The 57,671-nt window shown below is 45.7% G+C and carries 52 protein-coding genes and 1 pseudogene (2 of these 53 running past the window's edge); 24 read left to right on the top strand and 29 right to left on the bottom strand.

The annotated features are described in order from the left end of the window. The 9 genes from ACZ45G_RS29305 to ACZ45G_RS29265 all read left to right on the top strand — a co-directional run. Positions 1-171, top strand: the 3' end of a protein-coding gene (locus tag ACZ45G_RS29305) for a hypothetical protein (RefSeq protein ID WP_464174151.1). The gene continues 375 nt to the left of window position 1, outside the view; only the last 171 of its 546 coding nucleotides appear in the window; its start codon lies beyond the left edge, outside the window; it ends in the stop codon at positions 169-171. A gap of 11 nt (positions 172-182) precedes the next feature. Continuing rightward, positions 183-665, top strand: a complete 483-nt coding sequence (locus tag ACZ45G_RS29300; RefSeq protein ID WP_464174150.1) for a hypothetical protein — start codon at positions 183-185, stop codon at positions 663-665. A gap of 106 nt (positions 666-771) precedes the next feature. Next, complete coding sequence (locus tag ACZ45G_RS29295; protein ID WP_464174148.1) at positions 772-1,734, top strand: metal ABC transporter solute-binding protein, Zn/Mn family; 963 nt, start codon at positions 772-774, stop codon at positions 1,732-1,734. A gap of 31 nt (positions 1,735-1,765) precedes the next feature. Next, complete coding sequence (locus ACZ45G_RS29290) at positions 1,766-2,521, top strand: metal ABC transporter ATP-binding protein (RefSeq protein ID WP_464174147.1); 756 nt, start codon at positions 1,766-1,768, stop codon at positions 2,519-2,521. Continuing rightward, the gene (locus ACZ45G_RS29285; RefSeq protein WP_464174146.1) at positions 2,514-3,353 is read left to right on the top strand and encodes a metal ABC transporter permease; all 840 of its coding nucleotides are present in this window, start codon (positions 2,514-2,516) and stop codon (positions 3,351-3,353) included. The genes ACZ45G_RS29290 and ACZ45G_RS29285 overlap by 8 nt, the downstream gene beginning before the upstream one ends. A gap of 29 nt (positions 3,354-3,382) precedes the next feature. Next, positions 3,383-4,573: an HlyD family secretion protein gene (locus tag ACZ45G_RS29280; RefSeq protein ID WP_464174144.1), complete on the top strand. Its 1,191-nt coding sequence runs from the start codon at positions 3,383-3,385 to the stop codon at positions 4,571-4,573. A gap of 1 nt (position 4,574) precedes the next feature. Further along, positions 4,575-6,590 carry an ATP-binding cassette domain-containing protein gene (locus tag ACZ45G_RS29275; RefSeq protein WP_464174143.1) on the top strand — a complete coding sequence of 672 codons (2,016 nt, stop codon included), beginning with the start codon at positions 4,575-4,577 and terminating at the stop codon, positions 6,588-6,590. Continuing rightward, positions 6,590-7,723, top strand: coding sequence for an ABC transporter permease (locus ACZ45G_RS29270; protein WP_464174142.1), 1,134 nt, complete (start codon positions 6,590-6,592; stop codon positions 7,721-7,723). Before ACZ45G_RS29275 ends, ACZ45G_RS29270 begins: the two co-directional genes overlap by 1 nt. A 2-nt stretch (positions 7,724-7,725) precedes the next feature. Further along, a complete protein-coding gene (locus ACZ45G_RS29265; RefSeq protein ID WP_464174140.1) occupies positions 7,726-8,850 on the top strand; it encodes an ABC transporter permease in 1,125 nt (374 codons plus the stop codon). Positions 8,851-8,861: 11 nt separating this feature from the next. Here ACZ45G_RS29265 and ACZ45G_RS29260 read toward each other — a convergent pair whose 3' ends face one another. The 6 genes and pseudogenes from ACZ45G_RS29260 to ACZ45G_RS29235 form a co-directional block, all read right to left on the bottom strand. Further along, positions 8,862-9,170 (bottom strand): phospholipase A, encoded by a 309-nt coding sequence (locus ACZ45G_RS29260; RefSeq protein ID WP_464180053.1) that lies wholly within the window; start codon positions 9,168-9,170, stop codon positions 8,862-8,864. A gap of 91 nt (positions 9,171-9,261) precedes the next feature. Further along, a pseudogene (locus ACZ45G_RS29255) lies at positions 9,262-9,515 on the bottom strand (ISAzo13-like element transposase-related protein). Between the two features lie 305 nt (positions 9,516-9,820). After that, a complete protein-coding gene (locus ACZ45G_RS29250; RefSeq protein ID WP_464174139.1) occupies positions 9,821-10,750 on the bottom strand; it encodes a 4Fe-4S dicluster domain-containing protein in 930 nt (309 codons plus the stop codon). Between the two features lie 125 nt (positions 10,751-10,875). Next, a complete protein-coding gene (locus ACZ45G_RS29245) occupies positions 10,876-11,730 on the bottom strand; it encodes a CoB--CoM heterodisulfide reductase iron-sulfur subunit B family protein (RefSeq protein WP_464174138.1) in 855 nt (284 codons plus the stop codon). After that, positions 11,727-13,397: a 4Fe-4S dicluster domain-containing protein gene (locus ACZ45G_RS29240; RefSeq protein WP_464174136.1), complete on the bottom strand. Its 1,671-nt coding sequence runs from the start codon at positions 13,395-13,397 to the stop codon at positions 11,727-11,729. The genes ACZ45G_RS29245 and ACZ45G_RS29240 overlap by 4 nt, the downstream gene beginning before the upstream one ends. 423 nt (positions 13,398-13,820) lie before the next feature. Then, positions 13,821-13,994: a hypothetical protein gene (locus ACZ45G_RS29235; RefSeq protein WP_464174135.1), complete on the bottom strand. Its 174-nt coding sequence runs from the start codon at positions 13,992-13,994 to the stop codon at positions 13,821-13,823. 942 nt (positions 13,995-14,936) lie between these two features. Here ACZ45G_RS29235 and ACZ45G_RS29230 point away from each other — a divergent pair. Then, positions 14,937-15,314, top strand: a complete 378-nt coding sequence (locus ACZ45G_RS29230; RefSeq protein WP_464174133.1) for a hypothetical protein — start codon at positions 14,937-14,939, stop codon at positions 15,312-15,314. Here ACZ45G_RS29230 and ACZ45G_RS29225 read toward each other — a convergent pair. The 6 genes from ACZ45G_RS29225 to ACZ45G_RS29200 are packed head-to-tail and all read right to left on the bottom strand — an operon-like array spanning position 15,307 to position 21,416. Continuing rightward, positions 15,307-16,524, bottom strand: coding sequence for a phospholipase A (locus ACZ45G_RS29225; RefSeq protein ID WP_464174132.1), 1,218 nt, complete (start codon positions 16,522-16,524; stop codon positions 15,307-15,309). The two genes, ACZ45G_RS29230 and ACZ45G_RS29225, sit on opposite strands and share 8 nt — an antisense overlap. Positions 16,525-16,551: 27 nt before the next feature. Next, entirely contained in the window at positions 16,552-17,031 is a 480-nt protein-coding gene (tsaA, locus tag ACZ45G_RS29220) for a tRNA (N6-threonylcarbamoyladenosine(37)-N6)-methyltransferase TrmO (RefSeq protein ID WP_464174131.1), read from the bottom strand. Between the two features lie 26 nt (positions 17,032-17,057). Next, a complete protein-coding gene (locus tag ACZ45G_RS29215; protein WP_464174130.1) occupies positions 17,058-18,134 on the bottom strand; it encodes a GGDEF domain-containing protein in 1,077 nt (358 codons plus the stop codon). Next, a complete protein-coding gene (cbiD, locus tag ACZ45G_RS29210) occupies positions 18,131-19,237 on the bottom strand; it encodes a cobalt-precorrin-5B (C(1))-methyltransferase CbiD (protein ID WP_464174129.1) in 1,107 nt (368 codons plus the stop codon). Before cbiD ends, ACZ45G_RS29215 begins: the two co-directional genes overlap by 4 nt. Continuing rightward, positions 19,218-20,750, bottom strand: a complete 1,533-nt coding sequence (locus tag ACZ45G_RS29205) for a cobyrinate a,c-diamide synthase (protein ID WP_464180051.1) — start codon at positions 20,748-20,750, stop codon at positions 19,218-19,220. Before ACZ45G_RS29205 ends, cbiD begins: the two co-directional genes overlap by 20 nt. Positions 20,751-20,789: 39 nt before the next feature. Next, the gene (locus ACZ45G_RS29200) at positions 20,790-21,416 is read right to left on the bottom strand and encodes a precorrin-8X methylmutase (RefSeq protein ID WP_464174128.1); all 627 of its coding nucleotides are present in this window, start codon (positions 21,414-21,416) and stop codon (positions 20,790-20,792) included. Positions 21,417-21,666: 250 nt separating this feature from the next. Here ACZ45G_RS29200 and ACZ45G_RS29195 point away from each other — a divergent pair, with 250 nt between their 5' ends. Continuing rightward, a complete protein-coding gene (locus ACZ45G_RS29195) occupies positions 21,667-22,866 on the top strand; it encodes an aminotransferase class I/II-fold pyridoxal phosphate-dependent enzyme (RefSeq protein WP_464174127.1) in 1,200 nt (399 codons plus the stop codon). A 24-nt stretch (positions 22,867-22,890) separates the two neighbouring features. On the opposite strand, the gene hflX is transcribed toward ACZ45G_RS29195, so the two are convergent. From hflX to ACZ45G_RS29175, 4 genes are all read right to left on the bottom strand, one after another. Further along, entirely contained in the window at positions 22,891-24,285 is a 1,395-nt protein-coding gene (gene hflX, locus ACZ45G_RS29190; RefSeq protein WP_464174126.1) for a GTPase HflX, read from the bottom strand. Between the two features lie 70 nt (positions 24,286-24,355). Next, positions 24,356-24,661: a putative quinol monooxygenase gene (locus ACZ45G_RS29185; protein ID WP_464174125.1), complete on the bottom strand. Its 306-nt coding sequence runs from the start codon at positions 24,659-24,661 to the stop codon at positions 24,356-24,358. 13 nt (positions 24,662-24,674) lie between these two features. Then, positions 24,675-24,896, bottom strand: a complete 222-nt coding sequence (locus ACZ45G_RS29180; protein ID WP_464174124.1) for a hypothetical protein — start codon at positions 24,894-24,896, stop codon at positions 24,675-24,677. A gap of 168 nt (positions 24,897-25,064) precedes the next feature. Continuing rightward, entirely contained in the window at positions 25,065-26,054 is a 990-nt protein-coding gene (locus ACZ45G_RS29175; RefSeq protein WP_464174123.1) for a universal stress protein, read from the bottom strand. A gap of 444 nt (positions 26,055-26,498) precedes the next feature. On the opposite strand from ACZ45G_RS29175, the gene dbpA reads away from it, so the two are divergent. After that, the gene (gene dbpA / locus ACZ45G_RS29170) at positions 26,499-27,875 is read left to right on the top strand and encodes an ATP-dependent RNA helicase DbpA (RefSeq protein ID WP_464174122.1); all 1,377 of its coding nucleotides are present in this window, start codon (positions 26,499-26,501) and stop codon (positions 27,873-27,875) included. A 35-nt stretch (positions 27,876-27,910) separates the two neighbouring features. On the opposite strand, the gene ACZ45G_RS29165 is transcribed toward dbpA, so the two are convergent. Continuing rightward, the gene (locus tag ACZ45G_RS29165) at positions 27,911-28,303 is read right to left on the bottom strand and encodes an ACT domain-containing protein (protein WP_464174121.1); all 393 of its coding nucleotides are present in this window, start codon (positions 28,301-28,303) and stop codon (positions 27,911-27,913) included. Continuing rightward, positions 28,300-29,430, bottom strand: a complete 1,131-nt coding sequence (locus tag ACZ45G_RS29160; RefSeq protein WP_464174120.1) for a histidine decarboxylase — start codon at positions 29,428-29,430, stop codon at positions 28,300-28,302. Before ACZ45G_RS29160 ends, ACZ45G_RS29165 begins: the two co-directional genes overlap by 4 nt. A 368-nt stretch (positions 29,431-29,798) precedes the next feature. Between ACZ45G_RS29160 and ACZ45G_RS29155 the strand changes: the two genes are divergently transcribed. Continuing rightward, positions 29,799-30,581 (top strand): enoyl-CoA hydratase/isomerase family protein, encoded by a 783-nt coding sequence (locus ACZ45G_RS29155; RefSeq protein ID WP_464174119.1) that lies wholly within the window; start codon positions 29,799-29,801, stop codon positions 30,579-30,581. Between the two features lie 219 nt (positions 30,582-30,800). Continuing rightward, positions 30,801-31,799, top strand: a complete 999-nt coding sequence (locus tag ACZ45G_RS29150; protein ID WP_464174118.1) for an alpha/beta fold hydrolase — start codon at positions 30,801-30,803, stop codon at positions 31,797-31,799. Positions 31,800-31,942: 143 nt separating this feature from the next. Here the strand turns inward: ACZ45G_RS29150 and ACZ45G_RS29145 are convergent, their stop codons facing one another. Together ACZ45G_RS29145 and ACZ45G_RS29140 are read right to left on the bottom strand one after the other, a co-directional pair. After that, the gene (locus ACZ45G_RS29145; protein WP_464174117.1) at positions 31,943-32,761 is read right to left on the bottom strand and encodes a 4Fe-4S binding protein; all 819 of its coding nucleotides are present in this window, start codon (positions 32,759-32,761) and stop codon (positions 31,943-31,945) included. Between the two features lie 98 nt (positions 32,762-32,859). Continuing rightward, complete coding sequence (locus ACZ45G_RS29140; RefSeq protein ID WP_464174116.1) at positions 32,860-34,041, bottom strand: M24 family metallopeptidase; 1,182 nt, start codon at positions 34,039-34,041, stop codon at positions 32,860-32,862. A gap of 149 nt (positions 34,042-34,190) precedes the next feature. Here ACZ45G_RS29140 and ACZ45G_RS29135 point away from each other — a divergent pair, with 149 nt between their 5' ends. From ACZ45G_RS29135 to ACZ45G_RS29125, 3 genes are all read left to right on the top strand, one after another. After that, the gene (locus tag ACZ45G_RS29135) at positions 34,191-34,889 is read left to right on the top strand and encodes a TetR/AcrR family transcriptional regulator (RefSeq protein WP_464174115.1); all 699 of its coding nucleotides are present in this window, start codon (positions 34,191-34,193) and stop codon (positions 34,887-34,889) included. Positions 34,890-35,118: 229 nt separating this feature from the next. Beyond that, a complete protein-coding gene (locus ACZ45G_RS29130; protein WP_464174114.1) occupies positions 35,119-35,424 on the top strand; it encodes a hypothetical protein in 306 nt (101 codons plus the stop codon). A gap of 16 nt (positions 35,425-35,440) precedes the next feature. Then, positions 35,441-36,844, top strand: a complete 1,404-nt coding sequence (locus ACZ45G_RS29125; protein WP_464174113.1) for a M20/M25/M40 family metallo-hydrolase — start codon at positions 35,441-35,443, stop codon at positions 36,842-36,844. 104 nt (positions 36,845-36,948) lie between these two features. Here ACZ45G_RS29125 and gyrB read toward each other — a convergent pair whose 3' ends face one another. From gyrB to rdgC, 4 genes are all read right to left on the bottom strand, one after another. After that, on the bottom strand, positions 36,949-39,366 hold the full coding sequence (gyrB, locus tag ACZ45G_RS29120; RefSeq protein WP_464174111.1) for a DNA topoisomerase (ATP-hydrolyzing) subunit B: 2,418 nt from the start codon (positions 39,364-39,366) through the stop codon (positions 36,949-36,951). After that, a complete protein-coding gene (dnaN, locus tag ACZ45G_RS29115) occupies positions 39,363-40,484 on the bottom strand; it encodes a DNA polymerase III subunit beta (protein WP_464174110.1) in 1,122 nt (373 codons plus the stop codon). The genes gyrB and dnaN overlap by 4 nt, the downstream gene beginning before the upstream one ends. 280 nt (positions 40,485-40,764) lie before the next feature. Next, positions 40,765-41,301 carry a hypothetical protein gene (locus ACZ45G_RS29110; RefSeq protein ID WP_464174108.1) on the bottom strand — a complete coding sequence of 179 codons (537 nt, stop codon included), beginning with the start codon at positions 41,299-41,301 and terminating at the stop codon, positions 40,765-40,767. A gap of 2 nt (positions 41,302-41,303) precedes the next feature. Continuing rightward, positions 41,304-41,921, bottom strand: coding sequence for a recombination-associated protein RdgC (gene rdgC / locus ACZ45G_RS29105; RefSeq protein ID WP_464174107.1), 618 nt, complete (start codon positions 41,919-41,921; stop codon positions 41,304-41,306). Positions 41,922-42,252: 331 nt separating this feature from the next. Here rdgC and nifJ point away from each other — a divergent pair, with 331 nt between their 5' ends. Together nifJ and ACZ45G_RS29095 are read left to right on the top strand one after the other, a co-directional pair. Further along, positions 42,253-45,771: a pyruvate:ferredoxin (flavodoxin) oxidoreductase gene (gene nifJ / locus ACZ45G_RS29100; protein WP_464174106.1), complete on the top strand. Its 3,519-nt coding sequence runs from the start codon at positions 42,253-42,255 to the stop codon at positions 45,769-45,771. 199 nt (positions 45,772-45,970) lie between these two features. Beyond that, on the top strand, positions 45,971-46,471 hold the full coding sequence (locus ACZ45G_RS29095) for a MaoC/PaaZ C-terminal domain-containing protein (RefSeq protein WP_464174104.1): 501 nt from the start codon (positions 45,971-45,973) through the stop codon (positions 46,469-46,471). Positions 46,472-46,482: 11 nt separating this feature from the next. Here the strand turns inward: ACZ45G_RS29095 and ACZ45G_RS29090 are convergent, their stop codons facing one another. Next, positions 46,483-48,165: an ABC1 kinase family protein gene (locus ACZ45G_RS29090; RefSeq protein ID WP_464174103.1), complete on the bottom strand. Its 1,683-nt coding sequence runs from the start codon at positions 48,163-48,165 to the stop codon at positions 46,483-46,485. Between the two features lie 38 nt (positions 48,166-48,203). Between ACZ45G_RS29090 and ACZ45G_RS29085 the strand changes: the two genes are divergently transcribed. The 4 genes from ACZ45G_RS29085 to ACZ45G_RS29070 all read left to right on the top strand — a co-directional run bounded on the left by ACZ45G_RS29085 (position 48,204) and on the right by ACZ45G_RS29070 (position 51,933). Beyond that, entirely contained in the window at positions 48,204-48,392 is a 189-nt protein-coding gene (locus tag ACZ45G_RS29085) for a hypothetical protein (protein WP_464174102.1), read from the top strand. Then, complete coding sequence (locus tag ACZ45G_RS29080) at positions 48,380-48,505, top strand: hypothetical protein (RefSeq protein WP_464174101.1); 126 nt, start codon at positions 48,380-48,382, stop codon at positions 48,503-48,505. The genes ACZ45G_RS29085 and ACZ45G_RS29080 overlap by 13 nt, the downstream gene beginning before the upstream one ends. A gap of 103 nt (positions 48,506-48,608) precedes the next feature. Further along, a complete protein-coding gene (locus tag ACZ45G_RS29075) occupies positions 48,609-49,217 on the top strand; it encodes a helix-turn-helix domain-containing protein (protein WP_464174100.1) in 609 nt (202 codons plus the stop codon). Positions 49,218-49,413: 196 nt separating this feature from the next. Then, positions 49,414-51,933 (top strand): radical SAM protein, encoded by a 2,520-nt coding sequence (locus ACZ45G_RS29070; protein WP_464174099.1) that lies wholly within the window; start codon positions 49,414-49,416, stop codon positions 51,931-51,933. Positions 51,934-51,953: 20 nt separating this feature from the next. Here ACZ45G_RS29070 and ACZ45G_RS29065 read toward each other — a convergent pair whose 3' ends face one another. After that, positions 51,954-53,891 carry a bifunctional metallophosphatase/5'-nucleotidase gene (locus ACZ45G_RS29065; RefSeq protein WP_464174098.1) on the bottom strand — a complete coding sequence of 646 codons (1,938 nt, stop codon included), beginning with the start codon at positions 53,889-53,891 and terminating at the stop codon, positions 51,954-51,956. A gap of 90 nt (positions 53,892-53,981) precedes the next feature. On the opposite strand from ACZ45G_RS29065, the gene ACZ45G_RS29060 reads away from it, so the two are divergent. Next, on the top strand, positions 53,982-54,296 hold the full coding sequence (locus tag ACZ45G_RS29060) for a hypothetical protein (protein ID WP_464174096.1): 315 nt from the start codon (positions 53,982-53,984) through the stop codon (positions 54,294-54,296). Between the two features lie 73 nt (positions 54,297-54,369). Here the strand turns inward: ACZ45G_RS29060 and ACZ45G_RS29055 are convergent, their stop codons facing one another. The 3 genes from ACZ45G_RS29055 to ACZ45G_RS29045 all read right to left on the bottom strand — a co-directional run. Next, the gene (locus tag ACZ45G_RS29055) at positions 54,370-56,031 is read right to left on the bottom strand and encodes an acyl-CoA synthetase (RefSeq protein ID WP_464174095.1); all 1,662 of its coding nucleotides are present in this window, start codon (positions 56,029-56,031) and stop codon (positions 54,370-54,372) included. 96 nt (positions 56,032-56,127) lie between these two features. Beyond that, positions 56,128-57,330 carry an L-2-hydroxyglutarate oxidase gene (lhgO, locus tag ACZ45G_RS29050; protein ID WP_464174094.1) on the bottom strand — a complete coding sequence of 401 codons (1,203 nt, stop codon included), beginning with the start codon at positions 57,328-57,330 and terminating at the stop codon, positions 56,128-56,130. An 88-nt stretch (positions 57,331-57,418) separates the two neighbouring features. Beyond that, on the bottom strand, positions 57,419-57,671 hold the 3' portion of the coding sequence (locus ACZ45G_RS29045; RefSeq protein ID WP_464174092.1) for a sigma-54 interaction domain-containing protein. It continues 1,268 nt past the right edge of the window; the window shows 253 of its 1,521 coding nt (coding positions 1,269-1,521); the start codon falls outside the window, past its right edge; the stop codon is at positions 57,419-57,421.

The raw sequence follows: 57,671 nt of genomic DNA, 5'->3' as shown, positions 1-57,671 counted from the left end.
CCTTTTATAAATGCGCTTTTGGTCCCCAAACTTTTCTGGTATTCTGGATTCATGAATCAACAACAATATTTAAAAAAAACAGCCCAATTATGTGAGCTTGGCAGGTACTCCAAAACAATCATGGAGATGGCCGGGCAATTTTCCAGAAAAGAGTTAACCTATTTTATTTAAAGGAGATTGCCATGAGCGCTGACCCTCTGAAAGATCCGGTTTTGTGGAAACAAAAGGCCAGATCCTTTGTGACCCGGTCCCACCGCCATTTGTGGGGTAAAAACAATGAAGACCCCCAGGTTTTATTATTTCAACAGGATCTGGCCAACCAGTTTGTCAAACAGATGCACCTGGGCTGGAACAAGCACGGCCAGTCGAGAACCCTTGAGAAATGGGGCCTTAATACCCAGGATAATGGCCAGCAGAAAGAATCCTTTATCCTCCCCCCTGGCATTGTGTTTCCCTATATTGTGGAAAAAGAATTAATGGCCGTATGGATCCATCCATTGGACCCATCTGGTTCCACCTTTATTGTTCCGGGAAGCGCAAAGACGCCCATACGCCTCGGTAACCACGAGAACCCCATAAAAGTGGTGGATGGGTTGTTTGAAGGCCTGCGTCTGTTCCAGGAACACCAGGAAACCCTCTGCGTAGAAATCCGTGCCCGACAATAAAACAGCAGAAGCACCCCCATAAATATAAGCTCAAGCTGCTGACTAATTTTGACAAATCACAAAAATTTTTGTAGTGTTCTGATCTTACCTTCACAAAGGATGACAAATGAAATTTAAAAGTTTTTTAATTATATGGGCAGCTTGTATGGCAATGCTGCCCGCCCAGGCCCTTGCCAAAAAACCAATAAGCGTTTATGTCAGCATCCTGCCCCAGAAATATTTTGTTGAAAGAATTGCCGGAAAATATGCCACCGTTAAAGTTCTGGTGAAACCCGGGAAAAGCCCTTCCACCTATTCACCTTCACCGGATCAGATCAAAGAGCTGACAACATCTGATATCTTTTTTAGAATAGGGGTTCCATTTGAAAATGGTTTTTTACATAAAATCAAAGCTATTTCAGGTGCCATTCAGATTGTTGACACAAGAGAGGGCATTGCACTTCGTGAAATGAAATTCCATGACCATGGAGATCCCCAGGAAGACCCCCATGCGGACACCAATCACAATGAAATGGGTCATAATGAGACAGATCCCCACAAAACAGAGCATAGACATGAAACAAACCCGCAAGACCCGATTGGAAAAGATCCCCACATCTGGATGAGCCCCTTGCTGGTAAAAACACAGGCCAAAACCATGGCAGCGGCATTGATCTCCTTTGATCCGGAAAACAGTACCGCCTATGAACAAAACCTAGAAAAATTTATCAGGGATCTGGATGACCTTCACAAACGGCTCGCAACCACACTTGACCCTTTTCGGGGAGAAACTATTTTTGTATTCCACCCGGTTTTCGGCTATTTTACAGACACCTATGGGTTGAAGCAGATGGCCATTGAAACCATGGGAAAAGCCCCCAGAGGGAAACAACTGTCCGCCATTATCAAAAAAGCAAAGTTGAACAAAACCCGGGTGCTGTTTGTCCAGCCCCAATTTGACCGGCACGCCGCCCAGAAAATTTCCAGTGCCATCAAAGGGACGGTTATTTCCATTGACCCTCTGGCCTTTGATTATCTGTCCAACATGGAAACCATTGCCCGGACCATCGGGTCTAATCTGTCCCAATAAAAGAAGACCCACCAAAACTTAAGGATGATTTATGACCATTGCCCCTGCCATCATTTTTGAAAACATCTCATTTTCCTACCATAAACGACTGATACTTGAAGAGGTGAATCTTAAGATACCCGATGGAGAGTTTGCCAGCATTGTCGGACCCAACGGGGGAGGGAAGACCACCCTTCTCAAACTGATGCTGGGACTCATCAAACCTGACACAGGAACCATCCGGATATTGGGTGATACACCGGAACAGGCCAGGGGAAAAATGGGTTACATGCCTCAATACGCTCACCTTGACATGAATTTCCCAGCAACGGTAATGGATGTGGTGCTCATGGGAAGGCTTGGCAAAACAAAGCTCTGGTTTTCCAAACAGGACAAGGAAAAGGCCCGCATTGCCATTGATGAGGTGAACATGGCATCCCACATCCACACGGGATTCAGTGAGTTATCCGGAGGTCAGAAACAGCGGGTCCTAATTGCAAGGGCCTTGTGCTCCAATCCTTCCATCCTGCTGTTGGATGAACCCACTGCCAATGTGGACCAGGAAACAGAGGAAAACCTGTTTTCCATCCTCCAAAAATTAAACACAAACATGACCATCCTTCTGGTATCCCATGATCTGGGTTTTGTCTCAAAATATGTTAAAAGTGTTATCTGTGTAAACCGCCAGGTGCTTATCCACCCCACCACATTGATAGATGGTGCCCTGATCAAGGATATCTACCACAGTGACCTGAAAATGGTCCGCCACGACCACCGATTGAGCGAAGGAGGGCATTGCAATGATTGAGTTTTTCAATGCCCTGGCCGACCCGGACAACCAGTTTCTGCAATTGTCCATGATCATGGGCGGACTTGCTTCCATCTCCTTTGGCATCATCGGCACATTTGTCACCACCAAACGCATCGGCTACCTGGCCGGGGCCATTTCCCATTCTGTCTTTGGCGGCATCGGCCTTGCCCTGTATCTGCAGGTGAGGGTGGGGCTTGCCTGGGCAGATCCTCTTTTGGGGGCTATTTTTGCCGCGGTCCTGTCGGCCCTCATTGTGGGGTTTGTGAGTATTTACGCAAAGGAAAGGGAAGACACCATCATCGGCACCATCTGGGCCGTGGGCATGGCCGCCGGGATCCTCTTTATCGACAGGACCCCGGGATATTTCAACCTAACCTCCTATCTATTTGGGGATATTCTGCTAATTTCAACCCGGGATTTAATATTTGTCATCTGTCTGGATCTTTTGGTAGTAGGGATTTCCATTCTTTTTTTCAACCGATTTTTTGGGGTCTGCTTTGACAGTGAATTCACCCAACTGCGGGGAATAAACACCAGTTTTTTCTATATGTTTCTCCTGGTGCTCACCGCTTTGACCGTGGTGCTGCTGGTCCGGATTGTGGGCATCGTTCTGGTCATTGCCCTGCTCACCATCCCCCCGGCCATCGCCTCCTTTTATGCCCGCCGACTCTGGCAGATGATGGTCTATTCCGTCATTTTTTGTGCCCTTTTCACCTGGATAGGCCTGGCCTTAAGTTATTCCTTCAGTCTTTCTTCCGGCCCCACCATAATTGTCTTCAGCGGTGCTGTTTACCTGGTGCTGTTGCTGGTTCACAACCAGTTTAAATAATTCACAACTGTCATTCAGGAGAAACATCCATGAAAAAAACAGGTTCCATTCTGATCTCCTTGGTATTGATCATCGTCGCTGTCATTGCCTGGCGCTTGTTCGTCACACCAGAAACCGATGCCAACACCCTCAGGGTGTCCGGAAATATAGAGGTGACCGACGCCCGGTTGAGCTTCAAGATTGCCGGAAGGCTTGAAACCTGTTTTGTGGAGGAAGGCGACACCATCCCCAAGGGAGGACTGCTGGCACAAATAGAAAACCAAGACCAGAAAATTGGTCTGCGCCTGGCCCAGGCCAATCTTGCCAAAGCAACATCGGTTCTTGCAGAACTTGAAGCAGGCAGCCGGCCCGAAGAGATACTATTGGCAAATGCCAAGGTGCTTTGGGCCCGGCAGACGGTTCTGGAACTGACCCGGGGGAGCAGATCCCAGGAGATTGAAGCGGCCAAGTCAGATCTGGACACGTCCCTGGCTGAAGCAAAGTCAGCCCAGTCCCAACTGATACAGGCAAAGGAAGATTATGACCGGTTTTCTACCCTTTACAAAGGAAATAGTGCCAGTCGGCGGGATTTTGAACTATACCGGACCCGGCATGAAGTCACCCAAAACCAGCTGGCCCAGGCCAACTCAAGGGTCAATACCGCCCGCCAGGCCCTCTCCCTTCGCAAAGAAGGGCCTAGAGCCGAACAGATTGAACGGGCAAAAGCCGGCCTGGCCCAGGCCAAGGCAGAATATGCCCTGGTCAAAATAGGTCCCAGAAAAGAAAAACTCGACCAGGCCAGAGCCCTGGTCGATGAAGCAAAGCAACGGGTAAACCAGGCAAAACAGCAATTGTCCTATACAAAGCTGTTCGCCCCCATGGGAGGTGTGATTTTGACCCGGTCTGCAGAACCCGGGGAATATTTGAACCCTGCAGCCCCGGTGGTCACCCTGGGAAATCTGGATCGCCCCTGGTTAAGAGCCTTTATCAATGAAAAGGATCTGGGCCGGATACGCCTCAAAGACACGGTGACGGTCGCCATTGATTCTTTTCCGGACAAACAGTATACGGGAATCCTATCCTTTATCAGCAGCCAGGCAGAATTTACCCCCAAATCGGTCCAGACCTTTGAAGAACGGGTAAAATTGATGTTCCGAATAAAAATAGACCTGGCCAACCCTGATGGGGAACTGAAACCCGGGATGCCGGCAGACGCCTTGATTTCATTGTCTGCAAATTAAAATGGACCCCCATCAAAATATAATGGACACCACTAAAACCCCGGCCGCAGACGCCCTGGCAATTGAGGCCCGGGACCTGACCAAACGATTCGGCAGCCTTGTTGCCGTGGACCAGGTCAGCTTTCAGGTTAAAACGGGGGAAATCTTCGGCATTGTCGGTCCCGATGGCGCCGGCAAAACCACCACCCTTCGTATGCTGGCCAGCATCATGGATCCTACTTCCGGAACCGCTTTTATAGCAGGCTTTGACACAAAAACCAAAGCCTCCGAAGTAAAAGAGCACCTGGCCTATATGAGCCAGCGATTCGGCCTTTATCCGGATCTGACCGTGGGGGAAAACATCTCCTTTTATGCCGATCTGTACGGGGTTCCCAAAAAAGGGCGCCAAACGCGAGTGGACGAACTTCTGGGATTCAGTCATATGAAGCCCTTCCAGCAAAGAAGAGCCCAGGACCTGTCCGGGGGAATGAAACAAAAACTCCAGCTCATCTGCGCCCTGATCCATACCCCAACAGTGCTGCTGCTGGATGAACCCACCAACGGGGTAGATCCGGTCAGCAGAAGGGATTTCTGGCGGATTCTCTACAAAATTGTCAAACAGGGGGTCTCCATTCTGGTGACAACCGCCTACCTGGATGAAGCCGAACGCTGCGACAGAATAGGGCTGTTAGACCAGGGAACCCTGCTGGCCACAGGAACGCCCGGACAAATAAAAGAACGGATGAAAGGCGCCGTGCTCACCATCAGGAGTCCGGACGCCAGAAAAATAAACAAACTACTGGCCCGTCAATTGCCCAACCTGGATGTCAATGTATTCGGGGATTTCGTGCACATTGTCTGTCAACAAATTCAGGAGACCCAGAAAAAAGCCCGGACCCTTATTCAGGACGCCGGGTTAAGGCTTGACGAGATAAAACAAGCCCCGCCCACCCTGGAAGATGTCTTTGTCAGCATGATGTCCACAAAACCCATGACCCCGCCGACCCTTCACCCTGACCCTGTCGGCCAATCAGATCTCGGTAAAAAGGGTCAACCGCCGGGCCGGATACCGGATAAAACCGCGGTCCGGGTGGAGGGGTTAACCCGGATTTTTGGCAATTTTACAGCGGTGGACCACCTGAGCTTTGAAGTCCCAAGGGGGGAAATTTTCGGATTTTTAGGACCCAATGGGGCCGGGAAAAGCACCACCATCCGCATGCTCTGCGGACTGCTCACCCCCAGTTCCGGCAAGGGAACGGTGTTAGGCCATGATATTTGCACCAAGGCGGAAAAAATCAAGCAGCAGATCGGCTATATGAGCCAGAAATTTTCCCTGTACGAAGATCTTACGGTCCGGGAAAACATTCAGTTTTATGGAGGCATCTACAGACTTAAGGGGCCGGCCATGGACGCTCGAAGGACATGGGCCATGGAAATGGCAGGTCTTACCGACCACGGGAAAACCCTGACAAAAAATTTAAGCGTGGGATGGAAACAGCGGCTGTCCCTTGCCTGTGCCATCCTCCACGAACCACCCATCCTTTTTTTAGATGAGCCCACCTCGGGGGTGGATCCCATCAGCCGGCGCCATTTCTGGGATCTTATCTACACCATGGCAGACCAGGGAATCACGGTGTTTGTGTCCACCCACTACATGGAAGAGGCCGAGTACTGCGATAGGATCGCCTTGATTTACAAGGGCCGGATGATTGCCATGGGAACCCCCATGGAGTTGAAAACACAAAAAATGCATGAACAGATTCTGGATCTTCGGTGTGATCATCCCCAGGCAATGGCGGAAAACCTTGCAGGCCTGGAAGGGGTCAGGGATGTGGCCTTATTCGGCGCCGGTCTCCATGTGGTCACCCGGGACGCGGTTCAGGCCCAACGATCAATCCGTCAGCGACTCGCCAACCTTAAGGTAACCGCCTATACCATTGAAAAAATTTTGCCGGGCATGGAAGATGTTTTTATTTCCCTGATCGAGGCAGATGACCGCAACCAAAAGGCTATTCACCCCCATCAGGAGAACCGGTGATGAAACTTCAACGCCTTTTGGCCGTTGCGAAAAAAGAGTTCATCCATGTGATCAGGGACTGGCGCAGCCTGTTTCTCTCGCTTGCCATCCCCGTGATCCTGATCATGCTCTTCGGCTATGCCCTGACCCTGGACCTGCGCAAAGTGCCCACCGTGGTCTGGGACCAGTCCCAAAGCGCTCAAAGCCGGGATCTTCTATCCTTGTATTCAGGGTCCCCCTATTTTTCCATAATTGGCTATTATGACAATTATAAGGCCTTGCAATTGGACTTGGACAGGGGCAAGGCCATGGTCGCCATTGTGATCCCCTCTGATTTTGCTCAAAAAATTATTGCCCAAAAACCTGTCACCGTCCAGATAATAGGGGATGGCAGCGATGCCAACACCTCCCGGCTGGCCATGGGATATGCCGCCACCGTGGCCATGATCTATTCAGCGGATATCACCACCAAACGGCTCCAGCTTTCGGGCAGGGCAAATCTATTGCCCCCGGTGGAAATGGTCACGAGATCCTGGTACAACCCGGATTTGCGAAGCCAGAATGTAATTATCCCCGGGATCATCGCCATTGTCATGGTGGTGATTGCCGCCATGCTCACCTCTGTCACCATTGCAAAAGAATGGGAAACCGGCACCATGGAGCAGCTCATCTCAACCCCCTTGAAGGGGCCTGAGCTGATCATCGGCAAGGTAATTCCCTATTTTGTCATCGGCATGGCAGACGTAGCCATTGCCGTGGCCATGGGCAAATGGCTGTTTAACGTGCCCATAGTGGGAAATGCAGGCCTGCTCTTTGCCATGGCCGCCATTTTTCTGACCGGAGCTCTTTTCTGGGGAATGTCTTTAAGCATTATCTTAAAATCCCAGGTGCTGGCCAACCAGATCGCCATTGTGTCAGGCTATCTTCCCACCCTGATCCTGAGCGGATTTGTCTTTGCCATTGAAAACATGCCCGGCCCCATCCAGTGCATCACCTATGTGGTTCCGGCCCGGTATTTTATTGCCATTTTAAGGGGAATTTATCTAAAAGGCATCGGCCTTGAAATTCTCTGGCTGGATGCCCTGCTGCTTTCCGTCTATGCCATTTTCATGGTCTTTTTGGCCCATCGTAAATTTAAATTTAAACTGGAATAAAGATGATCCACCGCCTCAAACAAATGCTGGTCAAAGAATTTTTGCAAATGCTCCGGGACCCCCGCATGCGGACCATAATTTTCGGCATGCCCGTGATCCAGATGGTGATCATGGCCTTTGCCCTGACCACGGATGTCACCGACATTCGAACCGCAATTCTGGACATGGACAAAACCCCGGCTTCCCGGGAATTGATCCAAGACTTTACCGCCGGCGGTTATTTTCAGATTGTCCACGAAGCCGTATCCCAGCGGGAAATTTCCGATCTTCTGGACCAGGGCCTTGTCAGGGCTGTGATTCACATCCCCTCAAAGTTTGAACAAACCATAGCCCGTGGGGCAACTGCCAAGGTCCAGGTATTGACGGACGGCACCGACTCCAACACCACGGCCATTGTCCAGGGATATGCCGACCGCATCATCCAAGACTTTGCCAACCGAAAACTATCAACCCGGATGGAAAGCTTGGGAATCTCTCCCTCGGTACCAGTGGACCCTGTGACCCGGGCCTGGTACAACGCCAACCAGGAGAGCAAATATTATTTTGTTCCTTCGCTTATTGCCGTGATGCTCTTTATTTTCAGCCTGCTGCTGACCAGCATCGGCATTGTCAAGGAAAAGGAAATCGGCACCATTGAGCAGGTCATGGTAACTCCCATCCGTAAAATTGAGTTTATCCTGGGAAAAACCCTTCCCTATATGGTCACCGGCTACATCTCCATGACCATCATGCTGGTGGTGGCCTTCCTGGTTTTCAACATCCAGGTCAAGGGAAGCCTTGTTCTGCTATACGGGCTTTCCGGCCTCTATCTGTTCGGAAACATGGGTATTGCGCTTTTGATAAGCGCCTCCGCATCCACCCAGCAGCAGGCCATGCTCACCAGCTTTTTAATTTTAATGCCCTGTGTCATGCTATCCGGGTTCATGTTTCCCATCAAAAATATGCCGGACCTTGTCCAGTATGCCACCTGCTTGAATCCCATGCGCTGGTATCTGGAAGTTCTTTGGGGGATTGTGATGAAAGGGGTGGGCATAAAGGTACTTTGGCCGGCCATTGCCGGTCAGGCAACGCTGGCCGTTGCCTTCATCTCTCTTGCCTGGGCCCGGTTCAGCAAAACCCTGTCCTAGGCCAGCCATACTCACCTGACAATGGAAAGTCCCAGCCTGATACTTTCATCCTTTTGCTGATAATGGAGAAGGTTTTCTGCATATCCATTAAAATACTGCAGGTGCAGATAGAACCCAATTCCTTGATTAGGTGTCTTTAACGGATAACTTAAGTCCGCCTGGAAACTAGGACCCTTTTCTGCCCAGCGGGTATTGGTGTCCAGGATAAAACCATCTGGATTTCCTGCGCTCAGCTGAAAATTAAAATATCCCCTGTATTGGTCCAGATCCGCGTTTTTGCTATCGCTATTATTGATATATGTCCAGATTCTTGGGGCTATTTTTAAAAAATAATTATTCCCCAGGGAAAATCATGATCATAGACTTCAATTACATCAGTAGTATAAACGTGTCCATCCCGGTATAGATTCCCTAAAAGTTCTTTTTTTTTGAGTCCATACTGATCACAGGATTACCATCTGTGAGATATTGTTCCTTTAACTGAGTTATTTTTTCAAATTGCTCGTTACGATTTTCTGAGGATCCAATAGCCATATTTTTAAGGACTTTACGCTTTTTGAACCCATTTTTTTTAGTAGCTTTTTAACCACTGTGACACTGATATTAATTCCTGCAGCTTTCATCTTTTCCGCAATTTTTTTGTGGCTCAAATTGGTCCAACACATTTTACCATTCATAGGATCACCAGCGATATGGTCGTCAATAACTTTGAGGAAGACATCATCTATGTTTTTAATTATTTCAATGGCTGATTTCTTTCCAGCTCCCTTCCCTCGGATTCGATCTTTCAAAACTAAATCCGGATTGTTTAGTTCAAAGCTGCACCGTAAATATCTCATATTATTACATAAAATTTCGTTGCCTATCCGTAACTCATTTCCCGGTTTTGATAATAAACAAGAAGAAAAGATGATTAGGGCAAGTGATACCGGTAAAAAAACTGCTTTCATGATTTTTATTTAATTAAGCCTCATTTTATGGCTTCCAATATATTTGTTTCAGGGACCGAAGTTTCCATGATCAGGTTATCAGATTCAAATATTTTATCAATTTCATGCATGAGATATCTGTTGAGCATTTGCTGGGCCTCGTTCCAGCGGTTTAAAAAAGCCTGATCCACAAAATCATTATCAACGGCAAATTCACGGACCGCCTGAATCAGCTCATGTCCGACTACTCCCTGGGAACAGGCCTGGGTGCAGCGCCGGCAGCCAAGGCAGAGCCATATGGACGGAGATATTACAAGTTCCTCCACGAACCCCAGATTGACCATGCGGAATATCCAGACAGGGTCAACAATATCCCGGCCCGCAGAAACCGGGCATGCACTGCTGCACTCGCAGCAGGTAAAGCAAGAGAGGCTGTTGCCTGCTTTTTGTGCAAACAGTCCGGATTTTAATGAAGATTTATTAAAAATTATTTTTGTATTGGGAAGTTCAATTTCCTTTTCCATCCATGTGGAAAAGTTTTGCTCAAGGTCAGGCAGGCAATCTGATTTCAGGCATTGGTCCGCCATATGCCATCTGACACGCTGGAATTTTGTCATAAGTTGTCTGTAGCGGGAGAAATTCTCATATGACACAATATGTTTTTCCAGCACTTCCCTTCTCAGATATGCGATAAGCTCGGAAGGCTGCACTGTCATCGGGCAGTTATGTGCACAGCGGTTACACATAAGACAATACCAGATCCAGGATGAGTGCAGCAACTCATCAATCAGCCCCAGGTTTGCCATCCACACAATTTTTCTCGGGTTCAGCAGACCCGTGGCCATGTTCATGGGGCAAGCCGAATCGCACCCACCGCACTTGTAGCATAGCTGTAGATGGGCATGGGATTCGGTCATTATCGGTTTTCGAAACTTTGGTTGTATTTTAACTATATCTTTTACATTTTCCATTACATTTTTCCCGGGATTCCGCCTTGCCGGATTGTATTCGGGTCTTCAAGAATACCCATATTTTCCGGATTGAGTAAGCAATCCCTTATTTTGTAGTATATTCCCATTTTCGAGAACTATTTTTATTAAAAAAGAGCATGTGAGAACGGAAGACAATTCTCCGATACTTTCAGATTTTTTTCAGAGAACCCCATACTCAACCCCAATAACTGGGAAATAAGAATTGAGGGGAATTGGTCTACTGATGTTTTTTTCAATGCAGTTTTCTGAATTTCATCGAACTGGAGTTGACAACAATTACAGGCAGAACAAATCATGTCTGCATTTGCTTCCTTGGCACTATCGATTTTTTGTTGCAGGATGCCAAGGGACAGTTTATTGTTTTTTTCCCATAATGGATTTCCGCAACATTCCAGACGTTTTGACCAAGCAACGGGCTGAGCGCCTGTCAAACTGATGATTTCTTCAAAAATGGTGGGTGCCTGGGGATTATCAAACTGAGTGATATTTGACGGCCGCAGTGCATGGCAACCATAGTGGGGAGCAATTTTTAATCCCGTAAGTTTTTTGACTAATTGTTTTTTAATGTTAGAATATCCTATACTGTTGGAGAAAACCGTTAAGAGATGATGGATTTCAGTGGTTCCCCTATACTCCAGCCCTTCTTCTTTTAATAAATCATTGATCATTTCCATTTTTTCAGGGTTGTTTTTTAAATAGTGATCTGCATGTTTCAAGGAACCAAAACAACATTGGCACAAGGCAAGGATTGGAAGATTCTGCTGTTCAGCAATCGCTAAATTTTTTGCAGCCAGTATCAAAAATGCGTCAAGGTTTTTCTCGCGCACGGGATAGCCGCAGCAATTAAATTCCAGTTCCTTTAACTCAACGCCAAGGGAAGATAAAACAAGCTTTGAGGAAATTCGATATTGGGGAAGATAAAAAGCGCTTTTACACCCTGAAAATAAAGCAAACTTCATAGATTGTATTCCTTTTTGAATATCATATTTTTAATTTCATAAAAAATATCTGTAATTTGAACACCCTGGGGGCAATTTTCCTGACATTTATAACAGGTTAAACAATCCCATATCATTCGAGAATCCATGGCCCTGTCAATTAATCCTAAGGACAAGCTATGCATAATTTGATGGGGGGCCATTCCAATGGAATCATCATTTTTTGTCATACCGACAATTGGGCAAGAATTGGTACACGTCATACATGCGTAACACAGGGAGAAAGAATTGGCTTTCAGGGAACTTTCCAATATACCCAGCGTTTTCTTTTGTTTTGAGCTAACGAGTTTGATGTTCTCCTTAGAAGGCTGAGACCATTTTTTCTCTTTTATATTCCTTAGCTGAACATCTGGATCACCAAATTTTTCCTGGGCCAATTCTTTTTTAGTTTCAATCCACAGGCTTTGAAGATTGATGCCCACAGGACAAAGTTCAGAGCACCGATTACAATTGGTACAAAGAAAACTGCCTAGGGCAAATTTTTGCTGGGTTTCCGGATTTGAAGATGTGCCGGAAGTTCTTTCCCTGATGGCCAACAATTTTTCAGATGGGAAAATGTAGGCGTTGGGAAAGATGTTATAAACCGGGGCAACAGAGCAATGAAGTGTGCAGGTCCCGCAATGGGTGCAGGCTTGTAAGTCCAGCGCTCTCCTTGTGGCCCTGTTTTCAGGATGTTTTATGGTTTGACCGGCAATCCCATTGACCAAAATGCTGATGGGGCTGGTGATGATATGTAAGAGTTTGCTAAAGGGCAAATACGCAAGGCCGATAAAACAGCTTAAAAAATGGATATGCCACAGAAAAATGTCCAATCGCCAGGCATTGAACAGTCCGGCCATTGGTCTCATTGCAAAGGATATGGGATAGGAAACCAATGCCCATGCGGGCTTGGAATGACAATCACCGCAATTATTATCGTTTGCCGTTTCCCCCTCTTCCAGTGCCGTTGGGGTAACCTCAAGAATCTGATTCGGGAAAACCACCCCATACGCTTCCTGCCAATACACTTTTAAGGTTAATATTTCATCATCATCAAGCATGATGCCCCATTCATCGACCATATCATCAAATACGGGAGAGGAGATTATTTTACTGGCCTCAAGGAGAAACCCGGAAATCATAATTACGGAAAGCACCACAATCGCTAAATAATCGGGCCTCTTGCTGATCAATCGTATCCCAATGATTTTCTTGCGGCGTTGAATAGCAATGATCAGGCCAAGGATGACCATGGCACCCAGCACATTCCTTAACAGCATAAAAGGATTTAAAGTGGAATAATAATCTGTGAACAAAGGCTCACTTATATAGTCTTCAAGGGCATGTATGAAAACAAGCCCCATGAAGCCAAAATAGATAAAAATATGCATACACCATTTTAAGAAATCCTGGCTGAGCAATTTTTTTTGCAGAACCACATCCAAAACAATGGATTTACCGAACCGGAAAAGATGGCGGGGATTTACAAAGACAAAAAACAGGCTGCTTAAAAAGGTGGTGACCCGTTTTAAAAAAGAAAATGATTTTGCCTCCGGCCCAATTGCAATTTGAAAAAAACCAAAAACGCGATAAAGGATTCCCACTACAAAAATTGCAAGTGAAATTGAGAAACTGATTTTAAATAGCACTATTTTGTTCCCCTTCGTTATTTAGGAACGCAGAAAAGAATAAGTTCACAATAAATTTATCTGTTTGATCAACAGCTCAATTCTAATGCCTTGAATTGGGCTGAAATCTACCGTCTATATCTATGTGAAGGTATTTATTTCTACGACCCTAAGAATCGTATTTTTACCGTTCAGTACAGATCCCTGAAATCTATATAAAGCAATTACTATACCAATAAAGATAGGCGATAGTACTGCGTTGAAATCGAAATGAGAAAATGTGGTGTGGGTATTCGGTGCTGGTGGGAAGTATGTCTATTTGTATTTTTCCCCACATTGAAAGGCTTTGGGCAAAGGCGTCAGGGTTTATTACAAAGTGTAAAAAAAATGTATAGATGTTTTTTGAAAAAACCAAAATTCCCCTAAGCGCTAAAAAAATTAAAATCAATTCCAGTCAACTGCCAGGATTTGGGAATAGTAAAGGTCATAAACCAAATCAGGAATAGAATCGAAAATGACAGGTTGCGGCGGGTCATGGTTACGGATATCCCAGAGTCCAAGATGGCCTAGGATCTTTTCGATTATGTCAAGCTCTTCGATAAAGCGGATGATACGCATTTGCCCCTGGCATTTAGGACAGATCAGCGGGTCCACCTCACTCCATCCCAAATGCCAGATTAAAAATCAAACAATGGCGAGCATATACAAGCTATAATCAGAACGGCAAATATTATACGTTGCCGCAAATCCCTCAATTTGATCAATATGGTCTATCGCGATATAAAGACGTTGGTTTTTCCAAGTATGGTAATCTGAAAAAAATAATTATTCACTTGATAACCGCTTCACCTGCCGGACTTTCAGGGAAACAACTCGGTGAGATTCTCGGGCTTTCATCGCAGTCATTTTTACACCATTTCCGTTAGTGTCCGGGCATCTATCGTGAAAAACATGATGGTGTATTCGTCTATTTTTCCGACGTTGATGATATATGTGAAAGACAGGTACACCAAAGAAGTTCTCTTGTCTGCAGATCGGCCATTGTCACTATTTCCGACACTGAAGCAATTTTGATCTTGGTTGCTATCATTCGGCAACATGGCATATCAGCAGAAGACATAGCAGCCTTGTCGAAAATCAAATTAAGCAACATCAAAGGGTTTCTGACTGCATAGCAAGGGATGATTTTTTTTCCAAATGATATCAATCAAGAATAATTCCAATATTCTTATACCAAATGAAACACTTGAAAATTGAATCATTTAATACATATTTACCAACGCCATTTTTGAAGATATGGGCAATTGTGTTGTGGATATATTTTCGCTTTCCTTGTTCCGATTTTATACCCCCGGGACGGAATTCTTCTTGCCACTAACCGGCATGGCCGGAGCATGGTCTTTACTCCAGGCCACAACGAAAGATGAAACTCCTATAATTGCAATACCTTGGACAAAGTTTCATATAAACTCAACATTGACCTTAATTTTGTATTTTGACATTGTTTTTCCTTTTGAAAAATTATAGATTTCTGTCTATACATCTCAAATAGAGAAACGGATGTTTACTGTTTTTTTATATCTGGGAGTTTTTTTAGCAATTATCATTACTTATCTTTCTACAATCTACCCGCACAGGTCGCAAAAATTTCCAGGCATCGGCAGGGTGGAGGGACAAAGCGGCACCATTGAGCAGGTCATGGTAACGCCCATCCGCAAAATTGAATTTATCCTGGGAAAAACCCTTCCCTATATGGTCACCGGCTACATCTCCATGACCATCATGCTGGTGGTGGCCTTCCTGGTTTTCAACATCCAGGTCAAGGGAAGCCTTGTTCTGCTATACGGGCTTTCCGGCCTCTATCTGTTCGGAAACATGGGCATTGCGCTTTTGATCAGCGCCTCCGCATCCACCCAGCAGCAGGCCATGCTTACCTGACAATGGAAAGTCCCAGCCTGATACTTTCATCCTTTTGCTGATAATGGAGAAGGTTTTCTGCATATCCATTAAAATACTGCAGGTGCAGATAGAACCCAATTCCTTGATTAGGTGTCTTTAACGGATAACTTAAGTCCGCCTGGAAACTAGGACCCTTGTCTGCCCAGCGGGTATTGGTGTCCAGGATAAAACCATCTGGATTTCCTGCGCTCAGCTGAAAATTAAAATATCCCCTGTATTGGTTCAGATCCGCGTTGGTGGTATCGATATTATTGATATATGTCCAGACCCTTGGGGCTATTTTTAGAAAATAATTATTACTCAGGGAAAAGGCCAGGATGGGTTCAATATAGAGGTAATTGGTGCTTCTGGAATCGGCTCCGTCTTTTCCGTTGGATTCATGCCGATACCCGCTTTGAATGCCAAATGCTTTTATGAATGGTATTCCCAGGTCAATTTTAGGGATAAGGTAGAATAACTCAGGCTTATAATTGGTATCTTCAAAAGAGGCTGAATCAGAGCTAAGATCCCAAAAAGAGGTCTGGGTGTAAGCGACATGAATACCGTTCAGAAAATATTTCCACCCGCCAGTTTTTTTTGTATAGTTGAAAATCTTATATTTGAAGCTGATCTGAAATTTGCTTTTGTCGGGTCCCGGATCAACACCCACTAAAAAATACATGGGTTCATAGGGAGACAAATATTTCGCAAGAGGGTGAATAATAGATTCTTTTTCATCCAATGCAAACTGCTCTGTTCTGTCTTTAAAGGGCATCTCTTTGGCGACAAACCATACCGGCCCCGCGGCAAATGCCTCCAGGGAAAGACTGATATTGCCGTCCATGGACTGGGGCAGTAGAAACTGATATTCACGCTTTTCATATCCGTTCCCTGGAATCGTCACCAGAGCGGGGTCGGCATCCCAGGGCGTGGCCTCCACAACAATCTGCTGGTTACCTTTTTTTATGGTTACCATGACCCGGTTGTAGGCATCGGTGGTTACCGCTTCCTTTTCCGGATTGTGGAGGAACAGAATAAACCGGGTCATCTTACCCGCCATGACATCTCCCTGGGGAGGGACGATGAACACCCTGGCTTCCTGTGCCAGAACCGGGTATGACAGGGTACAAAGCATGAGTCCTAAAATCGTTACCCCCAATACCCTTGGGACCTGTTTTAAACAAGACAACCTATGTGGTGTTTTTTTCATTGGGCACCTCATTAACGGTCTGTATCTTTATTTTTCGATAAACCGGTCATCGGATTTAAGTGTGGCCGCTTTTTTCTGGGCCGTTTCCAGCCAACCCGTGGCGGTAACGGCTCGTACATCAAAGCTGGGGACATAGGGTTTGATATCAATGAGCGGGGTGTTGTTGAGAACATCAATGCCGCGAACAAAGACCTTATTTTTGTCCCTTCCGGTAAGTTCCACAATGGACAGACCGATGGAATTGGGCCTTCTGGGGGCACGGGTGGAAAAAAGGCCCCTTTTTTGGGTATCCATAAACGGGGTTACCATCAGATCATACCCGGAAGATTTATGAAAATGATACAATAAAATAATATGGGAAAAGCCTTCTAAATCCTTCAAACCCTGTTCATATTCCGGATTGATCACAAGGGTCCCTTCTATGTCAAGGGCACCTGAAGGCTGAATGGGCATACCTTTTAAATCACTGAACGGGGTTTTGATCACCCCGATGGGAGATATCTGCATCTTTAATTTTTCCTTATATTATTTCTTTATAATAGGGTGGTTTGATTTCTGCCGTTCTCCTTTGATGTATACAGGGCAGTGTCTGCCCTGGCGATATGTTCCGCCAGGGTCTGGTCATAAGAAGCCTTGTTCTCCCCCTGGCTCACGCCAGGGTTTAATTGGGCCACACCAAAGGACATGGTAATGTTAATAAATTGGTTTTCAAGAATTTTTCCGGACCTGTTCACCTGGGCAAACCGGGTGGCGGCAATTTTTTCCCGGATCCGTTCCACAATCTGAACCGCAGGGTCACCCTCTATTTCATCCAGGATTAATAAAAACTCTTCCCCGCCGTAGCGGCCGGCCGTATCAAAATATTCCCGCATGGACAGGGTGAGAATCTCTCCCACCTCCCTTAGAACCAGATCCCCCTGGATATGGCCATAGGTATCATTAATTTTTTTAAAAAAATCGATGTCCCCCATGGCAATACTGGCGGACAGGGAAGGTTTACGTTCAAGTCTTTTCAATACCCGGCCCAGCTCTTCTTTAATTTTCCGGGAATTGTAAAGCCCTGTGAGGCCATCATATTCTGCCTGCTGTTTAAATTGGGTCTTTAAAAGAAGGGTACTCAAAAAATTGCACATAATCTCCACTGTACTGACCTCAAAATCCTTAACAGCAGATTCTTTGCCGAAAAAATCCCCGCCAAACAAATAGGCCCCCCCACACTCCTGGGGAAAAAACACAAACCCAATAACATCACATCCCATTCCCGGGATATTGATACAAGAAACATTCTTGTTTAAAAAAGCACTGACCTCGTTGACATACCGCTTGTCCCGGGAATCTAAAAACAGCCTTAATTTCCTATTTTCCCTTAAATCCGGCCGCAAATTTTCAGGATCCAGCACCTTGACCACCTCTAAAATCAGCCGGTCTTCAATGACATTGGACACCTTGTAGAGAACACTGATATCAAACATCATGGTTTTCTGGATAATTTCCAGGGGATAATTAAAGCAGTCATCATTGCTTGCATCTACATCCAGGCTATTTAAAAAACCAGATAATTTTCCCAGGCGGTTTAAGATGGTTTTTGCATCGGATTCATTTTTTTTCATGTAATTTCCTCCATCTCTTGGGAGTCAAACGCCTTTTGCCCCTCAAAATCCAAAATGATCACCCGGATCTGGATCTGCCCCCTGGCAAAGCGTCCGGCCGTCGCCTGGATTTTTTTCCCCACAAAGGTGAGCAGTTCAGGATAATCTGGAAATATATATGAAAAGGCATGACGGGCTGTATTGGCCTGCTTTATGTTGCAAACGAGTCGTTCATCCCCTGTGATCTCTCTTGCCCAAAGGGCCAGTTTGTTTAATGTCAGATCTGACTTTGCCGCATGGGTGTGTTCAAATCCCAGGGACATTTTAACGGCCTTGCCAAAAAAAATGGTATAGATAATCTGTTGACAGAAGGGTTTATTAAGGGCCTCATCAATGGCTGCCTTGAAAAAATCCCCGGTCTGGACAAAGGCTTCCTCACAAAAGCCGGGAAAAAGCCCCATGGCAAACCGCTCACTTCGCCTTCCCGTGGTAAACACCAGGGTGTCAATATCTCTGGCAATTGCAACAGAGATGCTGGATCTGATGGTGGCAATATAGGCATCATGGGACATGGGTTTAACAATACCGGTGGTCCCGAGAATGGAGATGCCCCCGAGGATTCCCAGACGGGCATTCAGGGTTTTTTTGGCCAGGAGCTCTCCCTTGGGCACAAAGATTTCAATGGTCACCGACCTGCCGGACAGGTTGTATTGATCCCATATCTCTTCCACCACATTCTGGATCATTTGCCTGGGACCTGAATTGATAGCCGGTTCCCCCACCTCAACTTCAAGGCCTGGTTTGGTGACCCTGCCCACCCCTTTTCCACCCGTTATGATCACCGTCAGCTCCCTGGCCGGGGTCAGGGTCACCCTTGCCCCGATCTCGGCCTTATGGGTTATATCCGGGTCATCTCCGGCATCTTTTATCACCGAGGCCCGGCAACAGGTATCTGATAGTTTCAGAACTTGTTTTATGGCAATGCGCTTTTTTTCACCGGTTAAAAACGCAATATCTACGGCCGTGGGGACCCGGGAGGTGACCAGAACAAGCAGCGCTGCCTTTACCGATGCGGCAGCCGCCGCCCCTGTGGTAAACCCCTGCTTAAGCGTTTTTGCAGCCATGGTACTCCTTGCTATTTGGTCCGGGTTGCGCTGATATGGGGGCGGTTTTTGTGGGATCCAGTCGGATCTGTCTAAATTTTGCACAATGATCCACAAAGGTCTGTGCACACCCGGGGCTGCTGCCAAAATGCACATGGAGATAGGAACCAAGGGTGAGGTTCTTTTGATATCCCTTTAAAAAAATATCCTGGCCCGCCCGTGTGGTGACCTGGTAGACATTTTTGACACCCGGATCTTCAGATGCGTTGTCTTTCATGGAGGAATAATGGAATTCATGCCCCCTTATCACTGTCCCCCTTGTACCGATAAGGGTATCTTGTGTCAGGGTAATTTCCCGATATCCCAGGGACCTGAGGCGCTTGGACATTTGAACGGAGAAATCAAAACAACCTGTCATCCCATATTGCTCTTTTTGGTCCATGGCCGATACCTGACTGCACAAATACATAAAACCCCCGCACTCCCCGTATATGGGCATGCCTGAAAGGCTTAACTGCTTAATCTGGTCCAGAAGTTCTGTCCTGGCGGACAGGGTTTTGGCAAACACCTCGGGGTATCCCCCGCCCAGATAAATCCCGTCAATCCCAGGGGGCAGTTGAGTGTCTGTTAAGGGAGAAAAGGTGACAATCTTTGCCCCGGCTTTTGTTAAACTATCAAGATTGTCCTGGTAATAGAAACAAAACGCCTTGTCCCTTGCCACGGCAATAACAGGCGCGCTTGTTGCTACGGGCGCAGGCGTTACTACAGGTGCAGCCGGTGCCGGGATGGGAATTTTATCCGAGACCACATCACCCGGATTTGGGTCTGCCAGATCCGCGCAGGGTTCACCTCTATTCCCGGAAGATATCACTGGCAGTTTTGCCATCAAGGCATCCATGTCCAGGTGGTCCTCCACCATGGAGACCAGGAGGGCAAGCACTTGGGGGGAGATGTCCAGCTCATCGGCGGTCATCAATCCCAGGTGCCGTTCGGGCATGACAATTTTTTCATTTTTGGGCATGAAACCCAGGCAGGGGGTTGTACAATTTTGCGCCACAGCATCCCGAAGGTATTCATAATGCCGCTGGCTGCCGGTCTGGCTGAAAATAACCCCAGCAAGCTTTAGATCCGGGTCAAAGGTTTCAAACCCTTTGACAATGGCAGCAGCACTTCTGGCCTTGCCCTTTGCACTGACAATAAGCAGGACAGGAAGGCCCAGCCATTTGGCCATTTGGGCGGTGGACCCTGTTTCCGTCAGGGCATCATACCCGTCAAACAGTCCCATAACCCCTTCCACCACGGCCATGTCCATTCCCTTTGAATTCTGAGCAAAAAGTCTTCGATTATAGGCACGGGTCAACATCCAGGAATCCAGGTTAACACTTGTTCTCCCGGCAATCTTAGTGTGATGGCCAGGATCTATAAAATCCGGGCCCACCTTAAAGGGGGCCACCCGTATCCCCCTTGACCTTAAATAGGCAAGAATGGCCAGGCAAATGGTTGTTTTTCCGGTTCCGCTGCCCGTGGCAGCAATGACAAAGCCTTTAATGAAAACCTCCCTAACAATAAAAGATTATTTTTGCGCAAAGGCCATGATAGCCAGGGCATTGACAATACTGGCCGCAATATTGGACCCGCCCTTTCTGCCCTTGTTGGTGATATAGGGATAATCAAGGGTCATGAGTTCATCCTTGGATTCGGCCGCATTGACAAAGCCCACGGGAAATCCGATGATCAATGCAGGGTTTGCCTTTTTTTCCCGGATCAACGCCATGAGCCGCAAAAGAGCGGTTGGGGCGTTGCCCACCACATAAATCCCGCCTTCCATCCTGTCTGCAGCCATGTCCACGGCCGCCAGGGCACGGGTGGTGCCTGCCTCCTTCGCCTTTATTGCCACGGCCTCATCAGCAATCAGACAGGAGACCTGGCCGCCAAATTCATGAACCTCTCGTTTTCGAATCCCCACCCGGGCCATGTTGGTGTCGGTGATAATATTTTTCCCCTGTAAAATGGCCTGAATTCCTGCGTCAATGGGATTAAGGGCTCCCTTATAAAATCGGATACTCTTTATATAGTCAAAATCCGCCGAGGTGTGAATCATCCGTCTGACAATGGGCCATTCTTGTTCATTAAACCCATGTTTTCCCGCCTCTGCTTCAATGATCTGAAAACTTTTATCTTCTATTTCCTGTGGTTTCATTTTCTTTACCTGCTGGTTATCGGGTTGGAAAAATATTCAGGTCAAAATACCATTTTTTAATTCACATTGGCAACCAACTATAAAAATATTCTTGGCCACCCCCAGTTCATCCGGGTCCACCCGCAAGCGAGTCCTGTGGAATGGATTGACCCCTGTTACATTTTTTGCAGTTTTACTTTTCTTCTGGGAATAAAATCTGATATGATTTTAAATTCTTATATTTTTTATATTTTTTAAAAGGAGTTTAGTTTTGGAAGAAAACAATATCATCCGGTTTGCCACCCGCATGGAACAATTACCCCCCTATTTGTTTGGCATGATCAATAAAATGAAAATGGAGAAGCGGAGAAACGGGGATGATGTCATTGACCTTGGCATGGGAAACCCCATGGATCCAACCCCCGATGCGGTCATTGAAAAATTGGTGGAAGTGGCCAAGGATCCCAAGGCCCATCGGTATCCTGAAAGCTCGGGCATGCCCCATTTAAAAATTGAAATCGCAAAATATTATAAACGCCATTATGATATTGACCTGGATGCAGAAAAGGAAACCTATTTCACCATTGGGTCCAAGGAAGGGATCTCCCATCTTTGCCTGGCCATCATGGGGCCGGGGGATTCGGTTCTGGTACCAGCTCCGGCCTTTCCCGTCCATATTTATGCCGCCGTCATTGCCGGTGCCACTGTCATGAAAATACCCATTGCCCCGGAAAAAAGCTTTCTGGACCGAATCATCAATGTTTGTGAGTCCTGTTATCCCAAGCCCAGGGTCTTGCTGCTCAATTATCCCCACAACCCCACAGGCGTAGTCACGGACCTGAACTTTTTCAAGGAAGTGGTCAAGCTGGCCAAACGATTTAAATTCATGGTCATCAATGATTTTGCCTATTCCAGAATCTGCTTTGACGGATACAAGGCACCCAGTTTCCTGGAAGCTCCAGGTGCCAAGGATGTGGGGGTTGAGTTTGGGTCCTTTTCCAAATCCTATAACATGGCGGGATGGCGAATCGGGTATTGCGTGGGCAACGAGCAAATGGTCCAGGCCCTGGGTAAAATCAAAGGATATTTTGACTATGGTATTTTTTCCGCCATCCAGGTGGCAGGGATTATTGCCTTACGGGATTGTGACGACACCATCATTGAATTATGCCAAACCTATGAAACCCGCAGAGATGTCTTGTGCGCAAGCCTTGAACGTATGGGATGGGAGATTACAAAACCCAAGGCCGGCATGTTTGTCTGGGCCAAGATACCCGCTCCCTTTGACAAAATGGGATCCATGCAGTTTGCTATTGAGATGATGAACCGGGCCAATGTGGCGGTAGCCCCTGGAGCCGGATTCAGCGATGAAGGGGAGGGCTATCTTCGCCTGGCCCTGGTGGAAAACGAAGAGCGGTTAAAACAGGCCGCCCGCCAGATGAAAAAGGCCATGGAAGCCATGACCCCCTGATCAAGTTCAATAAAAATCACCGGTTCAATCCATCATTTTTTGTAACCAGGTTAATGTTTCCGGAAACGTCTTGAATGTTACACTCGTTCCTGTTTCGTCGTAGGATTCATTTATGATACTGGCTTTGTTTCTTAACTGTCCTAAAAGGTGCCCTTTGTCATAGGGCACCACCATCGTGGTTTCGATCATATTTGATTCGAAATACTCAAGAATTTTTTTGCGCAGGATTGCGACATCCTCGGGGGTGTGAGCAGAGATGAAGATTCCATCGGGAAATTCAAGATATAGCGCTTCCAGCTCTCCTGTTGTGAGTTTATCAATTTTATTCAAAATCAGCAGGTTTGGAATTTTTTCACCACCGATTTCTTTGAGGACCGAATGGGTCACCGTCAATTGAGATCGAAAAGCCGGATCCGAGGCATCTATTATAAACAAAAGTAAGGAAGCGGCAAGTGCCTCATCAAGGGTCGATTGGAAAGATGCAACTAAATCGTGGGGTAATTTCTTTATAAATCCAACGGTATCGGAAATGAGTACCGGAGGAAACGCTTCTGGCTGCAACGCTTTTACACGGGTATCAAGGGTTGCAAATAATTTATCCTCTACCAATACATCGCTGCCGGTCAGTTTTTGCATCAGTGACGACTTGCCGGCATTGGTATAACCGATCAGAGAAACCTGGAAATTTTCTTTTCTGCGGCTGCGCCGTCTATTTTGTTCGTTGCGAATTCCAACAAGGCGTGACTTTAATTCGGATATGCGGTCTCTGATATGACGTTTATTCAGTTCGTGGGAAGTCTCTCCTACCCCTTTAGATCCGACACCGCCGCCTTGACGATCACCGCCAATTTGAGATGCCCTCAGCCTTGGCACCAAATACGCCAATTTGGCTATTTCCACTTGAATAAGGGCCTCCCGGCTTTTGGCATGACGGCTGAATATTTCGAGGATCACACTGGTTCGGTCTAAAACTTCGACGCCGGTCGCTTTTTCAAGATTTTGCAATTGCTTTGTGGAAATTTCGCCATCATAGATGACCACATTGGCGCGTACCCTGTTTTCTGCCATTGGGTCATGGCTTAAACTCTCTTCATATCTATCGGCAAGACTGCCGACCGGATACTCTTCATCCATGTCATCACATTCATCTTTTGATTTCCGGCTAAATTTTTCAACAATTCCGGTTCCACCGGTATAGCCGGCAAGTTCTTTTAATTTTCCCGCGCCCAATAGGGTTCCCGTCTCAGGTTTTGAACGGCGTTGTGTTAGCGTTGCGACAACTTCAAGGCCCATGGTTTTAACCAACCGCCTAAGTTCTTGGAGAGATGAACCATTCTCCTCATCGGAAACGCCAGGGGTTTGAACTGAAAACAAAACCGCTGTCTTCTTTCCTTTATCATCATTTGATTGTTCGATCATCTTTTGGTTTAATCTTCCCTATTCAATTCAAATAGTTGGTTTTATATTTTCATGGGGATCTATTGATTGACTATACTTCTTCCAATACTTTGATAGACATTTTTTCAACAAGGGTCTTTGTCTTTTTCCCATATTCCCGCATGTGGGGTGTGGATAGATGTGCCATTAAATCCTCCAGGCTGTTCCATTTCTCGATGATGGTAACTACATTGGGATTCAACTCCTGGGGGGGCAGGGCCGTAGCGACGTCAACCGTCGGCACATACTCAATACACCCCTTTTCTTCCAGAACCTTTGGAATATTTTTTTTAAAAATTTCTATAAAATTGGAAACCTGTCCTTCCTTTATTTGTATGGACGCAATTACATTTATCATTTTATCATTTCCTTTATTTTTTTATAGTCACCTTGTTTTTCAAAATTTCCAGTACCGTGCGGCCGCTTTTTTTGGCAATTATATGGGCATCCGCCACAATTTTTTGAGCATGAGCCGATATTGCTCTCTCATCGGGTAAAGCAGTACCAGATTTTTCATATTGCCAGACAAGAAGTTTCCTGGCAAAGGCAATCTCCTGTTTCCAGACAAATCCATTCTTTCCAAAAATAGCCATCGTCCGGCCTCCCCATGATATCAATTTCAACACTCATATTGGTGGCCGGATCAAATGACTTTTATAAAAAAGATCATATAGTCAGCACCCAGCCTTTATAAACCGGATAGAGTGTAGCATATTTTACAGATTCATATCGTCTCTTTATCATCTCTTTTGCAATTGCGCTTACCCGCCATCCATTTGCCGGACTGCCAGCACAGGACAGGGAGCTTCGCGAATAACCCTATCTGTGGTGGAGCCCACCATCAATTTTTCCCAAAGGGTATGACCACGAATTCCCAATACAATCATGTCGATCTCCTGTTCCCTGGCATACTTTATCAACTCTTTATAGGGTTCCCCGGTCAGCATGATGGTATGAGGGCTACACCAGCTCCGGAACTCTTCAGGCACCATAAAATAGAGTTGCCTTTCAAGGCGTCGGCCTAGTTTATTGATTTTTTCCTGGTTTTCTTCTGTCGCTTTTTTCTGCATCTCAAGATAATCTGAAGTACGCCAGGCCCGGTAATCTCCGGGGATGGCATTGATATAGTCGGATCTTTTCAATTCAATATGTTCCGTCGGTTTAATGACGTGGGTCAGATAAAGCTTTGCCTGATATTCCTGTGCAAGGCTAACGCCATAGTCAAACGCAAGTTTGGAATCCTGTGAAAAATCACACCCCACCATCACTTTTTCCAGCTCCATTTGACCGTCGTCCCGGGGTATGAAACTCTGCTGCCCTGTGTGCATTACCAAAAATGGGCAGTGAAGGGTTTTCATCAATTTCTCCGTGACGGAACCGATCAACAATCTTGTAATCCCTGATTTTCCATGGGTGGCGGTGATGACCATATCTATTTTTTCTTTCAAGGCAAGCTGGCGGATTTCATTGGCCGGATCTCCCTTGCAAACAAAAATTTCATGTTCTATTGTCACCTCTTTTACCAATTCCTCAAGGCGTTGCTGTGCATTACGGATATGTTCATCCTGAAGCATCGCCTTATTAAAGGCGATGCTGCTGTTCACAAAGGAAACATTCACGTCCATGGCGATGTGGACCAAAAACAGTTTTGCATGAAACTTCGTGCACAATGCAACGCTGTAGGCAAGGATCGCATCCGTGAAATCCGAAAAATCAACCGCACACATTATTTTTTTGGGTTGTACTCTCATGGTGGTCCTCCTTTATCAAATTTGCTTTTTTTTAGAAAAATAATGCAACCCTTACCCGTCAGCATGGGATATGTTCCAGTTTTGCAAGGATTCGATCAAGGTTCTCTAATTGAGCATCTATCCTGATACAGGGGAAATGTGAAAGCGCCTAATATTAGACCTTAAAATTATTTTAATCTTGAGGTCTGTCAGTGTCAAGTAGAATTCTCAATGGGACAGAAGGTGTTCTAACCCCTGTCTTCCCTTGATTCAAATTCTGGTAAAATCAAGTCAACTTATAGAGGTAATCCCCCTGGGATGCGCCGGCAAATTGCAGCTTTTATTGTGAATATATGATTTGCCTGGTATGCTTGTGCGCCGGGCACCCATGAGTGCAATAAAAAAGGTGCCATAACACAACAACAGACCTTGGGAGGTCTGTCTTTAATAAAAAAGAAGGATTCCATGAGTGCTTTTACAACCTTGCCGTTAACCAAATCGATGATCGAGAACCTTAAGACCATGGGGTACCAAGAAATGACGCCGGTCCAGGCAGAAAGTTTGCCCCATGTGCTTCGTGGGGAGGACCTGCTGGCCCAGGCCAAAACCGGGAGCGGGAAAACGGCGGCCTTTGGCATCGGCTTGATGCACAACCTGGATGTGAAACGCTTCCGGGTCCAGACCCTGGTCATGTGTCCGACCCGGGAACTGGCGGATCAGGTGGCAGGCGAGCTGCGGCGTATCGCCCGATTCAAACACAACATCAAAATTGTGACCATCTGTGGTGGAATGCCCTTCCTTCCCCAGCAGATCTCCCTGGAACACCAGGCCCATATAGTGGTAGGGACTCCCGGGCGCATCGAGCAGCATTTAAAGCGGGGAACCATGAACCTGGATAATGTGACCACCCTTGTTCTGGATGAAGCAGATCGAATGCTGGACATTGGCTTTACCGACAGCATTGAAGTGATCCTGGGCTATGTGCCCAAACATCGCCAGACCCTTCTTTTTTCCGCGACCTTTCCAGAGTCCATCCTTAAGCTGAGCACCCGGTTTCAGAAAAATGCCCATAGGGTGGTGGTGGATCAAGACCACGAAAAAAATGTCATTCGTCAATATTTTTATCAGTCCGATTGGGAGGCCAAGGCCAATGTTGTGGCCCAGATCCTGGGAACAGTGAAACCCGCATCAACCCTTATTTTCTGCAATACAAAACTCCAGTGCAGGTCTCTTTCAACCTTTCTCGGGGCAAAGGGATTTGCCTCTCTGGCCATTCACGGCGACCTCGAACAAAAGGATAGAACCGAAGTGTTGGTGCGCTTTTCCAACGGCAGCACCCCCATTTTAGTGGCCACGGACGTGGCGGCCAGGGGCCTTGATATCTCAGGGCTCAGCGCAGTGATTAATTTTGATCTTCCCTTTGAATCCGAGGTCTATGTCCATCGTATCGGCCGGACAGGCCGGGCCGGGAAAGAGGGGATGGCCTTTTCCCTCATGACACCCAAGGAGGGTTTCAGACTAAAAGAGATCAACCGCATGATGGGTACTGCTTTTGAGGTGGCCGATCTTGATGCGCTTGAGCCCTCAACCGACAGGAGCGTTCTGCCTCCCATGGTGACCCTGTCCATCAACGGGGGGCGAAAGAGCAAACTTCGGCCCGGGGATATCCTGGGGGCGCTCACCAAAGATGGGGGAATTGCCGGAAGCTGTGTGGGCAAAATCAACTGCTTTGAATTTTACTCCTATGTGGCCATTGAACGCGGTATGGCCGACAAGGCCCAAGCAGCACTCTCAACAAAAAAAATAAAGGGGCGGCACTTTATTATCCACCGGCATGAATAAAAAGGTGGCACTCGGTACCGTGATACGCGGTCCTTTTATTTCACCAGGACATCCTTCAAAATTTTCCTGGTTTTCTCATCCTGGTCCGTGACAATGGCAACAATATTTGATCCTTGGTTCTGCTCTATCATGGTGATGCCGCGAATATTAATATTGTGTTCACTTAAAGTGCGTGAGATACGTCCCAGTGCGCCGGGCACATCATCAATCCTCACCAGAATATTTCCATCGGGAACCGCTTTAAATCCCGATTCAGTGAGAACGGACAGCGCCAGGTCATTGTCCGAAGTAAAGAGCTTGATGCCGGCAAAACCAAGCTCTGAATTGGCATTGATAGAATCTATATTAATGTTGTTTTGACCCAGCAACTCTGAAATTTCTGCCACCAACCCTTTACGGTCTTTATGAATGATCATAATGTATTTCATATTATATCCGAATTATTTTTAATTTTTTTTAAATCACCAAGAAATTGGTCAATCTGATCCTTTCGAACATTGGGCATGCAGATCAGGTGGGTTTTACCATCGGCCGTTGCCAACTGCCATTTTTCCCTGACCGCTTCAGCTACCTCGGGAAACACAATGGTTATGGCGTTGGGATTTCTCCAGGCAGCGACCCCGGCCTGTTGCAAGCTCGTTTCGGTATATTCCGCCATTTCAAGTGCAGATGCCACTCTTTTTTTCAGACCGTCCATACCCAGTTTTTTGATCATATACCAAAGAAATAGGGGGGTCACTCCATTTCGGGAGCCTGTAATCGTTGTATCCAGAGAACCGATGTAGGCAATGGACCTTGCAATACGTGCCACATTTTGTTTCCTGGCAACCAGTATTCCGCAGGGGATGGGAGATCCAAAAGACTTATGGCCGCTCACGGAAATGCTGTCGCACCCATCTTTGAAATCAAATGCAGCCCTGGGCGTTATAAACGGCGCAAGCCCACCACATAGAGCGGCATCCGAATGAATATACCGATCAGAGATCACCAGTTGGTCCAAAATGGCATTAATTTTTAATAGATCATCCTTTGCCTCTGTCATGGTTGTCCCAATGTTGGCAAAAATGATAGCGGGTTTATCCCGATTGATTTTCACAGTTTCATGGAGATCTTCATAATCTATTTCACCATTTGGCTGGGACCGGATCATAATATGGCGTAAATTTAACAGGTGGAGATTTTTACTGACGCTGTAATGGGTGTCTTGGGAATAATAGACAATTCCTCGGGGATAAAGCTCCCGGGCAAGGTATAATCCGTATAGATTTCCCTCACTGCCGCCATTAGTAACATATCCCCAGTAATCATCCTCTTTGGCCCTGAAAAGCCGGGCCATAAATGTAATTACTTCACGTTCAAACTCCCTGGTGTCAACCTTCCAGGTACTGGGAGTAAAGGGATCACCCAGATTGTTCAGGGGATATTTTAAAAATTCAAAGAGATCCTTATAATCAAAATCCTTTGACACGGGATATCCCAGAAAGTTATCTGTTTTCGCTTTAATCCCATCAAGAAAACCCTTAAGCCTATCCTGGTCAGCTTGTTTCAGTCCCATATATTCCCCAAAATATCTTTATCATTATTAAGCGCTTCTTGTGTCAACCACAGCAGTAGTAAAAACAAAGGCGTGTGTCAATCATGAAAACATTTATTGAACAGCACCGATGGCGCATTGAATAATCTGAACCACCTTGTCCACGGAAAGGGTGCCGGTATTTAAAATAAGGTCAAATTTTATTCATCTTGACAGGAAATAAGGGGCCGCAGTATATCATAATTCATGGATATTCACTCTCCCTAGACGATCGCCGCCAGGTGGCGGACAATATGGTGCTGCGACTGGCAACACGGTAACATCCTGACAACGGCAACTTGAGAATGACCGATTGAATAATAATCAATCCCAATAATTAAGGAGGTATCATGATGAAATTTGAAACCCTTATCGTTGAAAAAAATGACACCCATGTGGGAACCCTGACCCTGAACCGCCCGGAAAGTTTGAACACCTTCAACAGTCAGATGGCGGCCGAGCTCGACCAGGCATTGGGGGAACTGGATGCCGACCCGAAAGTTCGGGTTATTCTCCTAAAGGGCGCCGGCCGGGCCTTTTGCGCCGGTATTGATGTCAACGAACTTGCTGGAAAAACCGCCATTGAATACCGAGAGTGGATCGGCAAAATGGAACGGCCCCTTGTGCACATTTCAAAGATGAAAACCCCTGTTATCGGACAACTTAACGGATTTGCCGCTGCCAACGGCATGGGCCTGATTGCCGCTTGCGACCTGGTCATTGCCGCAGACACTTCGCGCATGGGACTGACCGCCATCAATGTGGGATTAAATTGTGTGGGTCCTGTCATCCCCGTTGCCCGTTGCGTGGGCCGGAAAAAAGCGCTGGAACTCCTGCTTTACGGCAACCTTCTCACGGCCCCCGAAGCCCTTGAATTGGGGTTGATCAATAAAATTGTTCCCAAGGATGACCTTGAAACCCAGGCCCTTGTCTGGGCAGAGGAACTGGCTCAAAAAAGCCCCATTGCCGTCCAGATTGCCAAAACAGCGTTTTACGCCTCCGAAGACATGAATTATGCGGCGCAATTTGATTATATGAATGAAGCCTTTGCAAGGCTTTGCACCACCGACGACGCAAAGGAAGGGGTTAGTGCTTTTTTTGAAAAACGCCCCCCGGTCTGGCAGGAAAAATAAACACCCCCGGGCCTTCTGTCATCAGACAGAAGGCCCGGAAAGAATACCCGGACAGGGCCGCCCATATTTTTTTTCTGCACCCGCATTGCTCCGCCCTGTTCTTATTCCGGGTTACTTCTACTCACCACAAAAAAAACCGGGTGTGACCGATTCTTTTTGTGGTTAACTCGCATTATGAAGCAGCACATAATTCACCAGAAGTAGTGATGAAGGTCAAATATGAAACGTGTATTCAAGTTGTTGGGTGGATTATTCCTGCTGTTTGTTGCCGCCGCAGGCATATTCATCGCGGCAAACCAGGTGCCGGATCGTTCAATGGAAGAACTGAAAGTGCGCTGGGCACAACCCCCGTCACAGTTTGTCGAAATTGCAGGCATGCGGGTGCACCTGCGGGATGAAGGGCCGCCCAAGGATCCACTTCCCATAGTGCTTCTGCACGGGACAAGCTCCTCACTCCACACCTGGGATGGCTGGGTTCATGCCCTGAAGAATGAGCATCGGGTCATCCGTTTTGACATGCCGGCCTTTGGGCTCACAGGCCCCTCTCCTGAAAGTAATTACACCATTGAAAATTATGCACGCCTGGTCGTCGCCGTACTCGATAAATACAAAATAGACCATTGCGTGCTGGCCGGCAACTCCTTGGGCGGCTATGTGGCGTGGGCGACAGCTGTTTTGCATCCGGACCGGGTCGAACGGCTGGTACTCGTTGATGCAAGTGGCTATCCGTACCAGGCTCAATCTGTTCCGATCGGTTTCACCATTGCGCGCACACCTGTCTTGAACCGGCTGGTGGGAAATCTGCTGCCCCGGGGAATGGTTGAAAGCAGCGTTAAAAATGTTTACGGCAACCCGTCTTTGGTCACCCCTGAACTGATTGATCGATATTTCGATCTCATCACCCGTTCAGGTAACAGACAAGCACTGGTCAAGCGTTTCCGTCAAACCCGCCCGGGCAAACTATCAACGCGCATACCCAATCTCAAGCTTCCCACACTTATTTTGTGGGGCGGCCGGGACCGTCTTATTCCGCCCTACATTGGCGATCGTTTTCACAAGGAGATTGTCGGCAGCAAACACATAATCTTCAATGAGCTTGGTCATGTTCCCCAGGAAGAAGATCCGGTGAGCACTGTCGCTGCGCTTAAAACATTTTTGGCTCAGCCGCCGTCAGCAGGTTTGCTACCACCAACTCGTCATACAAGACCTTTGCAATAACCTGATGGCCTTGTTCATTAAAATAAACCCGGCAAATTCAGCCGACGCAAAAAACCACGCCGCTAATTAAATATTTATATAAGCTAAAAAAACGGAGGTAATCACATAACCATATGCTGGACGCCGACTGGGGTTTCGCTCGACTACCCCCTTCCAATAGGACACGCCATCTCACACCGCCGGCAATATTTCACCCGTTGTACAACAGCTTCTTCTTTCTCACTATACACCGCTTCCACATTGGCCTCATCGATTAACATCTGTTCGTTGCAGCGAAAGCGGTCGTAAACCCCGGTACGTCCAGGGAGTGTTTCACGACCATAGGCCGCCGGTGAGTATATGGGGCTATTAAAAGCCTTTTGCGGGCACACCTTACGGCAGGGCATGTCGCACCCGTTGCAGGGGTCGAAATCCATCGAACCGGTAGAGGGAAGCTCTGCATTCACCAGCACGACCCGGATACGCTGGCGGGGTCCGAACTGAGGCGTGATCACCAGGTTGTTCATGCCGATGCAACCTAACCCAGCCAGCACTGCAGCATCCTTGAGGTAGATGCCGCCTTTTTCAATATTGTAAGGCAACCTAAAACAGCGCATGTCCGTTTTATGCTCAATCCAATCGGCCAGGTTCCCTATCACATCCATCAGTTGTCGGTTACCCGGGGTGTTTCCTTTATGGGGACTCTCCATCCACCAATCCAGTTCCGGCCGATTGCGCGGATGGGCAACACCGAGAACAATAGCACTCTTGGCTCCCTCCCGCCATTGTACGATTCCGCGTTTTTTGTTATCGGACAGATGCGTGCCCACTCCTTTAAAGTCCGGCATGATCTCACTGAGCCAGTGCGATGGCGAGTCTTTAAGATCGGCAACCCGAGCAATACCGGATATATCTGCACCTAAAAATTTGGCTTGTGCCATGATTTTTTTACCCATTTCTCGATCATTGCCCGTCATGTTCATTGCTTTTAACCTTCGTCTTTAGTTCATAGGATAGATCCTATAATCCCGGCCCTGAATTCCGCCGCCCTTTTTTTGTACACATTCCAGGTATTGCGAAGCTATTTTAATCCAAGACTGCGGGAAATAACCTTGCCCATGAGCCTGCGCAACGGCTTAACTGCCGTGTGGGTCAAGGCATCCATGTCAGACGGATGGTGTGTTAAAAATTCGTATCCCCTGGCCGTTACCAAAAGGGTATCAGAATGTCTAAACCCGCCTATTTCGGGTATGTAAATACCCGGTTCAATACTGATGACCATGTTTTCTTCCAGAACATCATCACTGCCCCGGGCAATATAGGGACCTTCATGGTTCCCAAGACCAATGCCATGACCGGTTCTGTGTAGCAAATATTGTTCATACCCCCTGGCGCAAAGAAATTGGTAAACTGCTTCATCAATTTCTCTGCATAGGACACCGGGGCGAACCATGGAAACAGCCAATTTTCTGGCCTGCAACATATGTTGATACACCTCTCTTTCCTTTGGTGAGGGCTTGGTATGGAAATAGGTCCGTTCCACTTCTGCGGCATACCCGTTCACCCTTAAATAACTCAAGGCCACAAGGGGTCCTTTTCCCATACGGTCATCCACCCGTGGTATGCCGTGGGGCTGGGCACTGAAGGGGGCCGGCCAGGAAGCCATTAAAAATGAAGATTCCATCGGGTCGTAGACAGTCTCTTTTAACACCCGGGTCTGGACTGCCCGGGCCTGGGAAAAAATTTCAAGAACCGTGGCTCCCCTATAACTGGCCTTCATTATTTTTTCCATGCCCAAATCGGCATAGGCTGCTGTTTGACGGATCAATTCAATTTCTGCCGCAGATTTAATTTGCCGCAATTTATCAATTACAGGGACCACCCTGGGGGAAAACAGCGATATTTTATCCAGGTTCTCTGCGGACAGGCCCGGTTCCACCCCCAGGTTTTTCTTATTTTTAAGGCAGTCGGACAAAACTTCTTGCCACCCCTCTCCTTTGGGTGCGGGAAATTCAGTATAGGACAATACCTCACCGATCCCGGTCTTTTGCATGTGGGCGTATTCCAATTTGGGGACGATGAGAAGGGGGGACCGTTCCGGTATGATGATCATAAAAAAAGGACGTTCTTCTGGAACATAGGAGGCACCGGTTAAATAGTAGATGCTTTCCCGGGATGAGACCAGATAGGCAGTAAGCCCCAGGGACCCTATTTTTTGGTCAAGCCGTGTTCGTCTGTCTGCATATTCTCTGGCTGAAATCATTCGTTCTCCGAAAGAATTAATTAATAATTAGTTTACTTAATTGTATTAAATAAATTAACTATTAATTAATTCAGGTATTGTCAATATTAAAAAATTCAGGTAGATTATTTTCCATTAAATAACCACAATTTCCTAAAAAAAGAAAAAAAATGATACCACGACGTGAGCGACTCAGACAGGCCACCATAGATGAAATTAAAACCATTGCATGGCAGTTGTTACAAACCCATGGCACCATAACCATCCACAGTATTACCCAGCAAATGGGAATGACAGCCCCGGCTTTTTACAGTTATTTTAAAAGCAAGGATCAGTTGATGGAACACCTGATCATGGGGTCTTTGGATTCCTTCCATGGGGCATTAAGAACTGCCAGGGACAAAGCGTCCTCATCTGATATTTCTTTACAGATGATACACACGCTTTTGGGATACAGGGAATGGGCTGTTGCCAACCCAATCGCCTTTGGACTTTTTGCCGGTAAAAAGGTATATGGATTTGATCCGGTCAGTGAAACCATTTCCACAACAGCAGAAAAGGGATACCATATTCTCTTTAATTTATTTGACAGGGCCTGGCAAAAATCTTTGATAACACTCCCAAAATCACTTGTCTTACCCCTCCCCTATAAACAACAGATGTCAAAGATAGGCAGTGCCTATGGGCTCTCATCCCCTGAAGAACTGATCCATTTGGTTGTCCATACCCTTGCCCTGGTGCATGGTCTGATTTCCCTGGAATTATCGGCCAGGTTTAACCCTGTTATTGAAGATGGTTCAGTGTTGTTTAAATTTCAAATTTTAACGGTCCTTGATCACATGGGACTTCACTGTGAAGGGTCATTTTAAGTCGCTGCGGCCGCGTCCAGGTCGTACACCAATCCATGGCGCGCAACCAAGCCAAGGTGAAAGGTTCATTTTTTCTCTTTTCCCGGCAAACATTTCCCCTTATACCAAATAGATCATCACACCTCCCATATTCATGGGCATTTCAAGCCTGGCATTGGAATTGCAAAAAGCAATCATAGGATATCAACGCCATCGCAAACAGGCAAAAAACAACACAAAAGGAGACACCATGGATATCAATCATAATATAAATTCTCAAAAAACCGCCAATGATCTATCCCAATTTGCTTTAAAAAATCATCCCCCGGGTAAAGGATCAAGCGCATCAAAGGAGACGGGCAAGGAAATTTTAACAACCCCATTCGAGTCAACCACCGTCAGCCTCTCCAAAGAAGGACGCGTGGCATCTTTTACCGTGGACTTCAATGCAACAGCCGATAATCTCTCAAAACTGAACGTACTCAAAAATTCGGATTCCTTCGCCAAAGCGCATTCTTCCATCTCATATGAAAAGGTAAAAAATCTTTTGATTTAAACAGGAAGTAATTATTATGAATATCAATTCATTAAAAATTTTTATTGAAAAAACATGGGATACATCTGTCATCCCATCGCTAAAAAAATACATCACCATTCCTGCAGTTTCTCCTGCCTTCAACCCGGACTGGAACACAACCTCTCACCTGCTGGATACGCTGGAACTGGCGCAATCATGGTGCAAATCAATGGCACTTAAAAATACCAACATCCAGATCATTAAAGAAGAGGGTAGAACACCCATCCTCCTAATCCAGATTGAAGCCACAACACCGGATCATAATGAGAATATAATGATGTATGGTCATCTGGACAAGCAGCCGCCTGCAGCAGGATGGGATGATAACAAAGGGGCATGGACCCCTGTCATTGAAAACGACCGGCTCTATGGCCGGGGGGCTGTTGATGACGGTTATTCTATATTCACGGCTGTCACTGCAATAAAAGCCCTTCAATCGGAGAACATCCCCCATGGCAGATGTGTTATCCTCATTGAAACCTGTGAGGAAAGCGGCAGCTGGGATCTCGAATATTATATTGAAACCTGTAAAGACATCATTAAAATCCCAAGCCTCATTATATGCCTGGATTCAGGCTGTGGAGACTATGAAAGAATTTGGATCACCACCTCCCTTCGTGGTACCATTGTCGGTGAACTCGAAGCAAGAGTTTTAACCCAGGATATCCATTCAGGCATGTCCGGAATGGTTGCCTCAAGTTTCAGAATTTTACGGCAGATCCTGGACCGGGTTGAGGATTCCAAAACCGGGGATATTCTTATCAAAGAATTCCATACACATATTCCGCAAGAACGACTCACGCAGATGCAGGAAACAGCAAAAGAAATAGACACCCATCTGATCCAGGACCTTCCGCTTTTTAATGCTACATCTGCCATGAGCAATGATCCATTACAGCTTTTGATCAACAGCACATGGAAACCGGCCATATCTTATATTGGCGCAGAGGGCATACCCAAATTTGAAACAGCCGGGAATGTGATCCGGGAGTATTCCAAACTGCTGCTGTCAATCAGGACACCTCCCACAGTGGACACCACCATGCCGAGTCAAAAACTAAAGTCTGTCATTGAGCAGGACCCGCCCTATGGTGCGAAGGTCACTTATAAGATATTAAAACACGCCAGCGGTTGGGATATGCCCCAATTGGGCGACCTCCTTGAAGAAAACATAAATAACGCATCAAATCTTTGTTTTGGCAAGACATGCGGCTTTGCCGGAGAAGGCGGGTCTATACCATTTATGACGCTGCTTGCTAAAAATTTCCCAGATGCAAAATTTCTGATCACAGGAGCCCTGGGTCCCAACGCCAATGCCCATGGGCCAAATGAATTTTTACACCTGCCATATGTAAAAAAGCTAAATCTTGCCATATCAATCATCATTGGAAATTTATAAGGGAAATAGTAAACCTGACCCGGTTTTATAATTTAAAAAACCGGTTTCCGGGAAATCATCATTTCCTGGAAACCGGTCAGTATTTTAATACCAATATATAAAAATTAATAGTCCAGTGAGGAGACCTCAAGGGCATGTTTCTGAATAAAATTTCGTCTGGGTTCTACTTCTTCCCCCATGAGCAGGGTAAAAATATCGTCAGCTTTTTCAGCATCCTCAATCTCCACCCTGAGCATGATCCTTTTTTCCGGATTCATGGTGGTCTCCCAGAGCTGATCTGCATTCATTTCACCCAAACCTTTGTAGCGCTGAATATTAATCCCTTTTTTCGCTTCAGCCATAACAAATTCATGGAGCTGGGTTAAATTATCAATGGTGGTTACTCGTTTGGCATCTTCCGCCTTGGAGGAGATGGAAAAATCAGGACAATCAAGGGGTTCCATTTTTTTATAATTTTTAAGCATTCGCTGGTAATCATTGGTGGATAGAAGTTCCCTGCCAACCCTTACCAATACTTCTTTTTTGTCTTCATCATAGATATCCATTTCATGGATATTTCTTTCCATGTCATAGTCTATTTCCCCGGACTTGTACCCGCAGGTTTCAAGGGCCTTGGTAAGGATTTCCATATTTTCTTTATTTTCAAGGAAAAGTTTATCCTTTACCCCGTTTTTAATCAAAACCAATAAAAGATCTGTATCGAAATCCCGTTTTTTTAATAAATTTACCGCATTAAAAAAAGCGGTCATATTGATGAGAAAATCGTGAAAAACCTCCTCTGTAAGAGGATCTTCATTTCCATTGATGAATAAATTTTTCTGGGAGGATATCCTTTTGATCAGGTAATTGGAGTACTCTTCCTCATTTTTTAAATAGGTGCCGCTTTTCCGGGACCCCACCCTGAATAAAGGGGGTTGGGCAATATACAAATACCCATTGGCAACCAGATCCGGCATTTGACGATAAAAGAAAGTCAGCAACAGGGTTCTGATATGGGAACCATCGACGTCGGCATCGGTCATGATCACCACCTTGTGATACCGCAATTTTTCTATATCATATTCTTCCCGGCCGGCTCCGGTGCCAAGGACCGTGAATATATTTTTAATTTCATCACTTCTTAAAATTTTGTCAAACCGGGCTTTCTCAACATTTAAAATTTTACCCTTTAGGGGAAGGATGGCCTGAAACCGTCTGTCCCTTCCCTGTTTTGCACTACCACCCGCCGAATCGCCCTCGACCAGGAATAGCTCTCTTTCAGCAGGATCTGCATACTGACACTCTGCCAACTTGCCCGGCAGGGTGGAATCCAACAGGGTGCCTTTTTTCCGGGCCAATTCCCGGGCTCTTTTGGCGGCATCACGGGCCCTTGCAGCATCCACACCCTTGGCAATAATTTTTCTTGCCACGTTGGGATTTTCTTCCAGATAGTGACCCAGTTTTTCATTGAGCAGGGATTCCACAATCCCCTTTATCTCATTGTTACCAAGCTTGGTCTTGGTCTGTCCCTCAAACTGGGGTTCCATAAGTTTGACAGAAATAATAACGGAAAGACCTTCCCGCATATCATCCCCGCTGATTTTAATATTTTGCATATTCTTGGGCAAATTATTGGAGCCCGAGGTAATATAGGAATTCACCGTCCGGGTCAGGGCTGCTTTGAAACCGGATACATGGGCACCGCCTTCAATGGTGCGGATATTATTGGCAAAGGAAAATAATTTTTCCTTAAAGGTGTCATTATACTGGATGGCCACCTCTATCTGAACATCTTTTTTATCCCCTTCAATGTGAATGGGTTCATGCAAAGGCGTGCACGACCGGTTCAAATATTCCACAAAGGAAACAATCCCGCCTTCAAAATAAAAATCATCTTTTTCAGCGGATCGCTCATCTTCCAAAACAATTCTTAAGCCTTTATTTAAAAAGGCCAACTCCCGCAATCTTCTGGAAAGGGTTTCATAAACAATCTCATTTTCATTCATGATGGTAAAATCAGGGATGAAATTTATTTTGGTTCCCCTTTTTACGGTATCTCCCGTAACCACAAGGTCTGTGAGCTTATCTCCCTTGGAATAGGTCTGGTGATAAATTTTGCCGTTTTTATAAACCTCCATCGTAAGGAGGTCAGACAATGCATTGACCACGGAAATACCCACCCCGTGGAGACCTCCAGATACTTTATAGGAATCCTTGTCAAATTTACCGCCGGCATGGAGTTTGGTCATGACCACTTCACAGGCGGGAATATGCTCTGTTTCATGCATTTCAACGGGAATACCCCGACCATTGTCCTCCACGCTCACACTCATATTAGAATGGATGGTGACAAAAATCGTGTCGCAGTGACCTGCCATGGCCTCGTCAATACTATTGTCCACCACTTCGTATACCAGATGGTGAAGACCTGCCAGATCCACATTTCCAATATACATGGAAGGCCGTTTACGAACCGCTTCAAGGCCTTCTAATACTTTTATACTGTCCGAATTATACTCTTTTGTTACGTCATTATTTTTCATGATATATGCATTGCCATTATTACACAAACAAGTTTATCATCATCAAGACTCTTTATAATGCAGGGGCTTTTACTGTCCTTGATATTTATAACCACAATAGACTCCTCAAACAAATTCAGGGCATCCCTAAAATATTGAGGGTTAAAGGCGCTTTTTATTTCTTCACCCGTAAAACCGATCATGAGCCGCTCCTTGGATTCGCCTATTTCAGGGTTGGTGATGGTCACGATCAGTTCATTTTCTTTAAAATTTAAAATAACACTTTTATAATCATCCGAGGTAAGAATAGATACCCGCCTCATAAGAGTGGAAAACATATTCCTGTCCACTTCCATGGGAATCATTTCGTCATAGTTGAGGACAGGTTTATAATCCGGGTATTCTCCGTCCAGAAGCTTTATCATCACCGACTCATTTGCCCGCTGAAAAATAAAATAATTATCTTTAACCCCCACCTGGATGGCGTCTAAATTAGAATCAATAAATTTATTGAGTTCACCCAATCCTTTCTTGGGAATGATAACACTTTCTTGAGGGAGATTCAGTTTTCCTTTAAAAGGGGCATCATAGCAATGGAGACGTCTTGAATCTGTGGATACAATTCTTAACCGTTCCTCATCGCCGGATACAATTTTTTCCATCAGGGATCCTAAAACATATATTCTTTTTTCATCCCCTGTAAAACTGACAACAGAAGAAATCGCCACCATACGTTTAAGATCCACAGCGCTGATTTCAATAAAATCTACATTTTCAATTAAAGGGGTCTCGGGAAAATTTTCATAATCAGATGAAACAATATGGTAAAGACTATCCCCTGTTCCAATTTCAACCCATCTATTTTCCACTTCATTTATAACAATTTCATTATCAGGGTATTCTCTGATGATCTCAAAAAATTTTTTAGAATTGATAGACAGGACACCTTCAGTTTCAACCTGGGCATCATAGGTGCCAGTAAAAACGGTTTCCAGATCATTGGCCGTAATACTGATCTGTGATCCTACAGCTTTAATAAGGATATCAGAGGTGATGGTTAAATTGGTTTTCCTCCCTGTAATTCCTTGAATCTTTGACAAGATATCCAGAATATCCTTTTTATTAAACGAAAATTTCATTTAAAATCCTTTTCTTAAAATTGTATATCCTTCAATATTTATATCAAAACCCTTTAATTATCAATTATTAAATAAAGATGATTGTATTAATATATTAATTAAATAAAGATAATAGTAATAGTAAGGGGTGTTTAAAAGTTCATAACTTTATAAGATTCTGTAATTCAAAGAAAATAACTATAAAGTTTTTAGTAAAATTCTATTTATATTTTGTTTATAACCCCATAGTTCCTGACCTTTATTTTAAAGTGTTCAAAACCCTAAAGTTATGAACATTTTACTAGGATCCATGGATCCAGTTGTTAATCTCTTGTAATCCTTTAGTTTTCCAGTCATCTGAAATTCTATTTTCAATATATTTTAAAAAAAGCGTGTCAATAACCCCCGTAACCTTCAGTAATAAATAGGCTTTTTCAAGGATTATCCCCTCTAATTCATCTTCTGATTTTGTGGTCTGGGTGGAGGGGGTTTTAAGTCCGGTAATATTAAAACTCTCGCCTTTAATTGTGAATTTATATTCCTCTTCTTCCCCCATTTTGCACAAGAGGTTTAGTTCCGTAACAAAGGCCCCTTTTTTAAGGGCGGTGGTGCCTTCTTCAAGACCTGCCTTATCTCCTTTTATGGTGATTTTTTCCTTTGATTTATCCCCAAGATTGTTCTCAAGGACAAGGGAATTACCTATTTCCAGGGAAACTGGTTCTTTGGATTCAATTATGGCGGCTATATCTTTTTCCTTTTCAATAAGAAACCAGATCCAGGTTAAAAATTCATTGCCCAGAAAAATATATTTATTATATGCGGTGGCGATATCAAGCATGGTTATCCTTTTACGTATTTTAAGGGAGATAGGGAGAGGACCCGGTCTTTTTCATCGGCTGAAAATCCGGATTTTGTTTCAACAATGGTATAAGGAAATAGCCGGATGGGTTTTAAGTTAAATGAATTTAAAAACAAGGTTTCAAATAATTCATTGGCTGCTTTCTGGGTGGTAAATAAAAATAGATTTTTATCTTCATAACTCCAAAGAATATCATAAATAGTGGGGATGGATGGAATTCTATGCATAAGCACATCCAGTATGGTTTCTTTGAGTTCAGATTTTTCATTTTTAGATAAAAAATCCCGGCCGGACTCTTCTTTTTTTTTCTCAATGGCCAGGGCCATTTGTTTTTGGACCAGTTTCATGGGGATTGATTTTTTATCAATTCTCAGGGAAAAAACAAAATAAGTGCCGAAAATAAAGGAAAATTTTTCAAAATCAGGATTATAGGGACTTTCATAGGGGGTCCACCCGGCTGAAAGCTCCTCATATTCGTTTTCCTGCTTTGGTATTGCATTTTCTGTTAATCCTTTTCGAACTTCATCCATCACCGTTGCTTCAAAACTACCCTCAATGTGGTAGCGGCTCATGGAATGAGTTGATGATATCAAACCCATAGATACTCCTTAAAAATATAAATATTTATCAAATTTTTTTGTACATAAAAGAGCTAAGTGTAACATATTTTAAGAAAAAACAACAGAAAATCCCTGGGACGAAATTGCTGAGTTTAACCAATAAAATGTATTTTGATTTAAAAGGATGGGGTCTGGTGAAAAGGGATATAAAAAACATTTATTTAATAAATTTTATTCAAACTTTTTTAAATATTTATTATAAAAAGCTTGTTTTTCTATGAGCATTTACAAATTTAAGAATTTATTGTATGAGAGTAGGGTTATATTGGGATTATTAATGTTCTCATTACTATACAAAGAGGTGATATTTATGAAAAAAAGAATGCAGACGATTGATGGAAATACCGCTGCTACCCATGTGGCCTATGCCATGAGTGAGGTGGCTGCAATATATCCTATTACCCCTTCAAGTCCCCTGGGTGAGATAGCAGACTCCTGGGCTGTAAAAGGGAAAAAAAATATATTCGGTCAGATTCTGGATATAAAACAGATGCAGTCGGAAGCCGGTGCTGCCGGTGCGGTTCATGGCTCCCTTGCTGCCGGGGCCCTTACCACTACATTTACAGCTTCCCAGGGTCTTTTGTTAAAAATACCCAATATGTATAAAATAGCCGGTGAGCTTCTTCCCACTGTCTTTCATGTGACTGCCCGGTCTATTTCCGGCCATGCCCTGTCAATTTTCGGGGATCATCAGGATGTCATGGCTTGCCGGCAGACCGGATTTGCCATGCTGGCTTCCTGTTCTGTACAGGAAGCTCAGGATATAGCCCTTGTTGCCCATCTTGCCACAATGGAATCTCGGGTTCCTTTTTTACATTTTTATGATGGGTTTAGAACTTCCCATGAAATTCAGAAAATAGAGATGATTGAAACCGAGGATATGGCCACCCTGTTCAATTATGATGCCTACCAGGCATTTAAAAGCAGAGCGGTTAATCCGGAACATCCCGATACCAGAGGAACCGCCCAGAACCCGGATATTTTTTTCCAGGGTCGGGAGGCATCCAACTCCTATTATCTCAAGGTTCCGGCCATTGTAAAAGCCTGTATGAAAAAAGTGGGTGATCTGACGGGTCGGCATTATAAACCCTTTGATTATGTAGGGGACCCGGAAGCCGATCGGGTTATTGTGGCCATGGGATCCGGCTGCGAAGCCATTGAAGAGTCCATTATAGAACTGAATAAAGAAGGCCAGAGATTGGGACTTGTAAAGGTTCGCCTCTACAGACCCTTTGATGTGGAAGCCTTTTTAAATACTATTCCTTCAACCATTGAGACTATTACGGTTCTGGATAGAACCAAAGAACCCGGTGCCATTGGTGATCCTCTTTATATGGATGTCTGCACGGCATTTATGGAATACGGCGAAGGTCCAAAAATTATTGGCGGACGGTATGGACTGTCTTCCAAGGAGTTCAATCCTTCCATGATCAAGGCAGTTTATGACAACATGAAAGTGATTTCTCCTAAGAACCATTTTACCGTGGGAATTGTGGATGATGTCACCCATACCTCCCTTGAGGTGGTAAAGGGGTTTAATCCCGCACCCAAGGGGACAATATCTGCAAAATTCTGGGGGCTTGGTTCCGATGGAACGGTGGGTGCAAACCAGTCAGCCATTAAAATCATCGGGGATAACACCGATAAATATGCCCAGGGGTATTTTGCCTATGATTCCAAAAAATCAGGCGGGCTGACCGTATCCCATCTACGATTCGGGGATGTAAAAATCCAGTCCACCTATTTGATTGAAAATTCTGATTTTGTGGCCTGCCATAAATCCAATTATATGGAAATTTATGATGTGATCAAGGGTCTTAAGGAAGGGGGAACACTGCTTCTCAATTCTGAATGGTCCTTGAAGGATATGGAAAAAAACATTCCAGGGGATGTTCGAAAGACCATTTATGACAAAAAAATAAATTTTTATAATATTGATGCCGTAAAAATAGCTGGCGAAGTCGGTCTTGGCAACCGCATCAACATGATTATGCAGACCTGCTTTTTCAGTCTGGCCAATGTATTGCCTGTGGAAGAGGCCATCGCTTTGCTGAAAAAAGATATTAAGGTCATGTTTGGTAAAAAAGGTGACGCCATTGTGAACATGAACATAGAAGGGGTGGATAAAACCCTGGCAAAGTTAATCAAGGTAAAAGTGCCGAAATCCTGGAAGGATGGTGTCAGAGAAGTAAGCAACGCTGACAAAGCCACACCCTTTGTGGATGATGTCATGCGCAAAATAAATGCCCAGAGCGGGGATGATCTTCCTGTTTCTGCATTTTCCGTGGATGGTGTATTTGAACCGGGAACCAGCAAGTACGAAAAACGTGGGGTTGCCATTAATGTACCTGAATGGATACCTGAAAATTGTATCCAGTGTAACCAGTGCGCCTTTGTTTGCCCCCATGCCGCCATCATTCCCATTGTGGCCAATGAAGAGGAGCTTGCAAAAGCCCCTGGCTCTTTTGTTACGGTTGACGGCAAGGGTAAGGGCATGGACGCATTTAAATTCAGAATGCAGGTGAATCCCCTGGATTGCCAGGGATGTGGCAATTGTGCTGATATCTGTCCTGCCAAAATAAAGGCCCTTGTGATGAAGCCTGTCGCAGGTCAGATAGCCGCCGAGAAAGACAATCACAAATTTTCTTTGGGTGTTCCCTTTAAGACGGATATTCTCAAACGGGAAACCGTTAAGGGCAGTCAGTTATTCCAGCCCTTGCTTGAGTTTTCCGGTGCCTGTGCCGGCTGTGGTGAAACCCCCTATGTAAAAGTGCTCACCCAGCTGTTTGGTGAAAGAATGACAATTGCCAATGCCACCGGGTGTTCTTCCATATGGGGCGGTTCTGCTCCCAATATTCCCTATTGCACCAATGCAGATGGCCAGGGCCCTGCCTGGGCAAGCTCCTTGTTTGAAGATGCAGCTGAGTTTGGATATGGTATGATGCTGGCGGTGAATGCAAGGAAAAAGACCCTGACGGCCAAGGTGGAAGAGGCCCTTAAAACAGAGATAACAACTGATGTAAAAGCAGCCCTTGAAGGATGGCTGGCGGGTAAAGAAGATGTGGATGAATCCAAACGCTACAGCTTTGCCCTGAAAACCCTTTTAAAAGATGAAGAAAAGGGGCTTTTAAAAGAGATTTATAATGAACGAGATGTGTTTGTTAAAAAATCCCATTGGATATTCGGAGGTGACGGCTGGGCCTATGATATTGGGTTTGGCGGTGTGGACCATGTTTTGGCCTCGGGAGACAACATTAATATTTTGGTAATGGATACGGAAGTTTACTCCAATACTGGCGGTCAGTCTTCCAAGGCAACTCCCACAGGCGCCATTGCCAAATATGCGGCTTCGGGTAAAAAAATAGCTAAAAAAGATATGGGCCGGATGATGATGAGCTATGGATATGTGTATGTGGCATCTATTTCCATGGGCGCCAACAAGAACCAGACCATGAAGGCCTTTATAGAAGCTGAAAATTATCCGGGACCCTCTCTTATCATCTGTTATGCTCCCTGTATCAACCAGGGCATCAGAAAAGGCATGGGCAAATCCCAGCTGGAAGAAAAACTGGCCGTTGACTCCGGTTATTGGCCCTTGTACCGGTATAATCCACAACTTGTCGAGGAAGGTAAGAATCCTTTTACCCTTGACTCAAAAGCCCCGGACGGCACCCTCCAGGATTTCCTTGGCGGAGAGGTCAGATTTGCAGCTCTTGAAAAGAGCTTGCCAGAAGAATCCAAACGCCTGAGGGCCAAAATCGAAGGGGAGGTGAATGATAAATACACCATGCTCAAGATGATGGCCGATGCCGGAAAAGATGAAAAATAAAGAAAAATAAAGAATTATAAATAGATCGTAAAATGAAAAAAGGGCTGGAAATTTATTTTCCAGCCCTTTTTAATTTTATTTTGGTGATTTTTCTATACCACCCGGTAAAAATTATTTTAATTGGATTGACCCAAAAACATGGTTTTTGATACCATAGTAAAAAAACATATAAGAAATTTAAGGGCAATCCCGGGAGAATATGGTAAATTTAATTCGAGAAAAGGCGGTTAAGGGACTTTCACCAGGGGATTCATTTACCTATACCCGCAGGTTTACAAAAAAAGAGACCATGGCTTTCGGTGATTTGACCCGTGATTATAATCCGGTTCATTATGATACAAGGTGGACAGATGAAAAGGGATTCAAGGACCAGATTTGCCATGGGTTACTCATCGGAGGAATGATTTGCGAGTTTGGCGGTCAGGTGGGCTGGCTTGCAACGGGAATGAATTTTAAATTTATAGGTCCGGTCTATTTTAATGACACCATCACATGTACCGTGACCATTACCCAAATTCAAGAAAACGGACGGGCAGAAGCTGATGCGGTTTTTATAAATCAAGAGAATAAAAAAATAGGAATTGCCGCCATGACCGGCCGCCTTCCTCTGGAAAAGGAACGATTGATTTTGGCCCGGATGATGGCAGAAGGGGATCCTTCCAATAAATTGGCAGATGAACCTTATGATATCGACCTATAATTGACCTAATTTTATTTGCTGGGTTTGACAAAGAGCCATAGTCCCAGAAAAATGGCACAGGCAATGGTGCTCAACCCCAGGATGGAGATGCCAAAAATTTGGGGAGGCACCTTAAAACTTAAAAGGAGAGAAGAGGCTATTATCAAAGAGGAAATAATGATGGATACCGATAATTTATGGCTCTCCCGATGAAAAGCACCGATTATTTTTTCCAGTTTCTGGACGTCAAATCCCAGGACAAATTTGCCTTTTCTTGCCTGGCGAATGATGGAAATGGAATCCCGTGGAATTTCCTGAAGCAGCTGAAGGGATTCAAGGGAAAGGCTGGAAAGATCTTGGGAAATACGCGACAGGGAGATCCGTTCCATTTTTTTTCTTTTGATAAAGGGTGCTGCATATCCCACCATATCAAATTCTGGATCAAGCCTTTGGGCAACCCCTTCAACCGCTGCAAAGGATTTCATCATCAAAAAAGTGTCCGGATACAGGCGAAGCTTGTGTTTGGACGTAATTTTTAAAAGGTCCTGCAGCAAGCGTCCCACATTGATATTTTTTAATGCCTTGGTCAGATATTGGCCGATAAATGTGGAGATGTCCCGTTCCAAAAACCGCATATCCGGCTCTTCATCATATTCGGTAAGTTCCAGCAGGTAGTGGCAGGTTGCCGAAGGTTTTTCCGTAACAACACTTGCGATCAGGTCAATAAATACTTCTCTGGCCCTGCGGTCCATGAATCCCATCATCCCGAAATCAACAGGGCCCAGCACATTATTGGGCAATACAAACAGATTGCCCGGGTGGAGATCGGCATGGAAAAAACCGAATTCAAACACCTGTTTTAAAATCAGGTCCGCACCCCGCCGGGTTAATGCTTTTCTATCCATGCCCGCTTTTTCAAGTGCTGTCAGGTCTGAAATTTTGATGCCCTGGATATATTCCATGGTTAAAACGGTTTGAGTGGTTCGATCCAGATAGACCTTGGGAATATGGATGGTTGAATCAAAGAGAAACTGCTGGGCGACCCGTTCCATATTGGATGCTTCCAGAGTGTAATCCATTTCTTTGTCCAGGGTTTCGGCAAACTCTTCAACAATTTTTACGGGACGGAAAAAAGAAAGATCTTCAATGTGGCGTTCCATCAGGGTGGCCAAATGGTTCATGATTTCAAGATCCACCTGGATAATCTTTCTTAACCCTGGGCGCTGGATTTTTACGGCAACCTGTTCACCTGTTTTTAAGCGTGCCAGATGAACCTGGCCGATGGATGCAGAGGCAAAAGGGTCTTCTTCCATGGTAACAAAGGGATTTTTTTGAGGCCCAAATTCTTTGGTCAGTATTCTTTGAACCTCAGCAAAGGGAAATTTTGGCACATTGTCCTGGAGCTTTTCAAGTTCAAAAATAAATTTTAAGGGTATAAGGTCAGGACGGGTGGAAAGAATTTGACCGAATTTAATAAAAGTGGGACCAAGCTCTTCAAAGAGAAGTCTGGTACGTTGGGGTTGGGTTAAACGTTCAAATCTCGCAGGCTTGGACCTGGAGATCATTTTCAGACCAATCTCAAGATATTGGTCAATCTTCAAGGCCTCAATAATATTACCAAATCCATACTTGAACAGGATGGTTAATATCTGACGGTAGCGGTTGATGTTCCGGTATGTACGGCCTACAACATCAAAGTCTCTCAGGCTTAGCATAAAAATAAAGTTTCCGATTAGAAAATTTGGGTTTCGTTATGTCTATTTTATTGCAAGGTGTATACGCATTCCGCCGTATCACGATTTCTGACCCCATGGCCCTCATGGGACAGTCTGACCAGACAGCGTCAAGGACAGAACTGACTATAGCGTATATTTTCTATGGGAGCAAGGCCGTCATTGGCATCCCAAAAATTGAACACCGGAATGTTTTTTGGAAAAAATAAGAGAGAGCCTGGCGTTTACCACCTTCCTAAAAGGGTGGATTTCAGAGGTCATTGACAAGCGGTTGAAGGAAATTTTGGCTGCCACAAATTTTGCCTTTCTTTTTAAAACCTGACGGGTTTATCTCTTGATATAGAAGTTTGGTCATGCTAAACTTTTTTATCTTTTTTTAAATATGTTTAAAAAAATGATGAGAATAAGGAGAAGCCCCAAAAAGAATGTCACCTAAGAATGCAAACAAAGTAAAGGAAGAGGTCGCTGCCCTGAATCTGGGCAATAAAATCAGGAACCTTCGGAAACAAAGGGCCCTGACCCTCCAGGAAGTTTCTAATCTTACAGGCCTGTCAAAACCGTTGCTTTCCCAGATAGAAAATAATCTTGCCGCCCCGCCCATCGCAACCCTTATAAAGATATCCACGGCACTTGGGGTGAAAATATCCCATTTTTTCCGGGACCATAACATGGAAGACCGGATTGTGGTGGTAAAGAAAAAAGATCGGTACAGCGTTAATAAGTTGTTTCACCACAAGAATGAGTCCCGCATTGGATATAAATGGGAATCCCTGGCCTATCCCATGGTGGGAAAACAGATGGAACCCTTTGTGGTGGAAATAGAACCCATGGAAGAAAAAGACCTTTTGTTCAATGACCATAAGGGAGAGGAATTTCATTTTGTCCTGGAGGGAATTGTTGAATTCAAAAGCGCAGAACAGCTCCACCATCTGGAAAAAGGGGACAGTATCTATTTTGATTCGAGTATCCCCCATGCCCTTCGCGGAATAGGAGGGGTGGCAACCTCCCTGATTGTTATTTTTGCCCCCAAATAATTTTTTTTGTTTTCCAGCTATTTTTCTTTTTAACCGTATTTTAAAAAGGAGAATAGAGATTCGCCCATGAATCTGGTGTGAAAAAAATATGAAATAGTGAATATTATGTATTAAAATAGCCTGTTTTGGTTTAGATGCGCAAGCAGACAGGAGATGGGAAACTTTAGGATCCAACCATAAAAAAGGTAAAAAAAGAATGGCAGGCCCGTTAAAAAAGAAGATTCGCAATGAAAAGAATGAAATGGATTCCCTGGCCCCGGCCGCCGGGGAATTTTTTAAGGCCTATGGAACCATAAAATTAATGGGTTCTGATCTGGCCTTGATTTTTAAGGGATCCAGGCCTGAACATCGGTTTGAACGGCTTTTGGAAGCCTGCGGGTATGAACAGAATCCGGGTCTTTTTTTTAAGGCAATTTTTACCAAAATATTCCAGGTGGCTGGCGACCCCCTCCCAAAGCCAATGGTTATCAACAACATTGCCCTGCCCTTGTTGTTTTTGTATTGGTTCCTTGAAACCCTTGATTCTTCAAATCATCTCATCTCCGTTAAAAATATTGACCAGCTTGCAAAAAAGACCGGTGTTTACCCAAAGGATTCCGCCATTGTCCAGCAAGTTATGGATGCCTATCCGGTGCGGCTTTCCGACCACGTGATCCGCCAGTCAAAGGTTTCTGCTGCCGTGGCAATTCAGTATCTTCCCTTTGCCGAAGAACTGGATCCCCGGGGCCATACCATCACCTTTGACGGTCATTTTAAAAAGGGGTTGCTGGAGCAGATGTACCAGAACCGGGTGATTTTTTTGCTTACCATGCGCTGTCCGGTTTATTGCCGGTTCTGTTTCAGGAAGCATAAAGATTTTCGCCGGGAAAAAAGTCCCTGTGTGGCCGATGTTCAAAAAGCGGTGGAGCAGGTGAAAGATCTGCCCCTGGTCAAGGAGATCCTTATCACCGGAGGAGAGCCTCTGCTAAGCCGGAAAAACATGGAGGCTTCCCTGGACGGGTTAATGGAAATTGACCATGTAAGGACCCTGCGTATTGCCACAAGATCCATTGCCTATTATCCCCATCTGTTTTTAAAAAATAATCGGGAATACCTAAGGTATCTTAAATCAAAGCAAGCCGACTGCGTCAAAATAGGAAAGCGCATTGAGATCGGGGTTCATTTTGTCCACCCCGACGAGGTATCCCTTGCAAGTCTTGATATTATTTCCGATCTTGTGAAAGCCGGTATTGTTGTTTATGTCCAGACCCCGTTTTTAAACAAGGTGAACAACAGCGGCCCTGTTCTGGCCAGGCTGTTTACTCTGCTGAGAAATGCGGGAGCTGAAATTTATTATATTTTCACTCCCTGCCATCCCATCCACGGCACCCAAACCTATTGGACCCCCATATCCCAATCCATTGAGGCACATCGTTATTTGCGGGCCCATCTGTCGGACAGGTGTATTCCCAAGCTGTGTACAGCCACCCCCTTGGGGAAAATGGAATGGCATACCAGCGGCTGGGCCGTGAAAGTAGATGAATCAGATCCCGACCATATTTGGATTCGAACTCCCTATACCCGGGAATATTTTTCCAGTGTGACCGGGGAGGACACCCCCCTCCATGACAGTGTGGAAAACGAGGACAAAACTTTGAATGTTAAGTGCCTCATTGACATGGGAGATAAGAATCTTTTTCTGGGCGACCATTTTCTTGCCGGACAGGGGCCATCGGCCATCGGTCGCCGAGCTGTCGACCGCCTGGCTGACCAGGGACTGCTCCAGACGATCAAAGAAGATCTTTTTTCCTGCAAGTTTTCAATCCCTGGTATAATTAATACCCCTTCCCCGGTCATTGCTCGGGTTCATAAAACCCGGGTGGAATTGGACCTGACCTTCGCTAATGGACCGGACATTGCCCCGGGCTTTGCTGCCATGGACTATATCCGGAAAAATTTGGATATCACGGATGTGATTCTCCATGTGCCGGGGGAATCAACCCTTATTTCCCAGCTTGACGGGATCTGCCAGCAAATAGATTCCCTTGGGAGAATGGATCACATCGCCTGCATCCGGATAAGGTGGCAGGCCTTCCAGACCAATCCAAAGGGGTTTACACCTGATATTATTGACCAGATAGCTCGATTGGCAAGGTTCTCCATTGGTAATCCTTTGAAAATTGAAATTGAAACCTGGTGGCTGCTGCCCCGGGATCTTCTTTCGGAACATGGGCGGTTGGCAGGTCAGCTTAGCAGTAAAGGGGTCCAGACCTATGCCAACCTGGCACTGGTCTCCGGGATAAATGATGATCCTGGTGTGATCTGTGAAATGGCCCAGGGTCTTCGGGACGCGGGCATTGACTTTCACCATTGTTATGTGGCAGGCCTTTGTGTCCAGAATCGGTTTAATGGGGCGCATCCCATTGAAACCGACCAGGTACTTGCCATTGCCTCCCATGTCAGAAAGGCTTGTTCAGGGCGGGAAATTCCTTTGTACATGATCCAAACTCCCTTGGGAGAGGTGGATTTTGGACTGACCTCGAAATTGGTCCGGGGGGGGCCGGAAAAAACTAAAAAAAACGAACGCTGGTTTCTCCAATTGGCGCCCTATGATGTTCCTTATTTTACAGCCTTTGCCCCTGATTTTGACCTGGCAAAAACAGGGGCAAGGAAGGTGGATGGCAACTTATTGGTTCCCATGGCAGGACTGGTACGGTCGGGGAATTTTCCTTTGTGAACATGGGTCAAACCTATGGTTTATTTTCCCTTTGATGTAAATTTTTTACGGACAAACAATATGAATGCCAGGACAAGGCACAGGCATAAACCAAGGATACCGACGGCTGTCCAGGTAACCCAGGTACCGTTTCGCACAAGGTTGACAGGGTTTAAGGACGGTTCGGCAATGATCCGGCCAAGGGGTTGAGCATATCGTGAAGGGATTTTTGGTATATCACCATTGGCGGTATTCTCAAAACTTTGTAAATATTCAAAGGGAGTTTTCCATTCCTTGAGCTCCTGAATGCCATCTTTGGTTTTGTCCCCATCAATCACAGCCGATGACAGGGTTTCAAGTGGGACACCGTTTTTATCCTTGGGGATGATTTCCAGAATATTATAGGTATAGCCGCCAATGACTTTTAAAAAGGTGGAATTGTAAATATCTGCTGTCACCCGGATAAGGGTTTTATTTGACCGGGAAAAGTCCAGCCGTTTATATCCGTTTTCTTCATCCCCGGTCCAAATCTCTGTCACCCGGTCAAACATGATTCGCCTGGGGTTGTATGTAAATTTTGCACCGGCTATTTGTAAAAAATAATCCGGGCCTTTTGCAGGATAAATGCTGGTGAGCACCTCAAACCCCTTTTTTAGTTCCAAGGGGGTTATGTACATTGAGATCAATGGGTATCCCAAACTTCCATCCAGGCCTATTCCAAGGGGCAGCGCTCTGAAAAGATCACAGGCCTGGATACTGTTTGTTTGGCCCTTTAAAAGGTTGTCCCTGATCACCCCGTTTGAAATGATGGCAACATCGGCAAAGGGGTTAAAATCTGTTGCCGTTTGTTTTCTGACAAAACGGATTGAGTCGGCTATAAAATTACCCAGGGCAGATTCTTTTGTATCAAGTTTTAGATCAAAATCGGTTTTTGCCACAATTTTCCTGAAGAACAATCCATGGTCCTTTAGAATCTCCTGGTCAACCTGATCCTCATAGGTCTTGATGAGACCGGAAATTTGCGGGTCGCCTGGAATTTGGTCATCAATGGGAATGGCCTGGTAATTTGCCACCTGAACCCTTTGGTTTTCAAGGGTAAGCTGAATATGACCCATCTGTTTACCATACTCCCAGGTCTGAACAATCAGGGTATTATTTACGGTAATGGGGGCTTCCAGCCGTGTGTGGGTATGACCAGAGATAATCACATCAATTCCGTCCACCTGTTGTGCCAGGAGCTCATCTTCTGATTTTGTTTTGTCCGGGTTCAGCCCGCTGTGGGACAAACAAATAATAATGTCCGCCTTGTCCTTGAGAATCGCCACCATTTTTTGGGCCGTTGCCACAGGATCACTGAAGGACACTGGTTTTGAAAATGGGGCTTTTTCTGCGGCATCCAGCCCCATGAGCCCGAATATGCCAAATTTTACCCCGTCCTTTTCAATAATGGTATAGGGCTTGACCCATCCTTTTGCAAAGGCCTGTTCAAGGGAATCATCCTCGGCGCTTTCTTGGCTGAAAACCATATTTGAAAGCAAAATGGCCGGCTGGTTGTCATGTGTTTGGGCCGCATCAAGGATCTGGGCCAGTCCCTTGGGTTTTAAATCAAATTCATGATTTCCAAGGGTAACAGCATCATATCCCATTTTTCCCAGCAGCTCTATTTCAAAGGCCTTTTCACGGGCCAGCATATGGAAAAAAGAGCCCATGAGAAAATCTCCTCCATCCAGGACCAGAACCGGACCATGGCTTTGGGTTTTGATTTTTTTGATCATGGTAGCGATCCGTGCAAACCCGCCAATGGTATCATCATCTTGAACGGTTTCAGGCGTATAATCCTGGTTGGGAGAAAACCCCAAAAAATGGGAATGAAGATCATTGGTGTGAATGATGCTGATCTCTCGTTTGGCAGCATTGGCCGTATTAAAGCAGATAAAGGCACTCATCAGGATCACCAGATATTTTATAAAACCTGTCATGGTCCACTCCCCCCCTTTTTATAAAATCAGGTTATAAAATCAGTTGATAAGATCAATGGGAAATTTCAATTATCAGGCTTTATCAGAGCTATGAAATCGCGTCAAGATCTGCTGGTTTATATTCTGGTGCTTTTGGGATATAATCGCGGCAATCTATTCGCATTATATAATTTTTTTGCAATACTCGATTTTTTAATTTTGACGGCAGCAAAGCGATCGACGGCCATAACCCGGCAATTGTTGGCCTTTGCCCGCCGACAAACCATTGCACCCAAGGTGCTTGACCTGAACGAGGCCATTGGCAATCTGCTCAATATGGTTCGGCGGCTGATCGGTGAAGACATCGATCTCGCCTGGTCGCCTGGAAGGGAGGTACTTGATGAGGAGAAGGGTTCAACTTGCTGAAATATGTCCCCTGGGAAAAGAGGATCGTTTTTCCCAGGGGTCACTATCGCTTCATTGAGGCAAAAAGGGGGTATTATGCCTGTACAAAAATATCCTTATACAGGTCCCGCATATTTCGTTTTAATATTTTACCCGTGGGTGTCTTGGGAAGGGAATCCACGAGGATCACTTTTTTGGGGACCTTGAACCCGGCCAGATGTTCTTTGCACAGGTCCACAATCTCTTGTTCAGTGATGGTTTCACCCTTTCGGGGAACCACAACCGCAGCCACCGCCTCCACCCATTTGGCATGTTTCAGGCCGATGACGGCCACCTCCTCCACCCGTTTGTCCTGGTAAATCGCCTCTTCCACTTCGCTGGTGGCCACATTTTCGCCCCCGGTCTTTATTATGTCCTTTTTCCGGTCCACCACCGAAATATACCGGTCTTCATCGGCAATGCCGATGTCACCGGAATGAAACCAGCCGCCCTTCATGGCCGCTTCGGTTTTTTCCGGCTCCTTGAAATACATGATCATGGCATGGGGCCCTTTGCCGCAAATTTCACCGGGATCCCCACAGGTGGTGACGGGGGTGCCAAAGGCATCTTCCAGCTGGGTTTCCATGTTCAGGCCGGCCATGCCGGCAGACCCCAATTTTCCCACGGCATCTTCTGCCTTGAGGATGGTATGGTAAGGTGCCAGCTCCGTTTGGCCATAATAATTGTATATACCAGCACCGGGAAGGCGTTCCAGGAGTTCTTTTAATACTTCCACCGGCATGATGGAGGCGCCGTAGTAACATTTTTTCAGACAGGAAAGATCATAGGTGTCAAAATCAGGATGCCGCAGCATGCCGATCCAGACGGTGGGGGGTGCAAAAAACATGGAAGCCCTATATTTGTCAATGGTTTTGAGAATCTGCTCAATATCCGGTGCCATGAGGATATTGGTGCCGCCCAGCCAGAACAGGGGATTTAAAAACACATCCCGCTGGGCACAATGATAGATGGGCAATGCATTCACATTGATGTCGTCGGCACTGTACCGGCCGTCAATGATGGCGCCCATATATTGTGCAATCAAGGCCTGATTGCTAATGATGACCCCCTTGGGCAGGGATTCTGTCCCGCTGGTATAGGTCATCTGGCAGGGGTCTTCAACCCGGAGCACCACATCGGGTTCCGTTGATGGAAAGGCCTTATACCAGGTTTCAAAATTTTTGAACCGATCATCGGGCGGCGCCTGGCCAGCCACATCATCGGACCAGATAAGGCTCTTTACGGTTTTCATCTCACCGATAACATCGCTGACCAAATCGTAGAGTGAATCTTCCACGATAAACACACGGCTTTCCGAGTGATCAATACAATAGGTAACATCTTTTCCCTTTAACAGATAGTTGATGGCCAGGTAAACCGCTCCGATTTTGCAGCATCCCAGCCAGGTAAGGACATGGTGAATGGTATTGTGTGCCAGGATGGCCACCCGGTCATACTTTTCAACCCCCAGATCGGTCAGCCCGTTGGCCACCCGGTTGCTCGCCGCCTCAAGTTCGGCATATGTCAGGGATTTATCACCAAAGATCAGGGCTGTCTTGTCCGGATAATGATAGGCGCTGCGACGGATCATGTCTGCAATCACCAATCGATTTACCCGATTGTAGCGTTCCATGAGAAAATCAATATTCTCCTTGTTCAATGTGCCGTACCTTGCTTTGTCCTCTGATGATAAGCTGTTTTCTGGTTGAGCATTCATTCGTTTGTCTCCTTTCCCATTGGATTTATTTTATATATGCGTCCCTCGAGTCGGCAGATTTTTACCCTTATAGTTTTTGATCCAAGGTCTTCACCGTTAAAGATCGAATGTTGTTTTTGCCCTGTCGCACAGGTATTGTCCAATGGGGATGGCGGATGTGGCAGCCGGGGAGGGGGCATTGCACACATGCAGGGACCGTGGGGTTTGGGCAAATAGAAAATCATGGACCAGGCTTCCGTCTTTTTTGACAGCCTGGGCCCGGATTCCGGCAGGATAGGGTGTCAGGTCTGCCCCTGTGAGGCCGGGGCAGTATTTTTGAATCCGTTTTAAATATCCGGGTTTATAAGCGGCGTCTATCCACTCGTTTATACCGGACCCCAGGTGCCGGGCAATTACCTTCCAGAATCCAGGGAAGGCAAGCATCTGACCGGTATCTGCCAGGTCAAAATTAAACCTTCCATATCCTTCCCGCTTGAACCCCATGACCGCATTGGGGCCTACTGTGACGCATCCGTCAATCATGGGGGTTAAATGAACCCCGAGAAAAGGCAGGGCCGGGTCGGGAATGGGATAGATGAGATGGGAAACAATTTTTGACATCCGGTCGGGCAGGCGATAATACTCCCCCCGGAACGGCAGGATCATAAAATCAATATCAATATCCATCATCCGGGCCAGTCTGTCTGCCATGAGTCCGCCGCAGGCAATGAGATAGCGGGCTGTAAGTTTTTCTGAGCCATTGTACAAAGTGACCCTGTCGCAGGTTTCTTCTATCCGTCTTACGGCTTGGCCGATTCGGATTATACCACCGGCTGCCGTGAACAAATCAGCCATTTTGGCGGCAATTTTTGTATAATCGGTAATGCCGGTGGCAGGCACCTGCAAGGCACCCAGGCCAAAAATGTGGGGTTCCATTTGATTTAACTGATTCTGGTCAATGTGCCGGGTTTGGATTTCGTTTCGGGTGCACCTAATTTCAAGGGCGTCCATGTGTTTCATTTCCCGGGGGGTGGTGGCCACCAGCAACTTGCCGCATTGCCTGAAGGCAATACCATGGGTGTTACAAAATGCCATGGTGGCCCTGGCCCCTTTTTTACAAAAATCTGCCTTGAGGCTGCCGGGCTCATAGTAAACGCCGGCATGGATGACCCCTGAGTTATGACCGGTCTGGTGGGCGGCCACCCGATTCTCTTTTTCGATTAAGACCACCCTGGATTTCGGATATCGGGTCTTCATGGCCAGGGCCGTGGACACCCCGACAATGCCGCCGCCGATGATGGCCATATCAAATTGATTCATGCTTCTCCCTCAAAGAATGATGTTTTGTTTCTGATGTGAACTTGTTTTTTAACAGCATAATTAGGTAACGGCATTAAAATTGAGAGGCCTATCGATAATCTTTATAATTAATATGGTATTTGGCAGCCTTGTAGGCATATTTGCGCACGGTTATACCAATGAGCTTGGCGGCTTTGTTGATATTGCCCCGGGTATTTTTCAAAGAATCCATGATGATTTCTTTTTCAAGGCTGTCCACGGCCTCTTCAAGGGAGAGGGGCAAGGTTTTAGTCTTTGTCCCGGTCTGGAGGGTGGCCGGCAGGTGATAGGAATGAATGGCCCCTTCATTGCAGAGGATGACG

This window comes from Desulfoconvexum algidum, from assembly GCF_055382125.1.
Note: the sequence above shows the minus strand (reverse complement) of the source record. Positions and strands in the feature narration are given on the sequence as shown.

Excerpts from the sequence above, each read along its gene's own strand:
- ACZ45G_RS29300 (WP_464174150.1), top strand. The coding sequence starts at position 183 with ATGAGCGCTGACCCTCTGAAAGATCCGGTTTTGTGGAAACAAAAGGCC.
- ACZ45G_RS29295 (WP_464174148.1), top strand. The coding sequence starts at position 772 with ATGAAATTTAAAAGTTTTTTAATTATATGGGCAGCTTGTATGGCAATG.
- ACZ45G_RS29290 (WP_464174147.1), top strand. The coding sequence starts at position 1,766 with ATGACCATTGCCCCTGCCATCATTTTTGAAAACATCTCATTTTCCTAC.
- ACZ45G_RS29285 (WP_464174146.1), top strand. The coding sequence starts at position 2,514 with ATGATTGAGTTTTTCAATGCCCTGGCCGACCCGGACAACCAGTTTCTG.
- ACZ45G_RS29280 (WP_464174144.1), top strand. The coding sequence starts at position 3,383 with ATGAAAAAAACAGGTTCCATTCTGATCTCCTTGGTATTGATCATCGTC.
- ACZ45G_RS29275 (WP_464174143.1), top strand. The coding sequence starts at position 4,575 with ATGGACCCCCATCAAAATATAATGGACACCACTAAAACCCCGGCCGCA.
- ACZ45G_RS29270 (WP_464174142.1), top strand. The coding sequence starts at position 6,590 with ATGAAACTTCAACGCCTTTTGGCCGTTGCGAAAAAAGAGTTCATCCAT.
- ACZ45G_RS29265 (WP_464174140.1), top strand. The coding sequence starts at position 7,726 with ATGATCCACCGCCTCAAACAAATGCTGGTCAAAGAATTTTTGCAAATG.
- ACZ45G_RS29250 (WP_464174139.1), bottom strand. The coding sequence starts at position 10,750 with ATGGAAAATGTAAAAGATATAGTTAAAATACAACCAAAGTTTCGAAAA.
- ACZ45G_RS29245 (WP_464174138.1), bottom strand. The coding sequence starts at position 11,730 with ATGAAGTTTGCTTTATTTTCAGGGTGTAAAAGCGCTTTTTATCTTCCC.
- ACZ45G_RS29235 (WP_464174135.1), bottom strand. The coding sequence starts at position 13,994 with ATGCGTATCATCCGCTTTATCGAAGAGCTTGACATAATCGAAAAGATC.
- ACZ45G_RS29230 (WP_464174133.1), top strand. The coding sequence starts at position 14,937 with ATGTTTACTGTTTTTTTATATCTGGGAGTTTTTTTAGCAATTATCATT.
- ACZ45G_RS29225 (WP_464174132.1), bottom strand. The coding sequence starts at position 16,524 with ATGAAAAAAACACCACATAGGTTGTCTTGTTTAAAACAGGTCCCAAGG.
- tsaA (WP_464174131.1), bottom strand. The coding sequence starts at position 17,031 with ATGCAGATATCTCCCATCGGGGTGATCAAAACCCCGTTCAGTGATTTA.
- ACZ45G_RS29215 (WP_464174130.1), bottom strand. The coding sequence starts at position 18,134 with ATGAAAAAAAATGAATCCGATGCAAAAACCATCTTAAACCGCCTGGGA.
- cbiD (WP_464174129.1), bottom strand. The coding sequence starts at position 19,237 with ATGGCTGCAAAAACGCTTAAGCAGGGGTTTACCACAGGGGCGGCGGCT.
- ACZ45G_RS29200 (WP_464174128.1), bottom strand. The coding sequence starts at position 21,416 with ATGAAACCACAGGAAATAGAAGATAAAAGTTTTCAGATCATTGAAGCA.
- hflX (WP_464174126.1), bottom strand. The coding sequence starts at position 24,285 with ATGATCGAACAATCAAATGATGATAAAGGAAAGAAGACAGCGGTTTTG.
- ACZ45G_RS29185 (WP_464174125.1), bottom strand. The coding sequence starts at position 24,661 with ATGATAAATGTAATTGCGTCCATACAAATAAAGGAAGGACAGGTTTCC.
- ACZ45G_RS29180 (WP_464174124.1), bottom strand. The coding sequence starts at position 24,896 with ATGGCTATTTTTGGAAAGAATGGATTTGTCTGGAAACAGGAGATTGCC.
- ACZ45G_RS29175 (WP_464174123.1), bottom strand. The coding sequence starts at position 26,054 with ATGAGAGTACAACCCAAAAAAATAATGTGTGCGGTTGATTTTTCGGAT.
- dbpA (WP_464174122.1), top strand. The coding sequence starts at position 26,499 with ATGAGTGCTTTTACAACCTTGCCGTTAACCAAATCGATGATCGAGAAC.
- ACZ45G_RS29165 (WP_464174121.1), bottom strand. The coding sequence starts at position 28,303 with ATGAAATACATTATGATCATTCATAAAGACCGTAAAGGGTTGGTGGCA.
- ACZ45G_RS29160 (WP_464174120.1), bottom strand. The coding sequence starts at position 29,430 with ATGGGACTGAAACAAGCTGACCAGGATAGGCTTAAGGGTTTTCTTGAT.
- ACZ45G_RS29155 (WP_464174119.1), top strand. The coding sequence starts at position 29,799 with ATGATGAAATTTGAAACCCTTATCGTTGAAAAAAATGACACCCATGTG.
- ACZ45G_RS29150 (WP_464174118.1), top strand. The coding sequence starts at position 30,801 with ATGAAACGTGTATTCAAGTTGTTGGGTGGATTATTCCTGCTGTTTGTT.
- ACZ45G_RS29145 (WP_464174117.1), bottom strand. The coding sequence starts at position 32,761 with ATGAACATGACGGGCAATGATCGAGAAATGGGTAAAAAAATCATGGCA.
- ACZ45G_RS29140 (WP_464174116.1), bottom strand. The coding sequence starts at position 34,041 with ATGATTTCAGCCAGAGAATATGCAGACAGACGAACACGGCTTGACCAA.
- ACZ45G_RS29135 (WP_464174115.1), top strand. The coding sequence starts at position 34,191 with ATGATACCACGACGTGAGCGACTCAGACAGGCCACCATAGATGAAATT.
- ACZ45G_RS29130 (WP_464174114.1), top strand. The coding sequence starts at position 35,119 with ATGGATATCAATCATAATATAAATTCTCAAAAAACCGCCAATGATCTA.
- ACZ45G_RS29125 (WP_464174113.1), top strand. The coding sequence starts at position 35,441 with ATGAATATCAATTCATTAAAAATTTTTATTGAAAAAACATGGGATACA.
- gyrB (WP_464174111.1), bottom strand. The coding sequence starts at position 39,366 with ATGAAAAATAATGACGTAACAAAAGAGTATAATTCGGACAGTATAAAA.
- dnaN (WP_464174110.1), bottom strand. The coding sequence starts at position 40,484 with ATGAAATTTTCGTTTAATAAAAAGGATATTCTGGATATCTTGTCAAAG.
- ACZ45G_RS29110 (WP_464174108.1), bottom strand. The coding sequence starts at position 41,301 with ATGCTTGATATCGCCACCGCATATAATAAATATATTTTTCTGGGCAAT.
- rdgC (WP_464174107.1), bottom strand. The coding sequence starts at position 41,921 with ATGGGTTTGATATCATCAACTCATTCCATGAGCCGCTACCACATTGAG.
- nifJ (WP_464174106.1), top strand. The coding sequence starts at position 42,253 with ATGAAAAAAAGAATGCAGACGATTGATGGAAATACCGCTGCTACCCAT.
- ACZ45G_RS29095 (WP_464174104.1), top strand. The coding sequence starts at position 45,971 with ATGGTAAATTTAATTCGAGAAAAGGCGGTTAAGGGACTTTCACCAGGG.
- ACZ45G_RS29090 (WP_464174103.1), bottom strand. The coding sequence starts at position 48,165 with ATGCTAAGCCTGAGAGACTTTGATGTTGTAGGCCGTACATACCGGAAC.
- ACZ45G_RS29085 (WP_464174102.1), top strand. The coding sequence starts at position 48,204 with ATGTCTATTTTATTGCAAGGTGTATACGCATTCCGCCGTATCACGATT.
- ACZ45G_RS29075 (WP_464174100.1), top strand. The coding sequence starts at position 48,609 with ATGTCACCTAAGAATGCAAACAAAGTAAAGGAAGAGGTCGCTGCCCTG.
- ACZ45G_RS29070 (WP_464174099.1), top strand. The coding sequence starts at position 49,414 with ATGGCAGGCCCGTTAAAAAAGAAGATTCGCAATGAAAAGAATGAAATG.
- ACZ45G_RS29065 (WP_464174098.1), bottom strand. The coding sequence starts at position 53,891 with ATGACAGGTTTTATAAAATATCTGGTGATCCTGATGAGTGCCTTTATC.
- ACZ45G_RS29060 (WP_464174096.1), top strand. The coding sequence starts at position 53,982 with ATGAAATCGCGTCAAGATCTGCTGGTTTATATTCTGGTGCTTTTGGGA.
- ACZ45G_RS29055 (WP_464174095.1), bottom strand. The coding sequence starts at position 56,031 with ATGAATGCTCAACCAGAAAACAGCTTATCATCAGAGGACAAAGCAAGG.
- lhgO (WP_464174094.1), bottom strand. The coding sequence starts at position 57,330 with ATGAATCAATTTGATATGGCCATCATCGGCGGCGGCATTGTCGGGGTG.